Source organism: Cellulomonas sp., assembly GCF_017744555.1.
Taxonomy (GTDB): Bacteria; Actinomycetota; Actinomycetes; order Actinomycetales; family Cellulomonadaceae; genus Cellulomonas.
Map to the genome: position 1 here is coordinate 1 of NZ_JAGIBD010000022.1, position 56,391 is coordinate 56,391.

Here is a 56,391-nt window from a genome sequence, read left to right on the forward strand (position 1 = left end):
GTCACGTTCACCGAGAAGGCCGCGGCCGAGCTGCGCCACCGGATTCGCGGCGCACTCTCGACAACCCGGCCGTCGCTGCTCACCGCCGCCGCGCTCGCCCGCACGTACCTGTCCGGGACGGGTCGGCGGCGGCCCGTCTGGTCGGTGCCGCTCGTGCTCCGCGCGACGCCGTACCGCGACAACGGCCACCTCGCCCGTGAGCACGCGGTGGGCCGGACGACGTTCGCGGAGTGGGTGCAGCAGCGGCACGGTTCCCCCTCGGCATAAACCCTTGGCACCCGGCGGGGTGCGACGTACGGTCGTCGGACACGGGAAGGAGGTGGTCCGGAACATGAAGTCTTCCAGGACGCGTGAGGTGACTGTCCGCTAGTCGCCCGGAACATCGGACGGATTGTCGATCCGCCCGCGAGCCCGCCGGTCATCCGGCAGGGCGGCGAGCGAATCCCGGCAGTCACCGCAGCCCGTGGGTAAGCCGCGACCTCGTCCTACGCGGCAGGACCTCTCCGGAGGCCCGGCCCACGGGCTGTTCCATGCCCGGACGGCACGGTGCGCCGGGCGGCCGTGACCCGTGGCAGGGTGGACCGGTGGCCCTCAAGAACCCCGCCCAGATCGACCAGATGCGACCCGCCGGCAAGTTCGTCGCCGGCGTGCTGTCCTCGCTGCGCGACGTCGCACGCGCCGGCATGAGCCTCAAGGACCTCGACGCGCACGCGCACCGCATGATCGACGACGCGGGTGCGCACTCCGTCTACCTGGGCTACCACCCGTCGTTCGGCGCGATCCCGTACCCGGGCGTGCTGTGCACGTCGGTCAACGACGCGGCCCTGCACGGCCTGCCGTCGGACCGGGTGCTGGAGGACGGCGACGTGCTCAGCGTCGACTTCGCCGCGCAGGTGCAGGGCTGGGTCGCCGACTCGGCGATCACGTTCCAGGTCGGCTCGACGACGCCCGAGGCGCAGAAGCTGATCGCCGCGACCGAGCAGGCCCTCGCCGCCGGGATCGCCGCCGCGGTGCCCGGCGGTCGCATGGGCGACATCTCCGCGGCCATCGGCGCGGTCGGCCGGGGTGCCGGGTACGGCATCAACGCCGACTTCGGCGGCCACGGTGTCGGCCGGACCATGCACGAGGACCCGCACGTCGCGAACCTGGGCAAGCCCGGGACGGGGCTCAAGCTCAAGGCGGGCCTGGTCATCGCGATCGAGCCGTGGTTCATGGCCGGCGGCGACGAGTACGTGATCGACGACGACGGCTGGACGATCCGCACGGCCGACGGCTCGCTCGCGGCGCACGCGGAGCACACGGTGGCGATCACGAAGGACGGCCCGCTGATCCTCACGGCGCGCGACTGACGCACCGCCCGACGTCGGGCCCGCGGACCCGCACGGCACGCTGAAGACTTCGTCCCGGCAGGCGCGACGAAGTCTTCAGCGTCTGCCGTCAGAGCGACTTCTGGTACGTCCGCATCGCCGACACCGACCATGCCGCGACGACCGCCGCGAGCACCGTCAGCAGGGCGCCGCGCGACGCGACGAGCCCCCAGTCGACGTCCGTCGACATGGCCGTGCGGGCGATCTCGGTGGCCCACGTGAGCGGGTTGAACCGGGCGACCGTCTCGACCCAGTCCGGCAGCAGCGCGACCGGCATCAGGGCGGTCGACAGGAACGTCGCGGGCAGCACGACGATCGTGGAGATGCCGATGAGGGCCGTCTGGTCGCGGGCGAGCAGCGCGACCGCCGCCGACATCGAGCAGAATGCCGCCGCGAGCAGCAGCGACGCGAGGAGCGCCACCACCAGGCCGAGCACCCCGCCGTCGTACCGGGCCCCGGCGAGCCAGCCGATCCCGAGCACGATGACGCCCTGCACCGTCGCCATCAGAAGCTGCTGCGCGAGCTGGCCCGCGACGAGCGACGAGCGCGACACCGGCGACGAGAGCAGCCGGTCCATGACCCCGGAGCGGATGTCCTCGATGAACCCGGTCCCCGCCCACGCGCCCGAGTACAGCACGGTCATCATGAGGATGCCCGGCACGAGGAACGTCAGGTAGTCCGTCGGCCCGAACCCGGGCACGGTCGCGATGGACTCGAAGACGTTGCCGAACAGCACGATCCAGATGACGGGCTGGATCACGGAGACGCCGAGCCCCCAGGGCTGCCGGACGAGGTCGACGGTCCAGCGCCGGCACACCTCGGCGGTCTGCGCGGCCCACGAGGCGCGGCCGCCGGTCACCCGACCGGTCTGAGCGAGCGCGCTCATCGGGCCACCTCCGCGGTCTGCGCAGCGGCGGCCGCACTTCCGTCGCTCGTCGTGCCGGACGTGGGCACCGACTCCGCCGCCGTCCACGACCGTCCGGCGTGCCGCAGGTACACGTCGTCGAGCGTCGGCCGCGAGACGCCGACCGCACCGTGCCGCACGCCGGCGGCCTGCAGCGCGGCGATCGTCGGGCCGACCACGGCCGGTCCGTCGGGTGTGCGCGCCACGAGCCGGCCGACCGGCCCCTCCACGTGCACGACGACGTCGCCCAGCCCGGCGATCCCCGCCGCGACGGACCGCACGAGCGCAGCGTCCGGCTCGACGAGGTCGACGGTGAGCGTGTCACCGGCGAAGGCCGCCTTGAGCGAGTCGGGCGAACCCGCCGCGACGACGCGGCCGCGGTCGATGATCGACAGCCCGTCGGCGAGCCGGTCGGCCTCCTCCAGGTAGTGCGTGGTGAGCACGACGGTGAGCGAGTCCTCCCCGGCGAGCCGCCGGATCTCGTTCCACATCGACGCGCGCGCCTCGGGGTCGAGCCCGGTGGTCGGCTCGTCGAGGAACAGCACCCGCGGCGCGTCGACGAGCCCGAGGGCGACGTCGAGCTTGCGCCGCATGCCCCCGGACAGCACGCCGGTGCGCCGGTCCGCGGCGTCGGCGAGCCCGAAGCGGTCGAGCAGCGCGGCGGCCCGGTCGAGCGACGCCGACCGCGACGCCCCCCGCAGCCGCGCCGTCATCGCGAGGTTTTCGCGCGGGGTGAGCAGCACGTCGGCGCCCGTGCCCTGGGACACGTAGCCGATGCTGCGACGCACCTGGTCGGCGTCCCGCACCACGTCGTGCCCGGCGACCCGCGCCTCGCCCGACGACGCGCGCGACAGGGTCGTCAGGACGCGCGTGGTCGTCGACTTGCCCGCACCGTTGAGGCCGAGCAGGCCGTGCACGGTGCCGGCGGGGACGGTGAGCGTGAGGCCGTCGAGGGCCCGGACGTCGGGTCGGCCGCGGCCGCCCGGATAGGTCTTCACGAGGCCGGCTGCCTCGACTGCATGCGGTGGCATGGTGATCGTCTCCTCGGATGGGACCGGCCGAGGAGCCACCTATGCTGGATCTGCAGCGGATCGCACAGGCGTCGCCTCGGACGGTTCGTCGTCGGTCGGCCCGGGTGTGCCAGCACCTGGGCCGACCTGTTCCCGGGCAGGTCGCCCGGGGGTCGTGGGTCACGCGGTCGGGGGTGCCCCTTCCGTCGTGAAGTAGGGCGCGAGGGCCTCGGCGATCTCCTCGGGCTCGAGCCGGCCACCAGCAGCCCGCGTGTGCAGCTCGCGCCACAGCCCGACGCCCTCGAGGGTCCCGTCCGTGATGCTGGCCTCGAGCCCGACGACGAAGTCGAGCTCGGCGTGCAGCAGCGCGGAGTCGTAGTCGGCCTCCAGGACGAAGATCGACGGCAGCCCCTGTGCGCGGGCCTGCTCTCGGGCGGCGTCGAGCGTCGTGATCGAGACCTGCAGGGCGGACACGCGCATCCGGAGCAGCCGCGCGACGTCGTCAGGCCCGAGCAGCGGCAGGAACGACAGCGCGGCCTCGAACTGCGGGAACTCCTTGACGGGGGTGCGCAGCAGGTCGGAGAGCCAGTCGACGGCCTCGGTCGCGCCCGCGTCGGTGAGCCGGTAGATCGTGCGCGTCGGCCGGTTGCCCTCGCGCTCGGTCGACGCCGCCTCGATGAGCCCGTGCTTCACGAGCGAGTCGACGACCGAGTACAGCGAGCCGAAGTTGAGCCTCACCGACTCGTCCTTGCGGCGCTCGCGGAGGGTCATCGACATCTCGTAGGGGTGCATGGGCCGCTCCCAGAGCAGCGCGAGCACGGCCAGCGCGAGCGGGTTGTTGCGGGTCCGCGGGGCCATGTCGTCACCTCCTGACGCGTATCGTCCGATCCCGAATGCTCGAACCAGAGTATATCTCGACTATGTCGCGTCTCAAGCCCCTGGTGCAGCGGCTCGTGTCGTCGTCGGGCGGACACGACCGCGGGACGAGCGTCCGCACGGCACCATGGGCGCGTGGACCGACCGTTCCGGGTGATGACCGTGTGCACCGGCAACATCTGCCGGTCGCCGATGGCCGAGATCGTGCTCCGTGAGCGGTTCGCCGCCGCCGGGCTCGCCGACGCCGTCCTCGTCGACTCGTCGGGGATCAGCGACGAGGAGCACGGTCGTCCGATCGACCGGAGGGCACGCGCGGTGCTCGTCGAGCACGGCTACCCGGCCGGCGACGGCCACCGGGCCCGGCAGGTCGGCGCGACCGACCTGCCGGGGCACGACCTCGTGCTGGCGATGACGAGCGTGCACGCCCGCTCGCTGCGCCGCCTCGCGGGGTCGCCCGAGGTCGCCGACCGGGTCGTGATGTACCGGACGTTCGACCCCGCCGCACCAGTCGTCGCGCCCGGTCAGCCCGAGCACGTGCTCGACATCGACGACCCCTGGTACGGCGGCCGCGAGGACTTCGAGGCGTGCCTCGCGCAGGTCGAGGCGGCGGCCGACGGCGTCGTCGAGCACGTCCGCGCCGCGCTCGCGGCGCGCGGACCCGCGACTCGCTGACCCGCTGCCCGCTGAGACGGCGGACGCGCCACCGCTCACGGCTACAGCCAGCGGTTGCGGCGGAACGCCCGCCACAGGCCCGCGCACGTCACCGCGATCGCCCCCATCACCACGCCGAACCCGTACCCACTGTGCGCACCGGGCAGGTGGTCGACGTTCATCCCGTACACCCCGGCGACGGCGGTCGGCACGAGGCCGATCGCGGCCCACGCCGAGATCTTCCGCATGTCCTCGTTCTGCCGGACGCTCACCCGGTTCTGCGCGACGGACACCTGCGCGATGTCGGCCTGCATGACGGTCGTGAGCATCGCGTCCTGGCCCTCGATGAGCTCGGCGGCGCGCAGCGCGTGGTCCTCGACGTCCCGGAAGTACGGCCGCATGACGGGCTGCACCCACGGGATGTCGTCGTTCACGAGCCGGGACAGCGGCCCGACGAGCGGCACGACGGCCCGGCGGAACAGCATCACCTCGCGCTTGAGCTTGTAGATCCGCTCGGCGTGGTCGCGGCCGGGCTCGTCGCCGAACACCTGGTCCTCGATCTCGTCGATGTCGGTGTCCACGGCGACGGTGACGTCGAGGTAGTCGTCGACGGTGAGGTCGAGCATGCGGTGCAGCACCGCCGCGGGACCGTGCACGAGCATCGCGGGGTCGGCCTCCAGGCTCAGACGGGTGCGGTGCGGGACCGTCGAGTCGCCGTGCCGGACGACGATGACGAACCGCTCCCCGAGGAACAGCGCGATCTCGCCGACCTCGACGACCTCGACGTGGTCCACGTAGCGCACGGGCTTGATGACGGCGAACACGACGTCGCCGTACCGCTCGAGCTTGGGCCTCTGGTGCGAGCAGACGGCGTCCTCGATGGCGAGCTCGGGCAGCGCGAACCCGGCCGCGAGGGCCTCGAACTCCTCCGCGGTCGGCTCGTGCAGGCCGACCCACACGAACCCGTCGTCCTTCTCGGCCTCCCGGACGGCGACGAACAGGTCGTCGAGCCGGTGCCGGCGCACACCGCCGGTGTAGAGGGCGCAGTCCACGATCACGGCCGCGACAGTACGTGTGCGACGGGCCCGCGGGAGCGTGAACCGCGCCGGACGCGCGGCTGAGATCCGCCGGACGACGAGCGCCTCGCCTCGGTCTTCACGGCAGGATGAACCACATGAAGGTCGCCCGCCGCGCCCACGTGCCCCCGTTTGCCGTCATGGAGATCCTGGCCGCGGCGAACGCGCGCCGGGCCGCCGGGGAGCACGTGCTCAACCTGTGCGCGGGCGAGCCGTCGACGGGTGCGTCGGACGTCGTCCGGCAGCGTGCGATCGACCTGCTCACCGCGGGCGACCTCGGGTACACCGAGTCCCTGGGCTCCCCGGGCCTGCGCGCGGCCATCGCCCAGCACTACCGGGACTGGTACGACGTCGACGTCGAGCCGTCCCGGATCGCAGTGACGACCGGCTCGTCGGGCGGGTTCCTGCTCGCGTTCCTCGCGGCGTTCGACGTCGGTGACCGCGTCGCGCTCGCGGTCCCCGGCTACCCGGCGTACGCGAACATCCTCGCGGCGCTCGGCTGCGAGGTCGTCGAGATCCCGTGCGGTCCCGAGACGCGGTACCAGCCGACCGTCGCGCAGCTCGAGGCGATCGACCCGGTCGACGGGCTCGTCGTGGCGAGCCCCGCCAACCCGACGGGCACGATGATCGACCCGGCCGAGCTCGCGGCGCTCGCGACCTGGTGCGGTGACCACGGCGTCCGGCTGGTCAGCGACGAGATCTACCACGGCATCACGTACGACACGTCGCAGCCGCCGACCGCCGCCGCCTACCTCGGGTCGGGCGCGATCGTCGTCAACTCGTTCTCGAAGTACTGGGCGATGACGGGCTGGCGGCTCGGCTGGCTCGTGCTGCCCGACGACCTCGTCGCACCCGTCGACGCGCTCGCAGGGAACGTCGCCCTGTGCCCGCCGGCCCTCGCCCAGCACGCCGGCGTCGCCGCGTTCAGCGAGGACGGGTACGCGGCCGCCCGCGCGAACGTCGAGCGGTACGCCGCCGCGCGCGAGCACCTGCTGGCCCGTCTGCCGGAGCTCGGCTGGACCCGGATCGCGCCCGCCGACGGAGCGTTCTACCTGTACGCGGACGTGTCCGCGTCCGGGCTGGACTCGGTGACGTGGTGCGCGCGGCTGCTCGACGAGGCCGGCGTGGCGCTCACCCCCGGGACCGACTTCGACCCCGTCGACGGGCACCGGTGGGTGCGGTTGTCGTTCGCGTCGTCCGTCGAGGTGGTGCGCGAGGCGGTCGACCGGATCGTCGCCTGGCAGGCGACGCTCGCCTGAGGTGCCTGCCCGCCCGGTGACACCGTTCTGCGGGCTGCGCGCCCGAGATGTCACGATTCGGGCTGCGCGTGCCCGACGCGCGTCCCGACCTCGAGGAGTCGCCGTGCCCGCGCCCGCCCGTCTCGTCCTGCTGCTCGCGGTCGTCCTGCTCGCGGGCACGGGCTGCACTGCCGACGACGCACCCGCCCCCGCCGCCAGTGCGAGCGCGAGCCCGACGGCCGTCAGCACCGACCCGGTGAGCGCCGACGTCGTCCTCCAGGGCGAGGAGGTGACGCTCGAGGTCGGGCCGGTCGCGGTCACGGACGACGTGGGAGTGCTGCGGATCGCCGGCCCGAAGGACGCGAACCTCCAGCAGGCGCTGTGGGACGTCATGGTGTCGCTGCACCCGGGCGCGAGCGGCGTGCGGCTCGTCGACCTCACGCGTGGCACGGTCGCGATGCCCGCGCGGACGGCCGACGACGTGGCGGTCGCGTCGTGGGCGATGTCGCCGGGCGGCCCGGCGACCGACGCCGCCCTGGCCGCCGCCGGCGACGACACCGAGGTGCTGTACGTCGCCTTCGCCGCACCGGCCACGCCGACCGTCGACGTCCTGCTGCCCGGCGGCGGCGGGCTCGTGCAGGGCGTCCCGGTGACGGACGCACAGGACGCGGGCGTCCTCACGGTGCCGGTCTCCGAGATCCGCAAGGACGCGGTCGCGACCACGCCGACGGCCACGCTCGACGCGTACACCGAGCAGGCGGGCGGCGAGGTGCGCACGCGCAGCACCGCCACCACCGTCACCGTGGCGATCGGCTCCGACGTCCTGTTCGCCGTCGACTCCGCCGACCTCGGGCCGGAAGCCGATGCCGCTCTGGCGGCCGCCGCGCAGCAGGTCGGTGCCTACGACGGCGGCACGCTGGCCGTGGTCGGGCACACCGACGACGTGGCCGACGAGGCGTACAACCAGGCGCTGTCCGAGCGCCGCGCGCAGGCCGTCGCCGACCGGCTGCGGTCCGTCGCGGACCTCGACGGCTTCGAGGTCACGGTGCAAGGGCGTGGGGAGACCGAGCCCGCCGTCGCGGGCACCTCGGACGAGGCGCGCGCACTGAACCGGCGCGTCGAGCTGGTGCTCACGACGGAGCAGGGCGACGTGGCGCAGACGGTGACGCCCCCGGCGGGAACGCTGCCGGCGACGACCGGTCCGACTGCCACCGCGGACGGGCACGTGACCATCGACTCGGGCAACGGCGTGCCGGTCGACGTGCGGGTGCGGGAGGTGCGCCGTGTGGGCCGCTACCTCGTCGGCAGCCTGGAGGTGAGCAACACCGCCGGACCGGAGGCGGCGAGCGGCGCGCTCTTCGCCGCCGGCGCGTGGGACGCCCGCGGCTCGTTCGACGCGAGCCTGCAGCAGGCCGCCACGAACGTCACGCTGCTGCAGGGCGACCAGCGCCTCTACCCCGTCGACTACCTGGTCCGTGAGGACAGCCGCGACCCGCTCGCGGACCGCGCGATCGACGGGCCGGACGTCGGTCGCAGCACGCTCGTGACCGTCGTGTGGCCGGACCCGGGGACGGACACGGTCGTCATCGACTCCCCGGCACAGGCGAAGGAGATCACCGCGTCGGTGTCGATCGACCTCGGCGTCGCGCCGTTCCGCATCACGGACGTCCCCGTGACGAGCTCCGGGCGCGCCGCGGGGTAGCGGTCCGCGGCCGTCGCAGTCAGTGGGCGCAGCTCGGGGTACCCCGCTCCCACACGTCGACCGTGCGGCCGTCCGGGACCGCCACGGTGCCGGTGCGGACGAAGCCGAGGTCGCGCGCCGCCGTCTCGAGGGCGGGCGTGTCGACGTAGGGCGCGTACTCGTCGACCTCTCCGGACGACGTCAGCAGCACGCACGCGTCCTTCGCGGTCCCGTCCGTCAGCCAGGCGTGGTACCCCGCCACGTCGGTCGCAGTCACCGGGTCCACCTGCGACATCGCGTTCGGGTAGCCGAGCCGCTGCGCCAAGGTCAGGGCGACCGTGTTCACGTTGAGCAGGACGCCGCGGAAGCCGAGGGCAGCGGGGCGCGGTGACCCGTCCGCGCGAAGCGTCCGGGCGGCGACCTCGTCGGTCGCACGCGACCAGTCGTCGGCCAGCTCCTCGGATGTGACGAGGCTGCGGTCCGGCGGGAAGTTGCCGGCGGCGTAGAACTGCTGCCCGTCGGTCACGTGCGCCCAGCCGAGCGTGCCGAGGTCCACGTTCCTCGGTACGGAGAGGGGCCCGCTGCCCAGGTACCAGCCGAGGAAGATGACGACGCACGTCGCCGCCGCGGCGACCACGGCGCCGGCGCGCGCCCACGACGCCGCGCGGACGACGTCGCCGGCGGTCCGCCACCCCTTCACCGCCAGGATCGCGGCCGCCGGCAGTAACGCGAGCGTGAAGCCGGAACCGCCGTTCTGCGACGACATCAGCACGGCCACGCCTCCGACGAGGACCGCGAGGAGCACGAACGCCGGCGAGGCGACGGCGGCCCGCACGGTGAGCCGCACCCGCGCCGTCCGGACGCCGACGACGAGGGCGACGAGGCCGGCCAGCAGCCCCCCGAGGATCAGCACGGTGTGCGACAGGTACCACTCCTGCAGGAGCATGCGCAGGACGAGCACCGGGCGGCTCGCGCCCGCACCGCCCGCGTCGTTCCGGTACGCGGTCGAGTGCGAGCCGTACCCGAAGCCGACCAGGTAGTCGAACACCGGCCGCCAGCTGTGCAGGAGCCAGATGCCGGCGACGACCACCGCGGTGGTCGCCGAGCACGCCCAGTGCACGAGCCGACGGACCCGGCGCCCGGGCGCGACGACGGACTGGAGGAGCCCGGCGCCCAGCACCACCGGCACGAACGCGACGAGCATGGTCCGCGTCATGGGCATCAGGCCGACGAGCACCCCGAGCGCCAGCGACCATCGCAGAGCCTCGTGCGACCGGCTGCGGACGAGCGCGTACAACGCCCACGTCGTGAGCGCCGCGCCCGGGACGCCGAAGCCGAACATGCGGGACAGCGCCACGAACCCGGGCGCCGTGGCCAGCAGGAGCACCGGCAACCACGCCGCGCGCGTAGGGAGCACCCGACGGCCGACGCACCACGTCCCGGCGAGGGTGGCCCCGGCGAACGCGAGGGACACCGCGGCACCGGCGGCGGTGAGCTCGACGCCGGCCAGCACCAGCACCGACGTGACCGCAGGGACGAGTGGTCCGAAGCTGCTGGGCCACAGCACGGTGCGCATCCACCCCGTGACACCTGCCCTGCTGGCAGACTGCGAGTCGTTGAGAGCAGAGGCGAGGTAGCCGGCCTCGTCGATGTTGAGGGACTGACCCTGACGGTGCGCCACCCACCACACGGCGTTCAGCACGACCCAGGCGACGATCCCGAGCGTCGCCCACGTCCACGGCGGGACGGCTCGGAGGGCGGTGCGCACAGGTCCGTCAGGTCCTCACGTGGGGGGATGCCGCGTGTCCAGCACTCACGGAGGTCCGGAATGTCCCACGGGGCGGAGCAGGCCAGGCGGTAGCCTACAGCGAACCCCGAGGAGGTTGCCCGTGCCAACCCAGACGACCGAGCTCGTCGAGACCGGAGCCCCCGTGCACCCGATCATCGCGTCGACCGCCGTCGGCCGCGTCGTCGTGCTGGGCGGCACCGGCTTCATCGGGTCGGCCGTCGTGCGGCACCTCGAGGGCGAGGCGGACGTCGTCGTCGTCGGCCGGGGAGGTCGTGCACCCGGGCCGGTGAACCACGGGACACGCTTCCTCGCGGCGGACCTCAGCGACGCGGCCGCGGTCGAGAGCGTCCTCGCGGGTGCCGACTCGGTCGTCTACTCGGTGGCTGCGATGCTGCCCGCGGAGTCCACCGCGTCACCGGTCCAGGACGTCACACACAGCCTGACCCCGCTCCTGCACGTGCTCGAGCACCTGCGCCACCACCCGACGACGCGACTGGTGTTCCTCTCGTCCGGTGGCACCGTCTACGGCAACCCCGACAGCATCCCCGTGCACGAGTCGCACGCGACGCGCCCCACCAGCTCGTACGGCGTGCTCAAGCTCGCCGCCGAGAAGTACATCCAGATGTACGCGACGGTCTACGGGATCGACGCACGCGTGCTGCGGGTCGCCAACGCGTATGGCCCGCGCCAGCCGCTCGGACGCAGCCAGGGCGTGGTCGGCACGTTCATCGACGCCGCACTGCACGACCGGCCCCTGCAGATCTTCGGCACCGGCCGCGCCGTGCGCGACTACATCCACGTCGACGACGTCGCGCTCGCGGTGCAGGCCGCGCTCCGGACCGACGGCCCCGAGGTCGTCAACGTCGCGACCGGCATCGGCACGTCGCTCGTCGACATCGTCGCCCAGGTCGAGCAGCTCAGCGGCAGCACCCTCCGGATCGAGATGCTCCCGGAGCGTCCGTTCGACGTGCACGCGATCGTGCTCGACGCGTCCGCGTTCCGGGCGATGGTCGGCGTCGAGCCCGTACCGTTCCAGGAGGGCCTGACCGCGACGTTCGAGGTCGCCAAGGCCGACCACGACGCGAAGCGGACCCGATGAGGCGCTCGGAGGCGGTCGCCGCTGCGGCGCGCGCGGCGACCCGTACCCGCCACCACGTCGCCCGGCTCGGCCACGCGCTCCGCCACGCCGGCCCCGGCCGCATCCCCGGCGCCGTCCTGGGCGTCTCGGTGCACCCGGACGTGGTCAGGGTGCACGGCTGGGCAGGTCAGCCGGGCCGTGAGGTGCAGCAGGTGTGGGTCACGGTCGGCGGGGTCCCCCTGGGTGCGGCCACGCTCGGCCTGCCGACCCCCACCGACCAGGCCGGTCGTCCGGCCACGACGAACTCGCCCACGGCAGGCTGGTCGCTCGAGCTCCCGCGCGAGCGGTTCCCGCTCGGCGAACAGCACGTCGGCGGGCTCGTGCTGCAGGGCTACGGCATGGTCGAGGCGTTCGACGGCCCGACCGTCCTGGTCGACCAGACGGGCACGTACGGCAACGTCGAGGTGCCGGCGGCCGGTGCCGACGTCGGGAACATCATCACCGTGCGCGGCTGGGTCCGCGTGAGCCTCGGCGTGGACCGCGTCGAGGTCCGCCTTGCGGACGGCCCGCCCGTCCGCGCCCGACTGCTCGCGCAGGCCCGCCCCGACCTGCTGCCGCACCTGCCCGACGTCGATGCGGGGATCGCCGGCTGGGAGGCGACGGTGCGCGTCCTGGGTGACCAGCGCTGGTACCTCGACCGTGACCTCACCGCCCACGAGCCGGTCGACCTCGAGCTCACCGTCGAGGCCGTCCGCCCCAGCGGGCGCGTCGTGCTCGGGACCGTTCCCGTGGTGCACCGCGCGCAGCCGCGGACGACCCAGGACGAGCGCCGCGCGCGGGTCATCGAGGCGCGCACGGCGATCCTCGCCCGCGACCACGTCCCGGCCGCCGAGGGTGAGCACCTCCTCGTCGTCACCCATCACCTGGGTCTCGGCGGTGGACAGCTGTACCTCCAGACGTTGCTGCGTCACCTGCTCCGCCAGGACGACGTCACGTGCACCGTGCTGTGTCCCGTCGACGGGCCGCTCCGGGACGAGCTGGAGGCGCTCGGCGCACGCGTGCACGTGGTCGGGTGGCCGCCGGACACGGCGGTCGCGTACGAGGAGTGGCTGCACGGCGTGGCCGCCGTGGCGGTCCGGACCGGCGCAACCTCCGTCGTCGCGAACACCGCGGGCTGCTTCTGGGGCCCCGACCTCGCCGACCGGCTGGGGATCCCGTCGATCTGGGCCGTGCACGAGAGCTTCGCGCCCGAGCACTTCCTCGAGGTCGGGTTCCGGTCCCGTCCCGACGCGTGGGTGACCGCCCGTTTCGCGACGGCGTTCGCCAAGGCCTCCCGCGTCGTCTTCGAGGCCGACTCGACGATGGACCTGTTCGTCCACCTCATCCGCGACGGTCGTGGCCTGCGTGTCGACTACGGCATCGAGCTCGACGACATCGACGCCTACCGCGCCGCGAACGACAGGTCGGAGGTCCGGCGGTCGCTCGGGATCTCGCCGGACCAGTCCGTCCTGCTGTGCATGGGGACGTTCGAGCCGCGCAAGGCGCAGGGCCTGCTCACGGCGGCGTTCGCGCGTGCGTCCGAGGACTTCCCGCGCGCGGTGCTCGTGATGGTGGGCGACAACGGCGGCCCGTTCTCGGACGCCGTGCACGAGCTCGTGCGGCGCCTGGGCGTCGAGGACCGGGTGCGCCTGCTGCCCGTGACGCCGGACATCGCGCAGTGGTACCTCGCCGCGGACGCGATGATCCTCGCCTCGGACATCGAGTCGCTGTCCCGCTCGATGCTCGAGTCCATGGCCTACGGCACCCCGGTGATCGTGTCCGCCGTCTTCGGGCACACGGAGGTCGTCGAGGACGGCGTGACAGGGTTCCTGATCGACTCGTCGTCCGTCTCCGGCACCGCGGCGGGGATGCGCCGCTTCCTGAAGCTGTCACGTGAGGAGCGCTCGGTGGTGGCGGACAACGCACGCCGGTGGGTCGAGGAGCGCAGCTCCGAGCGGTACGCGGGCGAGTACCGGCACCTGATCGAGCAGGTGCGCGCCGAGACCGCCGCCGCCGAGGTGGTCGCCCGATGACCGGCCCCGCGGCCCGCGAGTTCGACGCCGCGAAGTGGTCCGAGGGTGGCCCGCGCGTGCTGCTCACCGACTGCTGGCTGCAGAACTCGGGCGACGCGCTCATCGCCATCGCGATGGACCGCATCGTGCGCCAGGCGGTGCCGGGTGCGCAGGTGGTCCACGCGGCCTACGGCGTCGGGCAGGTGGGAGCCCGGTACCCCGGGCTCACCGTCGTGCCGCCCGTCGACGAGCTCGTCGGCACCCGGTGGGCTCCCGGCACGGACGAGGGCACCGACTTCGTCCGCGATGCCGACGTCGTCGTGAGCCAGGGTGGCGGCTTCCTGCGCGCGGGCTACCGGCCGTGGTCCCGCATCGACGCGCTCGAGCGCGTCGCCCAGCTCGGCCCGCGAGTCGCGCTGATGGGCCAGACGCTCGGGGTGTTCGACGTGGCGTTCGCGCGCCGCAGCCTGCGGAACGTGCTCACGTCGGCCGTGTCGGTCGTCGTGCGCGACGCGCCGTCGCGCGACAGCGCGATCGAGCTCGGCGCCGACCCGGCGGCCGTGCTGCTCGGCAGCGACTTCGCGCTCACGCTCGCGTCGGACCCGACGATCGCCGACGACCTGACCGCCCAGGACGTCCCGGCGGACCGGCTGCCGCCGGCCACGGACGCCGTCGGTCTGGTGCTCGCCGACCACGAGGTGCCCGGCGAGAACCCCGACCGGCGCTCGGTCGCCGACCTGCTGCTCCGCAGCGTGCTCGCCGCGTCCGACCGGGACGTCGTCGTCTGGTCGAGCTCGCAGGGCGTGCCCGGCGACGCGGACGACGACGTGGTCGCGCAACGTGCCGTGGAGCGCCTGCCCGCCCGCGACCGCCGCCGGGTGCGGGTGGTCGAGGGGCACCTCGACGGCTACGACCTGCTGCGCTGGTCGACCGCGTTCTCGTCGCTCGTCTCCATGCGGTTCCACCCGGCGGTCCTGGCCGCCGCCGCGGGCATCCCGGCGGTGCTCGTGATGTCCGACGGGAAGACGTCGTTCTTCGACGGCTCCGCGATGGCGCGCCGCGTCGTGCGACGGCAGGACGCGGCGACGCTCGACGCGGCGGTGCGCCTGGCGGTGCCCGCACCGGAGCGCTCGACCGGCGAGGCCCTGCTCGGGCCGGTGCTCGCGCGCGCCGACGTCAACCGCGCCTCGCTGACGGAGCTGGTGGCCTCGGTCGGCTGACCGGCTCGTCAGCCTCGCGCCTCCGGGTGCGCCTCCTGCCAGGCGCGCACCCGGGCGAGCTGCTCCTGGTCGCCGAGGGCGCGCGCGACGATCCCGAGGTCCGCCCACGCGACGGGGTCGTCAGGTGCCACCTGGGTGGCACGGACGAGGTGGTCGCGCCCGGTCGCCAGGTCACCGTCCTGCGCGGCCAGCGTCCCGGCCGCCAGCAGGAGGTCGACGTTGAGCGGGTCGTCGGCGAGGGTCTTCTCCACGAGCGCGCGCCCTTCCGCACGACGCCCGAGCACGCCGAGCGAGACGGCCCGGGTGCGAGTCGTCTCGACCGACCCCGGGACGAGCGCGAGGGCGTCGTCGGACCACGCGAGCGCCTCACGAGCGGACGGCTCGTCGCCCGCGTCCGCCCCGGCGGCGAACGCCGCCGTCGCGAGCACGGGCACGTCCGGGTCCCAGGGGCGCAGGGTCCGGGCGAGCGTGAACCGGTCGGTGGCCTCCTCGACGTGCCCCTGCGCGGCCAGCGTCACCCCGCGGGCGACCGCGGTCTCGCCGGCGCACGCGACCACGAGCACGAGCGCCCACAGCGCACCGGCCGCCGCGACGCCGGGGGCGACCCACGCACGCTCCCGCACCGCCGGCGGCCGGGACGCGAGCGCGCCCGCGAGCAGGCACAGCAGCGGTGTCGTGGAGGCATGGGTGAACCCCGCCGAGAGCGTCACCGCGCCCGCGGCAGCGGCCGCCGCCGCGCCCACGAGCAGCGGACCGCGCGGCGCCGCGAGCTCTGCCCGGGCGGACCACGCCGCACGCACGAGCAGCACCGCGAGCGCCAGGGTCAGGACGACGAGGGCGACGCCGCCCGCGACGCCCGCCTGCAGCAGCACGCTGTGCGGCGAGTCCGGCGGGTTGACCGTGCCGAGCTCCCGTCGCCACCGGTCCGACGCGGCCGGCCCGAACGCGTCGAAGAACCCGCTCGGGCCCACACCGGTGACCAGGTGCGAGCCGAGCATCCGTACCGTGTCCGCCCACAGCACCGCGCGCCCCTCGACGGTCCCCGAGGCGAGGGCGTCACCACCCAGCACGCGTGCGCGCGTGGCCGGGAGCAGCAGCGACGCCGCGCCGACGACGAGCGCGGTTCCGCCGACGAGCCCCAGGGCAAGGCGCCGGCCCGGGGCTCGCAGCAGGCTCAGCGCGACGACGGCGCATGCGACGAGGGCACCGAGCAGCGCGGCCCGCGAGCCGCTCGTCACCACGAGGGCGCCCGACGCGACGAGCCCCGCGACGGGCAGCGCCGCGTCCCGACCGAGCGGCCGCCGTACGACGACCGCCAGCAGGACCGCCAGCAGCATCGCGCCGATCGCTCCCTGCTGGCTCGCGTTGCCGAGCAGCGAGCCCGGCCGGTCGACGTCACCGCCCAGTGGCCGGAGCCCTGTCGCCTCGACGACCGCGACGACGGCCGCGGTCAGCCCGGTTGCCGCCGCCGAGACCACCAGCGCCCGTGTGCGGACCGGCGTGGTGCCTGGGCCGAGCAGGCGCGCACCCGCCCAGAGCGCACCCGCGTACAGCGGCAGTGCGACGAGGCCTTCGTAGCGGGGCCACCGCCCGACGAGCTGAGCGGCGGGCGCGTCGCCCGCCACGGCGGCGATCGCGAGCCACACCGCCCCGACACCGACCACAGCGGCGACCCCGCGCTGCAGCCGGCCCGCCGGGCGGGCCAGCGCCGCGAGCGCCACCGCCGCGGCGACCAGCGCGAGCTTGGGCAGCACGAACCGGGACAGGCCCGTCGGGAGCATGACGAGCGGCGCGAGCGTCAGCAGCGCGACGGCCCCGCGGCCTGTGAGGTCGCGCCCGGCCGGGTCGGCGGCGGGACGTTCGCGAGGTGCCTGGCTCGGCCGGTGGTCAGGCCCGCGCGCGGGCGTCGGTCGGCGCGACACCGGTCGAGTGAACCACACGGTTCGAGCGGACGTGGCGGGCTGCCGGACGCAGCGGTCCGACCGTCGTCGCAGACCCACCACCGAGGCCGCGACGGAGAACGCCGACGGTTCCGTCACGGGCGCCTGACCTGCGGAAGCATTTCGATAGCCCGAATCACCCCTCTTCACCCGAAAGGCCGAGCCGGGCCGCCGGACGATGCCCCATAATCCGGGTGGCTTCCGTATCGACGGGGCCGCATCGCCCCCCTCGAAGGAGCTCCCGTGCGCCGTTACCGGCCCTCCGTCCTGCTGTCAGCGGCCGCCCTGACCGTCGGACTCGTTCTCGGTGGCGTCGCCCCGGCGACAGCGGCCGACGACCCCGCAGCGAGCCCGACGACGAGCGTCGAGCCGACCGCCGAGCCGACCGCCGAGCCGACGACCGAGGCGACGGACGAGCCCGTCGCGGAGCCGACGGCGGACCCCACCGTCGCGCCGACCGAGGCCCCGACGCCCGCACCGACGACGCCGTCGCCGCTGCTGGCACCCCGCTCCGCTGCGACAACGCAGTCGTTGGCCGCCCCGCAGGCGGCGGCGCTCCTCTCGGGCCGCGTGACGAGCGAGGCCGGCGACGCGATCGCCGGCGCGACCGTGTGGGCACAGCCCGCGCTGGGCGGCTCCACCCTGACGGCGACCACCGACGCCGACGGCAACTACTCCTTCACGACCATCGCGGCGGGGAGCTACCGCCTGCAGGCCCGGCCCGCGTTCGGCGGCTGGGTCGCGCTGTACTACCCGGGCGTCGTGGACTGGTCGGCGGCCGAGCTGGTGGCGGTCGGCACGACCCCCGGAGAGGCGAAGGACTTCGTCCTCCCGCACGGCGGCTCGGTCACGGGCACGGTGACGGTCCCGGCGGGCTACGCGGTCACGACGGCGTCGGTCACGGCCGAGGCGTCCGAAGGCGGGCCCTCGTACTCCATGGGCGTGAGGTCGGACGGCACCTACAGCGTCGACAGCCTCCCCGCCGGGAACTACAAGGTGCGGGTGTGGGCGCCGTCGCCCCTGTACGGCGGCTACTACCCCGGCATGACGACCAGAAGCGCGGCCCAGGCGGTGACGGTGACCGCGGGGACTCCCCACGCGGGAATCGACTTCGCCCTCGCCGTCGGGTCGACGATCACGGGCGTCCTGACCCGCTGGTCGGGCGGCGCGTTGGCGAACGCCAACGTCTACGCCTCGACGCCTGACTATTCGAGCTTCGCGAACGCGCTGACCGACGCCTCCGGTGCCTACACCCTCACCGGCGTGGCGCCGGGGAAGTACCGCATCCTCTTCACGGCCCCGGACGGCGCGATGTCGGTCAACGCGTACTACGGCGGCGCGACCGCGGTGGAGGACGCCACGCTCGTCGACGTCGGCCCCGGCGCCAGCGTCACGGCGAGCCAGACCCTCACGCGCAGCGCCCTGGTCAACGGCCGTGTGACCGGCCCGGACGGGCAGGGCCTCGCTGGCGTCACCGTCTTCGTCGAGTCCGACGACTACTACGGCGACACGGAGACCTCGGACGGTGGCTTCTGGGAGGTCCACAGCAACCTGGGCCCAGGCACGTACACGGTCCGCTTCGGGCCGTGGTCGGACGAGTCGCTGGCGTTCGAGTACTACGACGACGCGATGTCGGAGGCGGCGGCGACGACCATCACGCTGGGCGTCGGGACGCTCCGGCTGAACGTGGACGCGCAGCTCGACCGGGCCGCCGCCCTGCAGGTCAGCCTCACCGACGAGCACGGCGCACCCGCGCGCGAGTGGGTCAGCATCGACGACGGCAGCCCGAACGGGTCGTACGGCGCTCGCACCGACGCCGCAGGCATCGCGGACCTGACGCAGCTCCACGCCGGTTCGGGCCGGATCGCGTTCGGCCGCGGGAGCGGTGACACGCCGTACGTGCCGCAGTACTACAAGGCGGGTGGGCCGACGACGACGGACCGTGCGGACGCGTCGGTGGTGACGTGGACGGGCGGTGCCACGACGAACGTGTCGGCGGTGCTGCGCACCGGTGCGCACATCTCCGGCGTCGTGCGCAACGCGGACGGGTCGCCGGTCGCGAACCGGATGGTCGTGGCGTTCGCCGACGACGGCGTGCACGCGACGCGGTCGACGACGACGGGTGCGGACGGGTCGTACTCGATCCAGGGTCTGCTGCCCGGGTCGTACTTCGTCGCACTGTCGAGCGGAGGGGGCCTGGAGCCTGACGTGTTCTACGGCACGGGCCTGCGACCTGCGAACCCGAACGTGGCGGTGACGGGGACGGCGACGACGGCCGGGATCGACATCGTGCTGGGCGGCAAGTTCGCGGACGTGCAGCCGTCGACGCCGTTCGCCACGGACATCGCGTGGCTGTCGGACCAGGGCATCACGCAGGGGTCGCGCCTCGAGGACGGGACGCTGGTGTTCGACAGCTCCGGTCCGGTGCGTCGCGAGGCGATGGCGGCGTTCCTGTACCGCGCGAAGGGGTCGCCGGCGTTCACGGCTCCGGCGGTCTCCCCGTTCGTGGACGTGGCGCCGGGGGCGCCGTTCTACAAGGAGATCTGCTGGTTGGCCTCGACGGGCATCTCGACGGGGACGGACGTCGGTAACGGGCAGAAGGAGTTCCGTCCGGCGGAGTCGGTGTCGCGTGAGGCGATGGCGGCGTTCTTGTACCGGTTCAAGGGGTCGCCGGCGTTCACTATCCCGAGCCCGGCGCCGTTCGTGGACGTCGCCAGCGGTGACCGGTTCGCCAAGGAGATCGCCTGGCTCGCGTCGGTCGGCATCTCCAACGGCACGGACATCGGCGGTGGCAAGCGCGAGTACCGGGCCCTGGAGCCCGTGCGCCGCGACGCCATGGCCGCCTTCCTGCACCGCGCCGTCACGGTCCCGGGCTGACAGATCACCCGGCCGACCACCCGAATTGCGCCGATCCCGCCACCGACGGGTCGCATACTTGCCACGTCCCGTCGCGAGCCACACACCCTCGGCGCGCCGTGACGCCAACGGACCGAGGAGCTCGCATGCATTCCCCCGCCCTGCCGTGGCGCCTCGGCGCACTGGGCTCACTGGTCGCCGTCGCCCTGTCGCTCGGCGTCGTGCCGGCCCAGGCGGAGGAGGCTCCTTCCGCTCCTCTCACCACCGAGAGCCAGACGGTGCACACGCCTCCCGCGGCGGACGGCGGGGCACCCGTCGAGCCGAAGCCGTTCACGACGACCCCCGGCGGCGCGACGCCGCGCGGCGGGCCGTCGGTGCCGTCCGTCGCAGCCCCCGACCAGCAGGGCCCGACCGTCGGGCGGATGGCGGCCGTGCCGCTCGGCTCGCTGACCGGCCGCGTCGTGGTTCCCCCGGGGGTCGACCCGACAGAGCTGAACGTCGGCGCCGACTCCCTGGACGTCGCCTCGGTGACACCGGCGGCGGACGGGGCGTTCGCCCTCGACGGGCTCGAGGAGGGCGACCACACCCTGTGGGTCGACCCGGGCGCGACGGGCCTGGCGTGGGCGTCGTACCCCGACCCGAGGACGTGGACCTCGGTCCACGTCACTGGTGGTGCGGTCACGTCCGACGTCGAGATCACCCTGGTCCCGAGCGGCGCGTTCGCCGGCACCGTCTCGAGCCCCTCCGGACCGGTCGCCGGTGCGTGGGTCACCGCGGTCTGCGCGTGGTCCGGCAACTACTCGGCGGAGACGGACGCCCAGGGCCGGTACCGGATCGCCGGCGTACCTCGCGAGGCCTGCCGGCTGTACTTCTCGGCGCCGCCGCAGTACCACCTGGTCAGCGGCTACCACGGTGGCGGGCTCAGCTACCTCGACGGCACGGGCCTCGTCGCCCAGCCGGGTGCGACCGTGGTGGTCGACGAGGTCCTCGCCCCCTCCGCGGTCATCACCGGGCGCGTCGTCGGCCCGGACGGTGCGCCGCGCGCCGACGTGTGGGTGGTGGCACTCGGCACGCAGGCATGGTCGGGTGCCTCCACCGACGCCGACGGCCGCTACGCGATCGACTACGACCTCGCCGCAGGCGACTACAAGGTCCACTTCCTGTCCACCACCGACGAGCCGCTGGGTCACGAGTACTTCGTCGACGGCAACGCGATGGACGAGGCGATGACCGTCTCCGTCGGTGCCGGCCAGACCCGTCCCGGCGTCGATGCGCAGCTCGAGCCAGGCACCCGGGTCCGCCTCACGGTCACCGGCGCCGACGGGTCGCCCGCGCCCTACGTCACGGTCGAGCCCGTCGGGGTGGCCGCGACGCCGGCCGCCACCAACAACTTCGACACGTTCTGGGGCGACGCGGACGGCTCGGTGGACGTCCTCCCGCTGCGTGCGGGCTCCACGCGGTTCGCGTTCGGCCGCGCGAGCGGGGACACCCCGTACGTGGGCCAGTACTACGCGACGCCCACCACGACGTCGTCGACCGTGGCCGGGGCCGCCGTGGTCGGGCTCCCGGCGTACGGCGACGTGGCGATGACCGCACGTCTGCGCACCGGTGCGTCGATCACGGGCACGGTCGCCGCGCCGGCCGGTGGGTCCGCGGCGATGAAGCGGGTCGTGGCGTTCCGCGACGACGCGACACTCCCTAGCCGGTCGGCCCTCACGGACCAGGACGGCCACTACACGATCCAGGGCCTGCTCCCCGGCACCTACTACGTGGCGGTGGCGTGGTCCGGGGTCGACGCGAGGGGTCTGTTCTACCGGACGGGCACCAAGCCCGCGCAGCCGAACGTCACCGTGACCGGCACGACGACGACGTCCGGGATCGACATCACGGGCGGCGGCAGGTTCGTCGACGTCCAGCCTGCGACGCCCTTCTCGGCGGACATCAGCTGGCTCTCGACGCAGGGGATCACGCAGGGCTCGCAGCTCGCGGACGGAACGTTGGTGTTCGACAGCGCGGGGCCGGTCCGTCGAGAGGCGATGGCCGCGTTCCTGTACCGCGCCGCGGGCCGCCCGCCCTTCACCGAGCCGGTCGTCTCCCCGTTCGTGGACGTGGCACCGGGGGCGCCGTTCTACAAGGAGATCTGCTGGTTGGCGTCGACGGGCATCTCCACAGGCACCGACGTGGGCGGTGGCCGCAGGGAGTTCCGTCCGGCCGAGTCGGTGTCCCGTGAGGCGATGGCCGCGTTCCTGTACCGGTTCAAGGGGTCGCCGGCGTTCACGATCCCGAGCCCCGCTCCGTTCGTCGACGTGGCCACCGGCGACCGGTTCCCCAAGGAGATCGCCTGGTTGGCGTCCGTGGGCATCTCGACAGGCACCGACATCGGCGGCGGCGCGAAGGAGTACCGCCCGGCGGAGCCGGTGCGACGTGATGCGATGGCGGCGTTCCTGCACCGCGCGTCGAGTGTCCCCGGCATGGTGGGCTGACCGCCGCCACCGCGGGTCCTCCTTCTCGCTGTCCTTGCCGTGCGACGTAGGTTGGGACCGTGCCGCTGCCCCCGCTCGTCGAACCCGGTCCGCCGCTGACCCTCGACCAGCTCGCCCGCGCGAGCCGGCACCTGCTGCTCCCCGGGCTCGGCTCCGACGGCCAGCGTCGCCTGCGGGCCGCGCGCGTGTGCGTCGTCGGGGCCGGCGGTCTCGGGGCGCCCGTGCTGCAGTACCTCGCCGCGGCGGGCGTGGGGACCCTCGGGATCGTGGACGACGACGTCGTCGACGTCTCCAACCTGCAGCGCCAGGTCATCCACGGCACCGACGACGTCGGCCGGCCCAAGGTCGAGTCCGCGCGCGACGCGATCGCCGCGCTGGACCCGTCGATCGTGGTCGAGGTGCACCCGACGCGCCTGGCCGACGAGAACGTCGACGACGTCCTCGGCGGGTACGACCTCGTCGTCGACGGCACCGACAACTTCCCGACCCGCTACCTCGTCAACGACGCGTGCGTCCGCCTCGGCCTGCCCGAGGTGTGGGGCTCGGTGCTCCGGTTCGACGCCCAGACCACCGTCTTCTGGGGTCGCCCGCCCGCCGGCGTGCCGGCCGTGCAGCTGCGCGACCTGTTCCCGACGCCGCCGCCCGCCGACCAGGTGCCGTCGTGCGCGGAGGCCGGGGTGCTCGGGGCGTTGTGCGGGCAGGTCGGGTCCGTCATGGCGGTCGAGGCGGTCAAGCTCGTGACCGGGCTCGGGGAGCCGCTGCTCGGACGCGTGCTCGTGCTCGACGCGTTGCGGGGACGGTGGCAGGAGGTGCCGCTGCGGTCCGCGCCGGCGCGGTCGGCCGCTCCCGGGCCCGGGGCTGGGCAGCACGTCGCGGGCCCGCGCGACGTGTCGCCCTCGGCGCCGTCCGCCCATGCCTCGTCCGGGGTTTGGTCGTCGGGCGCTGGGTCGTCGGCTCCGGCTCCGCACCGCACCGATGTCTCCCGGGGACCCGGCGTCCCGCAGGTGACGGTGGACGAGCTCGCGGCCCTGCTCGCCGACGGCGACGTCTACCTCATCGACGTCCGCGAGCCCGCCGAGGCCGCTGCGGCGTCCATCCCGGGTGCGCGCCTCGTGCCGCTCGGGACCGTGCTCGACGGCTCGGCGCTCCCCGACCTGCCCCGCGATCGCGAGATCCTCGTGCACTGCGCCGTCGGCGCGCGGTCGCTCGTCGCGGCGCAGGTGCTGCGCGACGCCGGGTTCGACGCGACGAACGTCGAGGGCGGGATCGCCGCCTGGCTCGACGCCCGCTGAGGCCGACGAACCTGGGCGGCGGGCCGACGTCGAGGTGACCACAGCCCTGCACGGCAGGGCAGACCTGGTCCATGCCCTGAGGTCCCACACGCCGCGCCGCGCCGGAGTGCCAGGATCGTGCTGCCCGCCGCCGCGCGCGGGCCCCGAGGAGAGGATTTCCGTGCGACCGCTGGACGAGCACCGCGCCGCCGCACTGGCGCTCGCGCACGCGCTGCCCCCCGTCGAGGTCGGCCTCGACGACGCGTGGGGAGCGGTGCTCGCCGAGGATGTCCGCACCGACGGCCCCCTGCCGCGCTGGGACAACTCCGCGATGGACGGCTACGCGGTCCGTGCGGCGGACGTGGCTGGTGCGTCCGCGGACGCTCCCGTGGTCCTGCGGGTGGTGGCCGACCTGCCCGCCGGATCGTCGGCCGCCCCGTCGCTGCCAGTCGGCACCGCGGCCCGGATCATGACGGGCGCTCCCGTCCCGCCGGGCGCCGACGCGATCGTCCCGGTCGAGGTCACCGACGCGGGAACCACGACCGTCGAGGTCCGCGCGGCGTCTCCGCTCGGGGCGCACGTGCGACGCGCGGGAGAGGACGCCGTCGCGGGTGACCTCGTCGTCCCCGCCGGGACCCTGCTCGGTGCGGCCCACGTCTCGGCGCTCGCCTCCGTCTCCGCCGCGACCGTGCGCGTCCACCGGCGCCCGCGCGTGGCGGTGGTGTCGACCGGCGACGAGCTCGTCCCGCCCGGCACGCCGCTCGACCGGGGCCAGATCCCCGACTCCAACTCGTGGTTGCTCGCGGCGGCCGTCCGGGAGGCCGGTGGCGACCCCGTGCGCATCGGTCCCGTTGGCGACGACCCCGCGGACCTGCGGGTGCTGTTCGGCGAGCTCGACGGGACGGTCGACGCGATCGTCACGTCCGGCGGCGTCAGCGTCGGCGCGTACGACGTGGTGAAGGCCGCCCTCCGTGACGACCCGGGCGTCGAGTTCGTGCCCGTCGCGGTCCAGCCCGGGAAGCCTCAGGGGCTCGGCCGCCTGCCGGGCGGGACGCCCGTGTTCGCGCTGCCCGGGAACCCGGTGAGCTCGTTCGCGTCGTTCGAGATGTTCGTGCGGCCCGCCCTCCTCCGGATGCGCGGGCTGACCGACGTGCAGCGGCCGACCGTGGTCGCCCGGGCGGCCGAGGGGTGGCGCACACCGCCCGGACGCGCCCAGCTCATGCCCGTGCGGTGGGTGGCGGGCGCGTCGGAACCGACCGTCGTCCGGGCCACCGCGGGCGGGTCGGGGTCGCACCTCGTCACACGTCTCGCGCTCGCCGAGGGGCTCGCCGTGATCCCCGTCGACGTCGACGAGGTCCTCGTCGGCGACCTGCTGACCGTCCTGAAGGTGACCCCATGACGCAGCCGTTCACCCACCTCGACGCCGCCGGGCACGCCCGCATGGTCGACGTCACCGCCAAGCAGCCGACCGTCCGGTCGGCGCGCGCGTCGGGCCGGGTCGAGTGCGGACCGGACGTCGTCGCCGCGCTGCGCGACGGCACCGTGCCGAAGGGTGACGTCCTCGCGGTCGCGCGCGTCGCCGGCATCGCCGCCGCCAAGCGCACCCCCGAGCTCCTGCCGCTCGCGCACGTCATCGGCGTGCACGGAGTCGTCGTCGACCTCGACATCACCGACGAGGGCGTCGACATCTCCGCGACCGTCCGGACCGCGGACCGGACGGGCGTCGAGATGGAGGCCCTCACGGCTGTCGCCGTCACCGCGCTCGCCGTCGTCGACATGCTCAAGGGCCTCGACAAGTCGGTGCGCATCGCCGGCGTGCAGATCGAGGAGAAGACGGGCGGGAAGTCGGGCGACTGGCGGCGGGCGTGATGCCCTCCGACCGAGGGGCAACCCGCCCCGTGGCGTTCGACGCGATCGTCCTCGCGGGCGGTCGCGGCCGACGGCTGGTCGATGTCGTCGAAGGCACGGTGAAGCCTGAGGTGCTCGTCGGCGGGACCGCCCTGGTCGACCACGCGCTCGCCGCCGTCGCCGGGGCCCGCCGGGTCGTCCTGGTCGCTCCGCCGCAGGTCGCCCGCCCGGGTGTCGTGACCGTCCTCGAGGACCCGCCCGACGGCGGCCCCGTCGCCGGCCTCGCCGCGGGCCTCGCCGCCCTGCAGCCCGAGGCCGACGGTGACGCGCCCTCTCGGCCCGGTCGAGGCTCGACGGCCACATCGGAGGTCCCTCCGGGGTCGACGAGAGGCCCGCGACTCGTCGTCGTCCTCGCGTGCGACGTCCCGCACGCCGCCCGCGCTCTGCCCGCTCTCCTCGCCGCCGCGAGCGACCCGGCCGTGGACGGTGCCCGCCTGGTCAGCACCGGGGGCCGGCCGCAGCACCTCGTCGCCGCCTACGACCGATTGGCCCTGGACGCGGCCGTCGCCGCGCTCCCGTCCGTCCGTGACGCGGCGGTCCGTCGACTCGTCGAACCCTTGCACCTGGTCGACGTCCCCGACACCGTGGACGCCGCCGCGGACGCCGACACCTGGGACGACGTCGCCCGCCTCGACGACTCCCTCACCCGTGACACCATCGATCAGCGAACCCACGAGACGGACGGAGCACCCCATGAGTGAGGACCCCCGCCGCGCCCCCGGCGCCGACCTGCCCGCATGGGTGGCGCACGTCGCCGCGGAGCTCGGCGTCGACCCCGCGCTGGTCGACGTCGACCGGATCCTGGGCGTCTCGGGCGACGTCGCGCACTCCGTGGCCCGCCCGGCCGTCCCGGTGACGATGCTGATTGCGGGCATGGCGCTCGCGGCGGGCCGCACGGACGTGCTGGACGTCGTCGAGCGCGAGGCGCAGGCGTGGGTGGCCGAATGACGGTCACCGTCCGGTACTTCGCCGCCGCGGCCGAGGCAGCCGGCGTGGACACCGAGCAGGTCGACGCGGGGACCGCCGCCGAGGTCCGTGCACGCCTCGTCGCCCGCCACGGCGCCGGCCTCGACCACGTCCTCGACCGCTGCGCGCTGCTCGCCGACGGCACCCGCGTGGAGGCCGCCGACCTCGTCCCGGCCGGCGCGACCCTGGACGTCCTGCCCCCGTTCGCCGGCGGCTGACGGCCGCCTTCGGCGACGTCCTCGCCGGGTCCTCGCCGAGGCCTCGCCGGGCGAGTTCGACGAGATCAACACCGCGGTCGCGACGGGCGGCGATCGCACCAGCAGTGTTCGTCTCGCGCGATCTTCGCGGCGGTCGCTCCCGGGTGCCCGGCTTGACGGTTGTCCACAGATGCGCGGAACGACGCCCGAAGGTATGTCCAGGTTCGCTACCTTCGCCGACATGCGCATCAGGGGGACCGCCCGACGAGCCATCGTCGTGTCCGCAGCCACGGCGCTCGGAGCAGGGCTGATCGCAGGCTGCACGTCCGACCCGCCGACGACGTCCGAGCCGACCTTCTCGGGAACCCGGGCGACTTCCACGCCCTCACCGTCTGTGTCACCGACCGCCAACGTCCGGGTGAAGCCCGAACGACCGGACGCCTGGGACAACGTGAGCGTCGACGGCGCGATCGCCGTCGCGACGTACTTCATGGAGCTGTACGGCTACACGTACGCGACTGGCGACCTCGAGTCCTGGAATGGTCTGAGCCACCCTGACTGCGAGTTCTGCGCATCGACGCGCGACGGCGTCAATGACCTCTTGAGCGCGGGCCAGCTCCGAGACGGAGGCGCGGTCACAATCGCCGATCCATCGGCGCGTGAGATCTCACCTGGCGAGCTCTTCTCAGTCGATGTCGCGATGACGGAGGCTCCGGCAAGGGTCGTGAGCGTCTCGGGCAAGGCTCTGACCGACTGGGCGCCGGGCAGTCGCTACCAGACGAACGTCCTCGTGCTCCGGGACGCAAACCGATGGTGGATCCGCGGGGTGGACGCGTCGCCCGTCGCCGGCTCGTGACGCAGCTCCTCACGTCCGCCGCGGTCCTCGTGCTGACGCTCGCATTCGCGGTCGTCCCCGCAGGAAGTCGGGTCTCGATGGAGACGACATCACCGCCGAAGGTTCCGACCGTCGCGAGTGAGGCCAGAGACGACAACGTCGATCTCGTCGGCCGCTACGCGGAGCACGCGAAGAACAAGGCCGCGCACCCCGATCGGCCCGATGAGCCGAAGCTCATCGAGTACGAGCACGCCGAGCTGTGCAACGTCTCGTCCGCGACGTTGTCGTCGAGCATCGACGGCGAGTGTGACGCCCCGAACGGCACGGTCCCTCCGGTCGTCTGCCCCGACGGTGCGACGCCGGAGCTGCCGCTCTGGGTCCGCTACCGCCCGAACGCGCAGGCACCCTGGGGTCGTTGGCAGTTCCTGACGGGCGGCCGCTGCCCGGACAGCCCGGTGCCGGTGATGACGGGTGAGGACTTCCGACGTCTGCCCATCGCGCCGTCGTCGGTCCACATGCAGCCGGACCGTGGGTGGGTGCTGGTGAACATCGAGACGATCGTCTACACGGAGGCCGCCGAGCAGACGTTCCAGACCGAGCTGTTCGGCGTCCCGGTCGAGGTCGTGGCGACTCCGAGCCGGTTCGCCTGGGACTTCCACGACGGGAGCCGTGCGCTGACCACGACGGACCCGGGCCGGCCGTGGCCGGCGAAGGACGTCTTTCACGTGTACCAGCAGCCGATGACGACGCACCTGACATTGACGACCACCTGGTCGGGCCGCTTCCGGGTGGCGGGCGAGCAGGAGTGGCGCGACGTCGAGGGCACCGCGCAGACGTCGGCGGACTCGGCGCCCTTCGACGTCGTCGAGCGGCGCTCCCATCTCGTGCCGACAGACTGCCTGACCGACCCCACCCAGAAGGACTGCTGAACCGCGGTCCGTCGCCTGGTTCGACACTCCGGCTCGGTCGCCGCAGGGCAGCCTCGCGGATACTGAAGTCAGCCCGCCCTCAACCTCAGTTTATTGCCCACTCTGCTGTTAAACTGAGGTGGATCTCCATCGGACCTCAGTTTGTCGACAGGGAGGTGTGACGACCACGAGTCCGTTCGTCACACTCACGTGGACGCCCGTGGCGACCGACGGCCTGCCCCGCCGCTACACCCGCGCGGGAGAGTTCCAGGCGTACGTCCCCGAGCCGCTGACCGGCCGCGCCATCACCTTGCGCCCGGCGACGCGAGCGCTCGCCGAGGAGGCGGACGAGGCGGCACGCGCGGCCGTCGTGTCCGTGCGTCATGCGGGGCTCGGGCAGGTCGGCGACCTCCTCGTCCGGTCGGAAGCGTCGGCGTCGTCGCTCATCGAGGGCTACGAACCGACCGCGCGGTCGGTGGCGGTCGCCGACTTCGTCCGGCGTGGCCGTGACGCGGCGGTGACGGTCGCGCGGAACCTGCGAGCGGTGCGTGAGGCGCTCGCGAGGACGTCCGACCCGACGGTCTCCCTGGTGACCGAGACGTGCGACCTGCACGCCGTGATCGCCCCCGGCTCCGCCGGACTGCGCACGGAACCGGTGTGGATCGGCGGACGAACGCCGCTGGAGGCGCACTACAACGCACCGCCTCACGGCGAGGTCCGCGGACTTCTCGACGACCTCGACAGGTACCTCACGTCGCACCCGCACACGCCGGTCGTCGCCGCGGCGCTCGCCCACGCACAGTTCGAGACGATCCACCCGTTCACTGACGGCAACGGACGCGCCGGCCGGGTGCTGCTCGGCATGGTCCTGTGCCGCGACGGGCTCACTCCCGGCGTCACGCTGCCGGTCAGCGTCGAGCTGTTCCGTGACCGGGACCGGTACTACGCCGCGCTGGACGCCTATCGCCGTGGCGACGACGACGCGATCGTCGGGGTGGTCGCCGACGCCGTGTGGGTCGCCGCCGAGCAGGCGTTGCGACTCTCCGACGACGTCAGCGCCTGGCAGCGCCAGCAGACGGGCGTCCTCGATGCCCACCTGGCAGCGCGCTCGGCCAGCGGCCGCGTCCGCCACGGCACGGCTCACCGGATCATCGAGGCGCTTCCCGGTTCCCCGGTGCTGGACGCGGCATCCGTCGTCGCTGCGCACGGCGTCAGCGACAACGCGGCCCGCGCGGCGCTGGAGACCCTCGCCGACGCGGGTGTGCTCCGCCGTGACCGGAAGGCGGACCGGACCCGGACGGTCTACGTGGCGACCGACCTTCTCGATCTGGTCGCCGGCGCACTCCCACGCGTGCGGGACGAGGTCGACGACGCCTGACGCCTCGGCGCCGACGACCGCACCCGGGCGGACCGAGGAGTGCCGGACTGACGGCGACCCGGTTCAGCCGCCGATCGCGCTCATCGGCCGGCTGGGCTGCAGGAACGAAGGGTCGTCGATGTCGTGCCCGGCCTTCTTCCCGGCGAGGCACCGCCGGTAGGCGTCGGCGATCGCCGCGTCCACCTCGGACGCGGGCCCGTCAGCTCGCACGAGCGACCGCACGTCCGTCTCCCCCTGCGAGAACAGGCACGCGCGGAGCTGCCCGTCGGCGGTGAGCCGCAGCCGGTCGCACGACCCGCAGAACGGTGCGCTCACCGACGCGATCACCCCGACGGTCGCGGGCCCGCCGTCGACGGTCCACAGCTCGGCGGGTGCGGCACCGCGGCCGGGGACCTCGGTGAGCGTGAACTCGGCGTTGAGCCGCGACAGGATCTCGGCCTGCGTGACCATCTCGGTGCGGTCCCAGGTGTGACCGCCGTCGAGGGGCATCTGCTCGATGAACCGCATCTGGTACCCGCGGTCGACGGCGAACCGGGTGAGCGCGACGACCTCGTCGTCGTTGACGCCGCGCATGGCGACGGCGTTGAGCTTCACGGGCCGCAGCCCCGCGGCGTCGGCGGCCGCGATCCCGGCGAGCGTCTCGACGAGCCGGTCCCGTCGCGTCAGGGAGATGAACCGGGCCCGGTCGAGCGTGTCGAGGCTGATGTTCACGCGGGACAGCCCGGCGTCGCGCAGCGGCGAGGCGAGGGCCGGCAGGCGCAGGGCATTGGTCGTGAGCGACACCTCGGGGCTGCCGTGCGGACCCGTGAGCGCGGTCAGTCGTCGGACCACGTCGACCACGTCGACCCGGAGCAGCGGCTCGCCGCCCGTGAGGCGGATCTCGGTGATCCCGTTCTCCACGCCGACGCGGGCGACCTGCACGATCTCGTCGGTGGTGAGCATCGTCGAGCGGGCGAGCCACGGGACGCCGTCGGCGGGCATGCAGTACGTGCAGCGCAGCGAGCAGCGGTCCGTCAGCGAGATCCGCAGGTCGCGGTGCACCCGCCCGAACCGGTCGGTCAGGGTCATGCCATCCCCACCCATACGTGGCTCCCGTCCGCGAGGACCTCACGCTTCCACACCGGGAGCTCCGCCTTGACCCTCTCCACGAGTGTCCGGCAGACGTCGAAGGCGTGCGCGCGGTGCGCGGTCGACACGGCCGCCACGATCGCGGCCTCCCCGACGGCGAGGTGGCCGACCCGGTGGCTGACCGCGAGGCCGAGCACGTCGGGGTCGTCGGCGACCTCGGAGGCGATCCGCGTCAGCACGGCCGGGGCGTCCGGGTGGGCGCTGTAGTCGAGCGCCACCACCGTGCCGCTCACCGACGGGTCGTGGTCGCGCACGAGCCCGACGAACGTCGCGACCGCCCCGGCCCGCGGCCCGCTCACGTGTTCCACGTGAAACAGCAGGTCAAGCGGCATCTCGTCGATCCGGGCCAGAACGGTCATCAGTGGTCCCCTCCGCCGAGCTGGTCGAGCAGGTGGCCCACCAGCGGCAGCAGCACGTCCAGCCCCTCGACCACGCCACCCGGCGATCCGGGCAGGTTGACGACCACCGCACCAGATGCCGTGACGCCCGCGAGCCCACGAGACAGCACAGCCGTCGGCACGGACCGCGCACCCTCGCGGCGCAGCAGCTCCGCGATCCCCGGCAGCTCGCGGTCGAGCACCGGTCGCGTGCCCTCGGGTGTCCGGTCCCGCGGCCCGACACCGGTCCCGCCGGACGTGACGACGAGCCGCACGCCGTCGTCGAGCGCGGCGGTCAGAGCCGACGTCACGGACGACGCACCGTCCGGCACCACGACGGGCTCCGACACCGTGAACCCGGCGGCTCGCAGGCGATCGCACGCCGCCGGCCCCGAGCGGTCCTCGCGCACGCCCGCAGCCGACCTGTCGGACACGACGACCACGGTCGCGCGGGGTGCGGTGGACACCGCGCCAGGGTAACCACCGCCGCTCGCACGTTCTCACGGCGACCACCGTGGAAATCCCCGTCGACCCGCGACGACACCCGGATCCACGACCGGACGGCACCCGTGGCCCCGAACGGCCCAAGCGGATCGACGTGATCGCGCCGGCCGAGGCGGACGCGCGTCCGACCCGGGTACGCTGGCCCCACAACTCAACACGCTGCTCGAACCGCGACGGGAGAGCTCCCGCACCAGCACGACAGCGGGACGCCGAAGGAGCAACCCTCCCCGGGAATCTCTCAGGCCCCTGTACCGCCGTGGCGAGGCAACTCTGGAAAGTGGTCACCACCACGAAGCGACGGTGACCCACCGACGGTGCAAGTCGGCGCGCCCCGGGGCTCGAATCAAGGGCCATGGCGGACCGGCAAAACTCTCAGGTACGTGCGTACGCGCGGATGACAGAGCGGGGAGCCCCCACCCGTCCGTCCCGGCGTCCGCGCCGGGCGAGCCCCCGGAGCAGCTGTGACCGATCTCCACGACGTCCCGACGACGATCCCGGTGATCCCGCCGATCGGGCTGAACGGCACCGTCGACGCCCTCCCGTTCACGGCGGTCGAGCACACTCCCGCGGCACAGGACTTCGCCGACCGGCACATCGGTCCGCGCGGCGAGGAGACGGCTCGCATGCTGACGGCTGTCGGGTACGACAGCCTCGACGCGCTGGTCGACGCGGCGGTCCCGGCGTCGATCCGCTCCGAGCGCCCCCTGGACCTGCCGGCGGCGCGCTCCGAGGAGGAGGTCCTCGCCGACCTGCGGGTGATCGCGGGCCGCAACCGCGTGATGACGCAGATGATCGGCCAGGGCTACTCGGACACGATCACGCCCGCGGTGATCCGCCGGAACGTGCTGGAGTCGCCCGCCTGGTACACCGCGTACACGCCGTACCAGCCGGAGATCTCGCAGGGCCGGCTCGAGGCGCTGCTCAACTTCCAGACGATGGTCACGGACCTCACCGGTCTGGACATCGCGAACGCGAGCCTGCTCGACGAGGCCACCGCGGTCGCGGAGGCGGTCGCGCTCATGTGGCGTGCGCAGAAGAACAAGGACGGCACGGTCGTCCTGGACTCGGAGCTGTTCGGGCAGTCGATCGCGGTGACGGTCGGCCGGGCGGAGGCCATCGGCCTCCCGGTCGTCGTGGCCGACCTGTCCGACGGGCTGCCGGAGGTCGAGGGAACGCTTCTCGGTGTCGTCGTCCAGCAGGTCGGCGCGTCGGGCGTGGTCCGGGACCTGCGGCCCGTCATCGACGCGGCGAAGGAGCGCGGCGCGCTCGTGACGGTCGCGGCGGACCTGCTCGCCCTCACGCTGCTCACCAGCCCCGGCGAGCTGGGCGCCGACGTGTCGGTCGGGGCGGCGCAGCGGTTCGGCGTCCCGCTGTTCGCGGGCGGCCCGCACGCGGCGTTCATGGCGGTGCGCAACGGCCTCGAGCGGATGCTGCCCGGTCGCCTCGTCGGCGTCTCGGTCGACGCGGACGGCGCTCGCGCGTACCGGCTCGCGCTCCAGACGCGTGAGCAGCACATCCGTCGCGAGAAGGCGACGAGCAACATCTGCACCGCGCAGGCCCTGCTCGCGATCGTCGCGTCGATGTACGCGGTCTACCACGGGCCCGACGGGCTGCGGGCGATCGCCGAGCGCGTGCACAACCGGGCCGAGGCCATCGCGACCGTCCTGCGTGCCACCGGCGTGACCGTCACGCACGACCGCTTCTTCGACACGGTGCAGGCACACGTCCCCGGCAAGGCGCGTGCGGTCGTCGAGTCCGCCGCCCGCGGCGACATCAACCTGTGGGCCCCGGACGACGACCACGTGCAGATCGCGTGCGACGAGCGCACGTCCGACCAGCACGTCCTGACGATCGCCCTGGCGTTCGCCGACGCGGGTGCGACGAACGTCGAGCCCGACGAGGTCGGGGTCGAGGCCGTCGAGGCCACCGCGCTGCGAGCCGCGGCGGGTGCGCCCACCACCGCGCTGCCGAGCACGCTGCGCCGCACGACGCCGTACCTCACGCACCCCGTGTTCCACCTGCACCGCTCGGAGACGGCGATGCTGCGCTACCTGCGCCGCCTCTCCGACAAGGACCTCGCGCTCGACCGCACGATGATCCCGCTGGGCTCGTGCACGATGAAGCTCAACGCGACGGTCGAGATGGAGCCGATCTCGTGGCCGGGCTTCGCGAGCATCCACCCGTATGCGCCGGCCGACCAGACCGTCGGCTACGCCGAGCTCGTCACCGAGCTGCAGGAGTGGCTCGCCGAGATCACCGGGTACGCCGCCGTGTCGGTGCAGCCCAACGGCGGGTCGCAGGGTGAGTTCGCCGGGCTGCTGGCGATCCACGCGTACCACGCCGCGAACCACCGGGACGGTGACCCGGTCCGTGACATCTGCCTGATCCCAGCGTCGGCGCACGGCACCAACGCGGCCAGCGCGGCGCTCGCGGGCATGCGCGTCGTCGTGGTCGCGACGGCCGACGACGGGTCCGTGGATCTCGACGACCTGCGCGCGAAGCTCGACCAGCACGGGCCGCAGGTCGCCGCGATCATGATCACGTACCCCTCGACGCACGGCGTCTACGAGGAGGGCGTGCGCACGGTCTGCGACCTTGTACACGAGGCCGGTGGGCAGGTGTACATCGACGGTGCGAACCTCAACGCGCTGGTCGGGCTGGCGAAGCCGGGCGAGATCGGTGGCGACGTCAGCCACCTCAACCTGCACAAGACGTTCTGCATCCCGCACGGTGGCGGTGGCCCCGGCGTCGGCCCGGTGGCGGTCGCGGCGCACCTCGCTCCGTACCTGCCGGGCAACCCGACCCCCGGCGCCGCGAAGAACGCCGTCGCCCCCGTCTCCGCGGCCCCGTACGGCTCGGCCGGCATCCTCCCGATCTCGTGGGCGTACGTCGCCCTCATGGGTGCCGAGGGCCTGCGCGCCGCGACCGAGACCGCGGTCCTCGCCGCCAACTACCTGGCCGCGCGCCTGCGCGACCACTACCCGGTGCTGTACACGGGCCCGAACGGGCTGGTCGCGCACGAGTGCATCCTCGACCTCCGCGACATCACCAAGCGGACCGGGGTGACGGCCGAGGACGTCGCGAAGCGACTCATGGACTACGGCTTCCACGCCCCGACGCTGTCCTTCCCGGTCGCCGGCACGCTCATGGTCGAGCCGACCGAGAGCGAGGACCTCGGCGAGCTCGACCGGTTCGTCGACGCGCTGCTCGCGATCCGCGGCGAGATCGACGCGGTGGAGGCGGGCACGTGGGCCATCGAGGACTCCCCGCTGCGCAACGCCCCGCACACGGCCGCGAGCGTCACGTCCGACACGTGGGAGCACCCGTACGGCCGCGAGCTCGCCGCGTTCCCCGTGCCCGGCCTGCGCGCCGGGAAGTACTGGCCGCCCGTCCGCCGCATCGACGGCGCCCGCGGCGACCGGAACCTCATCTGCTCGTGCCCGCCCGTCGAGGCCTACGCCGAGTGAACGCCCAGCCCGCCACCGAGACAGGAGCCCCCGTGACCGAGGACGTCCGCTCCCCGCTGCACGACGAGCACGTCGCCCTGGGCGCCGCGCTGACGAGCTTCGCGGGCTGGCAGATGCCGCTGCGCTACACGTCCGACATCGCCGAGCACACCGCGGTCCGCACCGCCGCCGGCCTGTTCGACCTCTCCCACATGGGCGAGCTCGAGGTCACCGGTCCGCAGGCGGCCGCCGCGCTCGACGCGGCGCTGGTCGGCAACCTGTCGGCGCTCGCGCCGGGCCGTGCCCGCTACACGATGATCGTCGCGGAGGACGGCGGCGTGATCGACGACCTCGTCGTCTACCGCCTCGCCGACGAGCGGTTCGTCGTCGTCGCGAACGCGTCGAACGTGGCGGTCGTCCGCGACGCGCTGGAGCACCGGATCGCACCCTTCGACGCGACGCTCGACGACGCGTCCCTGCGCACCGCGCTCGTCGCCGTCCAGGGCCCGCGCGCGGAGGCGATCGTCACGTCGCTCACGGACCCCGGGCACGTCGACGCGGTCGCCGCGCTGAAGTACTACACCGCCACGCAGGCGACGGTCGCGGGCATCGACGCGCTCGTCGCGCGCACCGGCTACACGGGCGAGGACGGCTTCGAGCTGTTCGTCGACGCCGACCAGGCGCCGGCCCTGTGGCGTGCGCTCCTGGCCGCCGGCCAGCCGCACGGGCTCGTCCCGGCGGGCCTGTCGGCCCGTGACAGCCTCCGCCTGGAGGCCGGGATGCCCCTGTACGGCAACGAGCTCGACCGCACGACGACCCCGCACGACGCGGGCCTCGGCCGCGTGGTGAAGCTCGACAAGGTGGACGACGACGGCAGCCCGCTCCCGTTCGTCGGGCGTGCCGCGCTCGAGGCCCGCGCCGCCGCCGAGCCGACGCGCACGCTCGTCGGCCTGGAGGGCCTGGGTCGCAGGGCCGCCCGGCACGGCTACCCGGTCCTGGCGTCCGCCGAGGACGGCGCCGCCGTCGTCGGCACCGTGACCTCGGGCGCCCCGTCCCCGACGCTCGGCCACCCCGTCGCGATGGCGTACGTCGACCCGGCGCACGCCGAGCCCGGCACGGAGCTCGCCGTCGACGTCCGCGGCCGGCCCGAGCCGGTGCGCGTCGTCGCCCTTCCCTTCTACCGTCGTCCTCGTTGACGATCGTCCTCGTACCGCCGAGCCGCCGAGCACTGGAGCCCAGATGACCCTCCCCACGCACCTGCACTACACCGTCGAGCACGAGTGGCTCGAGGACGGCTCGCCCGCCACGGTCGGGATCACCTCCACCGCCGCCGACGCGCTCGGCGACATCGTCTACCTCGAGCTGCCCGCCGTCGGCGAGGAGCTCACCGCAGGGTCCGTCGTCGGCGAGATCGAGTCGACGAAGTCGGTCTCGGAGCTGTTCTCGCCCGTGACGGGGACGGTCGTCGAGGTCAACCAGGCCGCCGTCGACGACCCGTCGGTCGTCAACTCCGACCCCTTCGGCGCCGGGTGGCTCCTCAAGGTCGACGTGACCGGGACGGGCCCGCTCCTGACGGCCGACGAGTACGCCGCACAGTCCGAGGCGTGACGTAGGTCACTGTGCATATCGGATGATCCGGACAGGAGGTATCGGCCGGACGAGTGAACGTCACACGCCTGTAGCACACGGGATGTATCTCTCTGCCGATGGCTCGTTCATTGTGGGTGGCAGCGGGATCGGTTCCCACGAAGTTCGTGTTGACGAGATGACCAAACCGGCGTCATGAGGCCCGGGATGTCACCTCTCATCCGGTACGCCGCCCACAGCGGAGCCGGAGAAGACGGCATCCACGCGCAACCGGAGGACATGATGACCATGCTGGAGACGACTGGGACCGTCGGGACCGTGACCGAGGCGCTCACGCGCCGTGAGCGGGTGGTCCTGGCAGAGCTGGCCGAGGACGTGACGCTCGAGGAGATCGCCACGCGGCTGTTCGTGACGCGCAACACCGTGAAGTCGCAGGTGCGCAGCGTCTACCGGAAGATCGGTGTCTCCACCCGGGCCGAGGCCGTGGCCTGGGCCGTGGCGCACGGGATCCGCTGAGCTCTCTCCGACTCCTCCTGCCAGACTTCTCCGCGACGGCCCGGGCGACCGGGCCGTCGTCGCGCCGCGGGCGTGGACGCGGCGTCGACGGCGGCTGGCAGAATCACCGCATGACCGCACCCGTGCTCGTCGTGGCGGCCGCACTCGTCGACGACCTGGATGATCCGACGGTCCTTCTCGCTGCCCGCCGCGCCGTTCCGGCCCGGCTCGCGGGGCGGTGGGAGTTCCCCGGCGGCAAGGTGGACCCGGGCGAGACCCCGGAGGACGCGCTGCACCGTGAGATCCGTGAGGAGCTCGGCGTGCGGATCGCCCTGGGCGGTGAGCTCGTCGGCCCCGACGGCGGGGCGTGGTGGCTGTCCGACGGCTACGTGATGCGGCTGTGGCTCGCGGAGCTCGTCGAGGGGACGCCGGCACCGCTCGTCGAGCACGACGACCTGCGGTGGCTCCCGGTCGGCCAGTGGCTGGACGTGCCCTGGCTGGATGCGGACGTCCGCATCGTCGAGGCGCTGGCGGCGCGCGTGGCCGACGTCGTCATCGGCTGAACGCGCGCGGCCTCACCAGCGGTGGTTCGAGTTGCCCGAGCAGACGGAGCCGGTGCCCTTGCAGAGGGTGCACTCACCCTTCCAACGGATGCGGCCGGCGCCGTCGCACTTCGCGCACTGCTGGACTGCGGAGCTGCACTCCTCACACGTTGCCATCTCGGTGGCTCTCTTCCGTCGTACTTCGTTGGCGGACGCCGCTCGAGGTCGCGAGGGGTCCCCGCGTCCATGCGTCGTGACTGCATCATCGGCATCTGCGCCGCGAAGATGAGTCCGGACGGCGGCCCCGCCCGGGACCAAGGGCCGTGCAGGGGCAAGGGAGCGCTCTCATGTCCGGGATCGTCCCGTTCGTTCGCTCGACGGGTTTGCGAGATCACCCGTTCGGCGCAGGCCCCTGCGTGCGCGCGGTCTTGCCACCGTAGCCCGTCGGGCGGCCCGAGCACGTCCGCCGCGCGCGTGATTTCGCCGCACGACGAAGGCCCCGGCCGCATCGTGCAGCCGGGGCCTTCGTCGTCAGGACGGGGTCAGAGCGTCGCGCGCACCGCCTTGGTCGCCTCGATGATGTGCTCGAGCGACGGGGCGACCTCCTCGTAGCGGCGAGTCTTCAGGCCGCAGTCGGGGTTGACCCAGAGCTGGTCGACGGCGATCGCCTTGACGGCCTCGGTCAGGAGCTCCTCGACCTCGCCCTCGCTGGGGACACGCGGGGAGTGGATGTCGTAGACGCCCGGGCCGACGGCGCGCGGGTAGCCGGCCGCGTTGATGTCGCCGAGGATCTCCATCTTCGAGCGGGCCGCCTCGATGGACGTGACGTCCGCGTCGAGGCCGTCGATCGCACCGATGATCTCGCCGAACTCCGAGTAGCACAGGTGCGTGTGGATCTGCGTGTCGTCGCGGACGCCGGCCGTCGCGAGACGGAACGAGCGGACCGACCAGTCGAGGTAGGCCGCGTGGTCCTCCTCGCGCAGGGGGAGCAGCTCGCGCAGGGCGGGCTCGTCGACCTGGATGATCGCGATGCCGGCCGCCTCGAGGTCGTTGATCTCGTCGCGCAGGGCGAGGCCGACCTGGTTGGCGGTGTCGCCGAGCGGCTGGTCGTCGCGGACGAACGACCACGCGAGGATCGTCACCGGGCCGGTGAGCATGCCCTTGACGGGCTTCTCGGTGAGCGACTGCGTGTAGGTCGTCCACGCCACGGTGATCGGCGCCGGGCGGCTGACGTCGCCCCACAGGATCGACGGGCGCGTGCAGCGCGAGCCGTACGACTGGACCCAGCCGTTCTGCGTCACGGCGAACCCGTCGAGGTTCTCCGCGAAGTACTGCACCATGTCGTTGCGCTCGGGCTCGCCGTGCACGAGCACATCGAGGCCGATCTTCTCCTGCAGCTCGACGACGCGGCGGATCTCCGCCTTCATCTCGTCCTCGTACTGCTCGGCCGTGAGCTCGCCGCGGCCGAACGCGGCGCGGGCGACGCGGATCTCGGTGGTCTGCGGGAACGAGCCGATGGTCGTGGTGGGCAGCGGGGGCAGGTCGAGGCGCTTGGCCTGCTGCTCCTTGCGGTTCTCCCACGTGCCGCGGGTGAACGCGTCCTCCGTGAGGGCGGCGACGCGCGCGCGCACCTCGGGTCGGACCACGCCGGGGGCCGTCTTGCGGGAGTTCACCGCGTCCGTGGCGGCGAGGAGCTCCTCGTGGATCGCCTCGCGGCCCTCGGTCAGACCCTCGGCGAGCGTGACGACCTCGACGGTCTTCTGGTCGGCGAACGCGAGCCAGCTCTTCAGGGTCGCGTCGAGGTTCGGCTCGTCGGCCGTGTCGTGCGGGACGTGGAACAGCGACGTCGACGTGCCGACCGCGACGGCGGCGGCGCCGAGTCCCTCGAGCTGCTCGAGGATCTGCAGCTTCGCGTCGAGGTCGGCGCGCCAGATGTTGTGGCCGTCGATCACGCCGGCGACCAGCGTCTTCGTCTCCAGGCCCGGGACCTTCTCGGACGGCGCGTGACCGCGGACCAGGTCGATGCCGATCGCCTCGACGTCGGTGGCGGCGAGCACCGGGAGTGCCGGGCCGAGGTCGCCGTAGGGGGCGGCGACGAAGATCGCGGGGCGGTCGGTGAGCTCCGTGGCCAGGGCGCGGTACGCCTCGACGACGGCGGCGAGCAGCTGCTCGGCCGGCACCTCGATCGAGTCGGACACGAGGGCCGGCTCGTCGAGCTGCACCCACGTGGCGCCGGCGGCCTTGAGGTCGCGCAGCAGCTCGGCGTACACGGGCAGCAGGTCCTGCAGGCGGTCGATCGGCGCGAAGCCCTCCGGCGAACCCTCGGCGGCCTTGGCCAGCGCGAGGTACGTGACGGGGCCGACGATGACCGGGCGGGTCAGCACGCCGTCGGCCAGCGCCTCGGTGAACTCGCGGACCGGGCGGTCGCTCGCGTAGCGGAACGCGGTGTCGGGGCCGATCTCGGGGACCAGGTAGTGGTAGTTCGTGTCGAACCACTTCGTCATCTCGAGCGGCAGGTCGTCGCCGCGGCCGCGCGCCACCGTCGAGTAGCCCGCGAGGTCGAGACGACCGTTCTCGTCGACCAGGTCCGCGAAGCGGGCCGGCACGGCACCGACCACGGCCGACGCGTCGAGCACGTGGTCGTAGAACGAGAACGCGCTCGGGATCGCGGCGTCCTTCGTGCTCAGGCCGAGCTCGGCGAGGCGCGTGCGGGTGCGACGACGCAGGTCGGCGGCGACGGCCTCGACCTCGTCCGCGGTGGAGCGGCCGGCCCAGAACGACTCGATGGCCTTCTTGAGCTCACGGCGCGGCCCGATGCGGGGGTAGCCCAGGACGGAGCCGGCGGGGAACGTGGGGGTGCTGGTCATGGTGTGAGGGTCCCTCAGAGGTCGGTCGTGGACGGAATCGCGTGACGGGGGGACCGTGCCCCGCCGTCGAGGTCGGCGCCCTCGAGCAGGTCGAGCGCGGCGTGGTGCTGGTTGTACGTGTAGATGTGGACGCCGGGCGCGCCGCCGTCGAGGACGCCCTGCACCAGGTCGACGCTGGCGCGGATGCCCCGGCGGTGCCGGTCGAGCTCGTCGTCCGCGGCGCCCAGCAGGTCCAGCAGCGACGAGGGCACGGGCACGCCGGTGAGCTCCTGCACGCGCAGCAGCCGGGCCGGGTCGGTGGTCGGGATGATGCCCGGGATGATGGGGATGGTGACGCCCGCGTCACGCGCCTCGGCGACGAGGCCCAGGTAGGCGTCGGCCTCGAAGAACACCTGGGTGATCGCGAAGTCGGCGCCGGCCTCCTGCTTGGCGAGCAGGCTCGCGACGTCCTGAGCGCGAGTGCCGCCGGTCGCAGCGTTGCCGCGCGGGAACGCAGCGACGGCCACGGACAGCGGTCGGACCCGGGAGCGCATCGCCTGCGAGGGGCTGTGGGCGCAGCGCTCCTGCTCGAGCGTGCGGAGCAGCTCGACGAGCTCGCTCGCGGTGTGCAGCCCGTCCGGGTGCGGCTGCCAGTCGGTCTGGTCCGCGGGCGGGTCGCCGCGCAGGGCGAGGAACGAGCGGACGCCCTCGTCGAGGAACTCCTCGACGATCGTCGTGATCTCCGCACGCGACGTCCCGACGCAGGTCAGGTGCGCGATCGGGTTGAGCGACGTCTCGCGCAGCAGCCGCCGGACGAGCTGGCGGGTGGTCGTCCGCGTCTTGCCGCCCGCCCCGTACGTGACGGACACGAAGTCGGGGTGCGCGGCCTCGAGCGCCTGGATCGTCGCCCACAGGCGCGGCGCGGCGTCGGGGTTCCGCGGCGGGAACAGCTCGAACGACACCGTCGGACGGTCGACCGCGGCCCGCGGGCGCGGTGACTCGGCGACGTGGACGCCGGGCACGCGTTCGCTCGCCGTCGCGGCGCTCACCGGTGACACCGGTGGGTGCAGGATCGGGGGTCGCGCACGGACATGTCTCACTCCATCGACCCTGGCGGAAGCACCCACACCCTCGCCGGGGAGGGGGGTTGCTGCGGCGTCGTCGAGCCAGGTCTCTCGGCCGCTCTGGATGGTTGCGCCGATGCTACGGTCGGGCCCACATGGTGAGCAACCATGTTCGCTAGGTGAGACGCGGCTGTCCGGTGCGTGTCGGCACCCGGCGACCACCGTCCGGCTCCACGATATCGGCGTCCCGACGGCACCCATCGGCAGGAATCAGGTCGCCTGGCGGTGGGGCGTCCGGGAGAGGATGGGCGCATGTCAGCCACGGTCCAGGTGAAGGGTGTCAGCGCGGGGTTCGGGGACCGGGAGCTGTTCTCAGGCGTCGACCTCGTCGTCGCGCCGGGAGACGTCGTCGGGCTCGTGGGGCCGAACGGCGCCGGCAAGTCGACCCTGCTGCGGATCCTCGGCGGTCACAGAGCGCCGGACGCCGGTGCGGTCGCGGTGTCGCCGCCGCAGGCTCAGCTCGGGTACCTCGCGCAGGAGATCGAGCGCATCCCCGGGGAGTCGGTGCGCGAGCACCTCGGCCGGCGCACGGGGGTCACGCCCGCGCACGAGGCCATGGACGCGGCCGCGCACGCGCTCGCGGACGGGGCACCGGGGGCTGACGACACCTACGCCGACGCCCTCGAGCGCTGGCTCGCGCTGGGCGGTGCCGACCTCGACGCGCGTCTGGGCACCGTCACCGACGACCTGGGCCTGACCGTCGACCTCGACCTCCCCATGACCGCGCTGTCCGGCGGGCAGGCGGCGCGCGTCGGGTTGGCGGCGCTGCTGCTGTCCCGGTACGACGTGTTCCTGCTCGACGAGCCGACGAACGACCTCGACGCCGACGGACTGGAGGTCCTGGAGGACTTCGTGCGGCGGGCCGAGGCGCCGATCGTGCTCGTCAGCCACGACCGCGAGTTCCTGTCCCGGACGGTGACGGCGGTCGTCGAGATCGACCGTAGCCTGCAGAAGGTCACGACGTACGGCGGGTCGTACGACTCCTACCTGGAGGAGCGGTCGATCGCGCGTCGGCGGGCGCGCGAGGCGTACGACGACTACGCCGGGAGGCTGTCCGACCTGCAGGCCCGCGCCCGCATGCAGAGGGCGTGGATGGAGAAGGGCGTGCGCAACGCGCGCCGCAAGGCGACCGACCCCGACAAGCACGTCAAGCACTTCCGCGGCGAGACGTCGGAGAAGCAGGCCGCCAAGGCCCGACAGACCGAGAACCTCATCAACCGGCTCGAGGTCGTCGAGGAGCCGCGCAAGGAGTGGCAGCTGCAGCTGACCATCGCGTCCGGACCGCGGTCCGGCGACGTGGTCGCCGTCGCGCGGGCGGCGTCGGTGACCCGCGGCGACTTCACGCTCGGGCCCGTCGACCTGCAGCTCGACCGGCAGGACCGGGTCGCCGTCACCGGGCCGAACGGGTCGGGGAAGACCACGCTGCTCGCGCTGCTGCTCGGCCGGCTCACGCCGACGACCGGCTCGGTGTCGCTCGGGTCGGGCGTGCTGGTCGGCGAGGTGGACCAGGCACGTCGGGCGTTCGAGGGGCCGGAGTCGCTCGTCGACGCGTTCGCGCACGAGGTCCCCGACTGGCCGACCGCCGACGTGCGGACCCTGCTCGCCAAGTTCGGGCTCGGCGGCGACCACGTGCACCGGCCCGCGGCCTCGCAGTCGCCCGGTGAGCGGACCCGGGCGGCGCTCGCGCTGCTGCAGGCCCGCGGGGTCAACCTGCTCGTGCTCGACGAGCCGACGAACCACCTCGACCTGCCCGCGATCGAGCAGCTCGAGCAGGCGCTCGACGCGTTCGACGGCACGATCTTGCTGGTCACGCACGACCGCCGGATGCTCGACACCGTCCGGCTGACGCGCCGGTGGCACGTCGAGGACGGTCGCGTCACGGAGGTCACGCCCGACTGAACACAGCCGCCCGCGGCCGTGAGCGTCAGGCCGGCAGCGGCTTGCGCCAGTCCACGTTCCGTACGGCGATGCGCTGACGGGTGTCGCCGCTCCAGTCGACCTGTATCCCCTCGGCGGTGAGGGCGTCGGCGACGAGCCGGTCAGCGGGTGCGGCGGTTGTTGAGCGAGCCGGCCGGGCGGGTGCGGTTGCGCTGGGTCGGCACGTCGAACCACGAGTTGGGGTTCCCGGCGGGCACGGCGTCCAGCCCCTCCCGCACGGCGGCCAGGATCAAGGCGTCGGGGTCCGTCGGGACCCGCAGGGCGTCCTCGGCCGCACGGATGGCGTCGAGTCGCCCCTCAGGCTCGGGCATCTCGCTCATAAGGGGGGACTGTAGTCGGGGTGCTCTGATCTGCCGAGATGCCGCCGAGCGCTTCACCCAGCGGGTCACCCCGTGGGAGTAGCCACCCGGGAGGGCTCGGAGCCGTCGGCGAGGGCCACCGGGCAGGTGGCCAGGTGGTCGTCGACGAGCCCGCACGCCTGCATCGCCGCGTACGCCGTCGTGGGCCCGACGAAGCGGAAGCCGAGCGACTTCATCTCCTTGGCGAGGGCCTTCGACTCGGGCGTCGAGGCCGGGACGTCGACCCACGTGGCGGGCCGGGGATGGTCCGCGCGGTCGGGTGCGTGGGACCAGACGAGCTCGTCGAGCGTGCGGCCAGAGGCGTGCAACGCCCGCAGCGCGCGCGCGTTGGCGATGGTCGCATCGATCTTCGCGCGGTTGCGGACGATGCCCGCGTCGGCCATGAGGCGTGCGACGTCGTCGTCCCCGTACTCCGCGACGACCTCGGGGTCGAAGTCGGCGAACGCCTCCCGGAACGCCGGCCGCTTGCGCAGCACCGTGATCCACGCGAGGCCCGACTGGAACCCCTCGAGGGCGAACCGTTCGAACAGGGCGTGCTCGTCGTGGACGGGCTTGCCCCACTCCTCGTCGTGGTACTGCTCGTAGAGCGGGTTGCCGTCGCCGAAGCAGCGGCCGGTCGTCGTGGTCATGGGGCGAGTCTGCCCGGCACGTCCGACAGCGGAGCCGTCGCGCCGTCGTCCCGTGGACCGGGCGTCAGAGCGGCGGGCTGTGGGCGGTTCGCGGACCCTACGGAATCGCCGGAACCCGCCTGACCGGCCCGCTCGACCAACCGCTCGATGCCGTCCAGCAGCAGCCGCATCCCGAACCCCAACGCCTCGTCGTCGGCCGGCACGGGGGACACGTCGAACGCCCCTGCGTCGACCGCCCGGAGCAGGGCCGGGTGCGCGGCGTGGTCGGCCAGCAGCCGGATCACGTCGCCCATCTCGGCGACGTCGTCGTCCGTCGTCGCGCGCCTGCGCTCACCCATCGCGGCCACGAGGCGAAGCTCCTCGAGCATGTGGCTCGACACCGCGCCGACGGCCTGCACCTTGTCCGCCTCGGTCAGGGTGACGTCGGACAGCGCCTCGAGCATGGCCTCCATCCACGTGAGCCGGTTGGGGCCGAGCGTGTGCAGCACGGACGACGTCTGCGCCATCCACGGGTGCGCGCGCAGCACCGGCTGCGACAACGTGATGAGCAGCTCGAGCCGAGCCCGCCAGTCGCCCACCTCAGGACCCACGGCCGGTGCACGGCCGCCGGCGCGGTCCGTCATGAGCGCGAGGACCTCGTCCTTCGAGGACACGTACCGGTAGAGCGACATGGTCGTGAAGCCGAGCGACTCGGCGAGCCGGGCCATCGAGACGGCACCGAGCCCCTCGGCGTCGGCGAGCGCGATGGCGGCGTCGGCGATCTGCTCGAGCGTGAGGCCGGGGCGCGGACCTCGTCGGGCGGGTTCCGGGGTGCGCCACAGGACGGCGATGTCGGCGGGCAGCCCGGTGAGGTCGGCGGCAGGAGCCGACGAGCCGTCCTGCTCGGCGCGCTGCGCCTGCCGGCGGGCGTTCTCGGCCTCGCGGGCGGCCCGCTGCTGGGCCAGCGCGGCCGCACGCTGGGCCTTCTCGGCCTCGCGGAGCGCTCGGCCCGCCTCTCGGGCGGCGTCGCGCGCCGCGCGCTCGCGCTCGGACCGGCGCCGCTCGGCCTCCTTGACGAGCTCCTGCTCGGCCCGTTCGCGCTCGCGAAGGATGTTCTGCTCGGCCGTCGCCAGGTCGCGCTCGCGGCGCTCGGTGTCCTGCCGGCGGCGGGCCTCGTCACGCTCGGCGTCGCGGGCGGCCTTCTCGCGGGCCTTCTCGGCCTTCTCCTCCTCGCGTCTGGCCAGGCGTTCGGCCTTCTCGCGGTCGCGACGCAGCGCGTCGGCCTCCCGCCGGGCGTCCGGGTCCTGCTGCTCGTCCACGCGAACCTCCTTGACGGCCGATCCTATAACTGTGTATGACTTACACACACAGTTTACGTCATACACAGAAGGGGACACCGACATGACTGCTCCCGTCGTCGTCGCCCGTGGCCTGCGCAAGGCCTACGGCGACGTGACCGTGCTCGACGGCGTCGACCTCGACGTCGGCCGCGGCGAGGTGCTCGCCCTGCTCGGGCCCAACGGCGCCGGCAAGACGACCACCGTCCGGATCCTGTCGACCCTGCTCCGGCCCGACGCCGGGACCGCGCACGTCGCGGGCGCCGACGTGCTCCGCGACCCCGGCCGGGTCCGAGCCGCGATCAGCCTCACCGGCCAGTACGCGGCGGTCGACGAGCTGCTCACCGGCGAGGAGAACCTGCGCCTCATGGCCCGCCTCGCGCACCTGCCGTCGCGCGAGATCCGCACGCGGTCCGCCGAGCTGCTCGAGCTGTTCGACCTCACCGACGCCGCCCGCCGCGTCGTCAAGACGTACTCGGGAGGCATGCGCCGTCGGCTCGACCTCGCGGTCAGCCTGCTGAGCCGTCCCCAGGTCGTGTTCCTCGACGAGCCGACCACCGGCCTCGACCCGCGCAGCCGCAACGACCTGTGGGACGTCATCCGCGACGTCGTGGCGGGCGGGGCGACCGTGCTGCTGACGACGCAGTACCTGGAGGAGGCCGACCAGCTCGCCGACCGGATCTCCGTCATCGACCACGGCCGTGTCATCGCGGACGGCACCGCCGCCGACCTCAAGCGTTCCGTCGGGTCCGCGCACGTCGAGGTCGTGCTGCGGTCCGGGGCTGCCGAGCAGGTGCCGACCGACGGGTCCGTGCCCGACGTGCGGCGCATCCTCGCCGACATCGAGCGACGCGGCGTCGACGTCGAGAGCTGGCAGGTCCGCTCCCCCACGCTCGACGACGTCTTCCTCACCCTCACCGGCCGGCCCACCGACGAGCTCGTCGGTGCCTCCACCACTCGGGAGTCCTGATGACCGCCACCGCCGTCGCCCCCGCACCCCTGACGACCCGCGTCCCGCGCGGGCAGACCACCCGTGACACGAACGCGCTCATCTGGCGCTGCGTGCGCCGCTCCACCCGGCAGGTCGACTCGGTGTTCATCTCGGTGCTGCTGCCCGTGATGCTGCTCCTGATGTTCGTCTACGTGTTCGGCGGCGCGATCGACTCGGGCGGCGACTACGTCGACTTCGTGGTGCCCGGGATCATCCTGCTCACCGCCGGGTACGCGGCCGCGAACACCGCCGTGGAGGTCGCGACCGACAAGACGAACGGGATCATGGACCGCTTCCGGTCGATGCCCATCCGCGCGACCGGCGTGCTCACCGGGCACGTCGTGGCGAGCATGATCCGCAACGCCGTCTCGACCGCGCTCGTCATCGGCGTCGCGTTCCTCGTCGGGTTCAGCCCGCACGCGTCCGCGCTCGAGTGGCTCGGGGCGCTCGGCATGATCGCGCTGTTCGTGCTGGCCCTGACCTGGGTCGGGGTCGCGATCGGGCTGATCGCTTCGGGGCCGGAGGCGGCCAGCGGGTTCACGTTCGTGATCCTGTTCGTGCCGTACCTGTCGTCGGCGTTCGTGCCGATCGACACCATGCCGTCCGTGCTCTCGACGATCGCCGAGCACAACCCCATCACGCCCGTCACCGACACCGTGCGCGGGCTGCTGCTCGGGATGCCCGTCGGGTCGGCCGCGTGGCAGGCGGTCGTGTGGATGGGCTCGATCTTCCTGGTGGCCCGGGTCGCGTCGGGGGTGCTGTTCCGCCGCACGGCCTGACCCCGGCTCCGGACGACGCCCGTTCGCGGCCTGCACCGTGGGCGGGCGTCGGTCGTCCTCAGCGCACCGACGGGATGCGGGTCGCTGGCACGATGAGGCCGTGACGCGCGACGAGCTTGACGAGGCGACGTACTGCTGCGATGACCTGCGGTATCACGAGGCGCAGAGGTGCGAGCGGCACACTTCGCCGTGGGACTGCCCAGACGTAGTGCTCCTACGGCGTCGGAACGGCACCTTCGGGCTGCCCGTCCGCGACGGCGTGGGTGCCGCAGCGACGAGCTCCATCAGCATCCGCTGCTGCCCGTGGTGCGGCTCACCTTTGCCCGGCCACGAGTTGCGACCGCCGACGGCGGCGGACCGTGCCGCTGCGCGGCGCGCCCTGCCACTGGTTGGACAGCGGCCGATCGTGCGTGCCGCGGAGTCTGGCGACCTGGACGAGGTGCGTGCGCTGCTGTCCGCAGGCGTGCCGGCGCTCGACCCCGACTCCGGCGGATGGACGGCCCTGCACGCCGCCGCCGAGCGGTGCCACCCCGACGTCGTCCGGGTCCTGCTCGACTCGGGCGCGGACGTCGACGTCCGCGACGACGACGCCTCCACGCCGCTGCTCAGCGCCGCGGGTGAAGCCGATGGCGCGACGGTCTCTCTGCTCATCGAGGCGGGTGCGGATGTCAACGTCGTCGATCCCGTGCTGGAGTGGACGCCGCTGAGCCGAGCGGCCAACTACGCCAACCTTGACGTACTCACGATGCTGCTGGCCGCGGGGGCTGACCCGAACGGCGGTGAAGCGCTCCTGGCGGCCGCCGTGGCTGGTAGCCGCGAGTGCGTCGAGCGGCTCGTGGCCGCCGGAGCCGACCCCGGCCAGCAGGTCGACGGTCAGACCGCCGCGCAGTTGGCACGTGGCCAGGGTCATGAGATGGTCGCGCGCCTGCTCGAGAGTCTGGAGCATCGGGCCTAGGGACTCTGTCAGGGAAGTGCAGCGAGGGCCTTGCGGATGCGGGTCGGGGAGACCGGCACCGGGGTGCCGAGCTGCTGGGCGAACAGGCTGACGCGGAGCTCCTCGACGAGCCAGCGCAGGTCGTCGATCGCCGCCGCCCGGTCCGTGCCGGGGCGGGTGCCCGTCGCAGCGTCGTCGACGAGCTGCTCGACGTCGTGGACCTGCCAGGCGAGGTCGTTGTCGCGCTGCGGGTTGCCCGCGGCCTTCTCGAGGCGCGCGCGAGCCGCCCGGAGGTAGCGGGCGACGTGCGGGAGGCGGTCGGCGCCGACCTCCGACACGAACCCGTCGTGCACCAGCCGGACGGACTGCTCGCGCAGGTCCTGGACCGTCGACAGCAGGGCGAGGCTCGCGGAGCGGCGCAGGTCGGCGTCGAGCTCGCGCCACGCGGTCAGGACGGCGACGAGGTCGGTGACGACCGCGTGGACGGCGTCCTCCAGGCGGTCACGGACGGCGGTGCGCAGGGAGGCGTAGGCGTCGGCGTCGCGGACGTCGGCCGGGGTGCGGTCACCGAGGTGGGCGGTCATGAGGCGGTCGATCGCGGCCAGCTGCACGTCCGTGACCAGCGCGTCGGTGCTCGGGTACGGGCTCGCGGCGAGCGTGAGGGCCTGCGTGCCGGTCCACCTCGTCGTGACGCGGGCCGGCTGAAGGCCGACGTCGAGGAGCAGGAGCCTGCGCAGGCCGCGGCGGGCGGCGTCCGGGCGGGCGGACTCGTCCGCGAGGGACCGGACGGCGACCGACGAGGTCTCGTCGACGAGCGTCGGGTAGGCCCGGACCTGCGGGCCGGCGTCGAGGGCCTCGGGCAGGCGGCCGTCGGGGAGGTCGGTGGGCCAGGTGCGCAGGCCGGTGCGCTCGAGGGTGACGAGAGGGGCCGTGGCGCCGGGCGACGACGGCGCCGTGGCGGTCCCTGCCGCGGCCCGGTCGCCGGCCGCGGCACCGCCACCGGGACGCGCCGCAGCTCCGGTGCCCGACGACGGACCCGGCGCGGCCGTCGGTCGTCCGGACCCGCCCGCGGCACGCGCCTCCTCCATCGCGGCCCGCACCGCGGTCCGCACGGCGGAGTCGACGGCCTCCTGGGTCTGCGCGGCCAGCCGGCGCCGCAGCACCTGGAGGTCCTTGCCCTCGTCGACCACTCCCCCGCGGTCGCCGACCACCCGGAACGTCATGCGCAGGTGCGCGGGCAGCCGGTCGTCGTCGAATGCGTCCCCGGGCACGTCGACGTCGCGCAGCTCGCGCACGGCCCGACGGAACATGTCGCGGAACGACGGCGCGGCGTCCCCGGCGCGGACGGTGTCCTCCCACGACGCGGTGTGCGTGGCGAGCCACGCCTCGACCCCGCGGGCGACGTCGGGGGCGGGCACGAGCTGCACGCGCACGGGCTTGGGCAGCGAGCGGATGGTGGCCGTGACGAGCTCCTCGCGGAGGCCCGGGACCATCCACCCGAACCCGTCCGGCGTCAGCCGCGCGAGGGCCGTCAGCGGGATGTGTACAGTCACGCCATCCGCTTCTGTACCAGGCTGGAACTGGTAGGTCAGCGGCAGACTCAGGTCGCCCTGCAGCCAGCGCGACGGGAACGCCGACTCGTCGATGGCATGCGCCTCGTCGCCGACGATGAGCTCGCGCGTGAACGTCAGCAGGTCCGGGTCGCGACGCCGGGCGCCCTTCCACCACTGGTCGAAGTGGCGGGCGGACACGACGTCGTCGGGCACGCGCTCGTCGTAGAAGGCGAACAGCACGTCGTCGTCGACCACCAGGTCGCGCCGCCTTGCCCGGGCCTCCAGCCCTTCGGCCTCCGCAAGCAGCCGGCGGTTCTCGTGGAAGAACGCGTGGTGCGTGGTCCACTCGCCCTGCACGAGCGCGTGCCGGAGGAACAGCTCGCGCGCGTGCTCGGGGTCGACCTTCGCGAACAGCACGCGCCGCTGCGCCACGATCGGGACGCCGTACAGCAGCACCTTCTCGAACGCGATCGCCGCGCCCTGCTTCGTCGACCACGCCGGCTCGGAGTACGTGCGCTTCACGAGGTGCGCGCCGACCTCCTCGGCCCACTCGGGCTGGATGCGCGCCGCGTCGCGGGCCCACAGGCGGGAGGTCTCCACGAGCTCGGCGGCCATGACCCACGCCGGCGGGCGCTTGGCGAGGCCCGAGCCGGGGAAGATCGCGAACCGGGCGCCGCGTGCGCCGAGGTACTCGTTGCGGGCGCGCCGGTCCGGCCGCCCCCCGGCGCGGCCGCCACGGGCCGGCGCCGCGACCTCGGTGGCCTCCTGCATGCCGATCTGCGACAGCAGCCCGGACAGGACCGCGAGGTGGATCCGGTCGGCGTCCCACTCGAGGCGCAGCGCTCCGCGGACGGGCTGGTCGGACTCCGGCACCTCGGGGCTCGTCGGCCGGGCCTGCGGCGGCTCGACGCGGATCCCGAGCGGCTTCGCGAGCTCCCGCAGCTGCGTCACCACGTCCTGCCACTCGCGGATCCGCAGGTAGTTGAGGTGCTCGGACCGGCACATCCGGCGGAACGCGTTGCCGGACAGCTCGCGCTGCTGCTCGCGCAGGTACGTCCACAGGTTGAGGTAGGCGAGCAGGTCGGACGTGGGGTCGGCGAACCGGGAGTGCAGCTGGTCGGCCCGGTCGCGCTCGTCGGCGGGCCGCTCGCGGGGGTCCTGGATCGACAGCGCGGCGGCGATCACCATGACCTCGCGCGCGACGCCCCGGCGGCCGGCCTCGACGATCATCCGGGCCAGCCGCGGGTCCATGGGCAGCTGTGCGAGCGCCCGGCCGGTCTCGGTCAGCCGGGTGGTGCCGTCGACGGACTCGAGCGCGGCGAGCTCCGTGAGGAGCTGGACGCCGTCGCGGACCGCGCGCACGTCCGGCGGGTCGACGAACGGGAAGCCCGTGACGTCGTCCGGCGACGCGGCGACGCCCACGGCGATCATCTGCAGGATGACCGACGCCAGAGATGTACGAAGGATCTCCGGCTCGGTGTACATCGGTCGCGACGCGAAGTCGTCCTCCGAGTAGAGCCGGATCGCGATGCCGTCCGCGACACGCCCGCAGCGGCCCGAGCGCTGGTTCGCGGACGCCTGCGAGATCGGCTCGATGGGCAGCCGCTGCACCTTCGTCGCCTTCGAGTACCGGCTGATGCGCGCGGTCCCCGGGTCGACGACGTACCTGATGCCCGGCACCGTCAGCGACGTCTCCGCGACATTCGTCGAGAGCACGACCCGACGGTGCGGGTGCCGCTCGAACACACGGTGCTGCTCGGCAGCCGAGAGCCGGCTGTACAGGGGGAGGAGCTCGACGGCCTGCGGGTGCCGCGGGTCGGTGACGCGCGTACCGAGCGACGTGCGCAGCGCGTCCTCCGCGTCGCGGATCTCCCGCTCGCCCGAGAGGAACACGAGGATGTCGCCCGGCCCCTCGGCGGCGAGCTCGTCGACCGCCTCCGTGAGGGCCGTCATGAGGTCGCGGTCCTCGGTCGCCTTCTGCCGCGTCCGCTTCGGCGCGGCGTCGCCCTCGGGGACCTCGACGTCCGGGGACAGCGGCCTGTACCGGATCTCCACCGGGTACGTGCGGCCCGTGACCTCGACGACCGGCGCGGGCACGCCGTCAGGGTGGTCGTCCGTCGGGGGACCGGCGAAGTGCCGCGCGAACCGGGCCGAGTCGATCGTCGCGGACGTGATGACGACCTTGAGGTCCGGCCGGCGAGGGAGCAGCCGCGTGAGGTAGCCGAGGATGAAGTCGATGTTGAGCGACCGCTCGTGCGCCTCGTCGATGATCAGCGTGTCGTACGCCAGCAGCAGCGGGTCCCGCTGGATCTGCGCGAGCAGGATGCCGTCCGTCATCACCTTGACGAGCGTGTTCTCGCTCGACTCGTCCGTGAACCGCACCTGGTACCCGACGAGCTCGCCGAGCGTCGTGCCGATCTCCTCGGCGATCCGCTCGGCGACCGACCGTGCCGCGATCCGGCGGGGCTGCGTGTGACCGATCTGGCCCGCCCGGCCGCGGCCCAGGTCGAGGGCGATCTTCGGCAGCTGCGTCGTCTTGCCCGAGCCCGTCTCGCCCGCGACGACGACCACCTGGTGATCGCGGATCGCCGCGGCGATCTCGTCGCGCCGGGCGCTGACGGGGAGCTGGTCGGGGTAGACGATCGCGGGGAGGACCACCGCCTCGCGGTGGGCGGCTGCGCGGGCCCGACGGGCGGCCGTGCGCTCGTCGTCCTGCGGCGGGCGACCCCCGCGCCGAGCACTCTGGCGAGGTGCGCCGTCGCCCGACGGGCGGCCGTCGTCGCGTCGTCGGGCACCGCGTCCTCGTCGTCCGGAACCCCCGCGCCTCGCCTCCCCGCCCTGGGCACGCCCGTCGCCCGGACCGCGCGGGTCGGCAGGCGAGGAGGCGGAGGAGGTCACGACCGTCGATTCTCCCAGGTGCTCGGGAGACGTCGCGCGCTGATTCCTCGACGGCCGCACGAGCCTGGCGTCCTACAGTGGCGCGCATGAGTGACGACGCCCCCGCCCAGCCGCCCTCCGACGGCGAACGGCGCGCGCTGGCCGCGCTGGAGGCGGCCGAGATCGGCTTCTCCGTCAGCCGGCACGGACCCGTCAGCTCGCTCGCCGAGGCGGCGCAGGCGCGCGGCATCGAGCCGTCGGGGATCGTCAAGACGATCGTCGTGCGGCGCGGGGACGACGACTTCCTGTTCGTGCTGGTCCCCGGCGACCGCACCATCTCGTGGCCCAAGCTGCGGGCCCTGCTCGGCGTGAGCCGGCTCTCGATGCCCGACGCCGCGACCGCCCGCGACGTCACCGGCTACGAGCGCGGCACCATCACGCCGTTCGGGTCCGTGCGGGAGTGGCCCGTCGTCGCCGACTCCCGGATCCCCGGTCGGGCCGTGTCGATCGGCGGCGGCGCGCACGGCGTCGCGGCGACCGTCGACGGGGACGAGCTGACGAAGGCGCTGTCGGCGACCGTCGCGGACGTGACCGACCCCGAGTGAAGGTCGCCGTCGGTGACGCTGTCCGGACCGGACAGATCCGGCTCCTGAATGTGTGGGAAACGGAGTAATCGGTCCGATTCGGGTCGCGTGAGCGATACTTGCGGGTACGGTCATGGCGCCGGTCCCGAGAAAGCGGTACCGCACGCGCTGGTGTCACGAGGCGAGGAGCCATGGAGCTGATCGAGCACTCTGCCGCCGCCGGGACCATCACGGTGGAGGTGCAGGAGGGGCGGACCGTCGTCGTCCTGGCCGGGGAGATCGACGCGGCGCTCCGCGAGGAGGCCAGCGCGTCGATGGGACTGGCGCTCATGAACGGCGTCCCCGTGGTCATCGACTCGTCGGACGCCACGTTCATCGACTCGTCGGGCCTCGCGTTCGTCCTGCAGCTGCACATGGCGGCGAAGGAGGCCAGCATCCCGGTGACGCTGCACGACCCCGGTCGGGTGCTGCGCGACGTCCTCGAGATGGTGGGGCTCTCGAGCGAGCTGCCGCACGAGCCGGAGCACGTCGCGACCGTGTGACGCAGGTCGTCGACGGCGTGTCGCCCGGCGGGTCGCCGGGCGGGTCCGGGACAGGCCGGGCGACCTCTCCGGGACTGTCGGAGGGCTCGGTTACGGTCCGGGCATGCGGATGCTCCACACGTCGGACTGGCACCTGGGCCGGTCGCTGCACGGGGTCGATCTCCTCGACCACCAGGCGGCGTACCTGGACCACCTGGTCGACGTCGTGCGCTCCGAGCAGGTCGCCGTCGTGGTCGTCGCGGGGGACGTGTACGACCGGGCGATCCCGCCCGTCGAGGCCGTCACGCTGCTGTCCGACGCGCTCGCGCGGCTGACCGAGCACGCCACGGTCGTCGTGACGTCGGGCAACCACGACTCCGCGACGCGATTGGGGTTCGGGTCGGCGCTCATGCGGGAGCGGGTCCGCCTGCGCACGCGGGTCGCCGAGCTCGCCTCGCCGGTCGTGCTTCCGGACGACGAGGGTGACGTGCTCGTCTACGGGATCCCCTACCTCGACCCCGACTTCGCGCGGGCGTCGCTCGCGGACGACGGTGCGGCGCCGCTGGCCCGGTCGCACGAGGCGGTGACCGCGGCGGCGATGCGGCGGATCCGGGCCGACGCGGCGGGCCGGCCGGCCGGGTCGCGCACGGTCGTCGCGGCGCACGCGTTCGTCGTGGGCGGCCTGCCGAGCGAGTCGGAGCGCGACATCCGGGTCGGGGGCGTCGACCACGTGCCCGCGGGGGTGTTCGACGGGGTCGACTACGTCGCGCTCGGCCACCTGCACGGTCCGCAGCGGGTCGGCGGGTCTGACGGCACGGTCCTGCGGTACAGCGGATCGCCGCTCGCCTACTCGTTCTCGGAGCAGCACCACGCCAAGTCCACGGTGCTCGTCGACCTGTCCGGCACCGGGCCGGTCGCGACCGAGCTCGTCCCCGCGCCGGTGCCTCGCCGGCTCGCGGATGTCACCGGCACGCTCGACGACCTGCTCGGCGCGGCCGGCGAGGCGCACGTCGACCAGTGGGTCCGCGTCACCGTGACCGACGCGCACCGTCCGCAGGACCTCGTGCGGCGCGTGCGCCACCGGTTCCCGCACGCTCTGGTCGTGCAGCACCGCGCGGCCGACGGTGGCCCCCGGCCGAGCCGCGCGACCGAGGTGACCGGCGCGCACGACCCCCTCGACGTGGCCGCGGACTTCGTGCACCACGTGACGGGCCTGGCGCCCGCGGCCGACGAGCTCGCGGTGCTGCGGCGTGCGTACGAGCAGGTCGCGGACGTGGAGCGGAGCGCCTGATGCAGATCCGCTCCCTGACGCTGCAGGCCATCGGGCCGTTCGCCGACGCGCACACCATCGACTTCGACGCGCTCGGCGCCTCGGGGCTGTTCCTGCTCGACGGCCCGACGGGGTCCGGCAAGTCAACGCTCATCGACGCGATCGTGTTCGCGCTGTACGGGAAGGTCGCGTCCGCCGAGGCGAGCGACGACCGGCTGCGGTCGGCCTTCGCGGCGGACCACGTCGAGAGCGTCGTCGACCTCGTGTTCGAGGTGTCGTCCGGGCTCTACCGGGTGCGCCGGACGCCCGCGTTCCAGCGCGCGAAGAAGCGCGGCAGCGGCACGACGACCGCCCAGGCGACCGTCAAGGCCTGGCGGCTGCCCGCCGATGCCGACGTGCACGCAGGGCCGGCGGTGCTCGACCTGGTCGGCGTACCGCTCGGCAACCGGCTCGACGAGGTCGGCGCCGAGATCCAGCGGGCCGTCGGCCTCGACCGCACCCAGTTCGTGCAGACCGTCGTCCTGCCGCAGGGCGAGTTCGCGCGGTTCCTGCGGTCCGACCCGGACAAGGAGCGCCGGGTCCTGCTGCAGAAGATCTTCGGTACCGAGGTGTACGAGCGGCTGCAGGTGCGGCTCGGCGAGATGCGCGCCGAGTCGAACCGGGCGGTCGAGGCCGCGCGCGTCGGGCTCGACGAGGCCGTCGCCCACCTGGTGGGTGCCGCCCGGCTCGACCCGGACGAGGCGGACGCGCTGCGGTCCGCGGTCGACGAGGCGTCGCGCCGCGGCGGACCCGTCGAGTCGCTCGCGGACGAGGTGGCCGGTGTCGTCGACCAGCACGTGCAGCGGCTCGCCGGACTCGGCGCGGCCGGCCGGGCCGCCGCGGCCGACGCGGAGCGCGTCCGGCAGGCC

General features: G+C 73.7%; 47 protein-coding genes and 2 riboswitches. Of the genes, 32 read left to right on the forward strand and 15 right to left on the reverse strand.

Going from position 1 to position 56,391, the window contains the following annotated elements; genetic code table 11:
* The coding region (locus J7523_RS14270; protein ID WP_291887814.1) for a hypothetical protein at positions 1-267 on the forward strand (267 nt) is incomplete at its 5' end.
* A 317-nt stretch (positions 268-584) separates the two neighbouring features.
* Entirely contained in the window at positions 585-1,349 is a 765-nt protein-coding gene (map, locus tag J7523_RS14275; protein WP_291887815.1) for a type I methionyl aminopeptidase, read from the forward strand.
* An 88-nt stretch (positions 1,350-1,437) separates the two neighbouring features.
* Here the strand turns inward: map and J7523_RS14280 are convergent, their stop codons facing one another.
* From J7523_RS14280 to J7523_RS14290, 3 genes are all read right to left on the reverse strand, one after another.
* A complete protein-coding gene (locus J7523_RS14280; protein ID WP_291887817.1) occupies positions 1,438-2,253 on the reverse strand; it encodes an ABC transporter permease in 816 nt (271 codons plus the stop codon).
* Positions 2,250-3,302 (reverse strand): ATP-binding cassette domain-containing protein, encoded by a 1,053-nt coding sequence (locus J7523_RS14285; protein ID WP_291887820.1) that lies wholly within the window; start codon positions 3,300-3,302, stop codon positions 2,250-2,252. The genes J7523_RS14280 and J7523_RS14285 overlap by 4 nt, the downstream gene beginning before the upstream one ends.
* A 159-nt stretch (positions 3,303-3,461) precedes the next feature.
* Entirely contained in the window at positions 3,462-4,139 is a 678-nt protein-coding gene (locus tag J7523_RS14290) for a PadR family transcriptional regulator (protein WP_291887823.1), read from the reverse strand.
* Between the two features lie 153 nt (positions 4,140-4,292).
* Here J7523_RS14290 and J7523_RS14295 point away from each other — a divergent pair, with 153 nt between their 5' ends.
* Positions 4,293-4,829 (forward strand): low molecular weight protein-tyrosine-phosphatase, encoded by a 537-nt coding sequence (locus tag J7523_RS14295; protein WP_291887826.1) that lies wholly within the window; start codon positions 4,293-4,295, stop codon positions 4,827-4,829.
* 41 nt (positions 4,830-4,870) lie between these two features.
* Here J7523_RS14295 and J7523_RS14300 read toward each other — a convergent pair whose 3' ends face one another.
* Entirely contained in the window at positions 4,871-5,866 is a 996-nt protein-coding gene (locus J7523_RS14300) for a magnesium and cobalt transport protein CorA (RefSeq protein ID WP_291887828.1), read from the reverse strand.
* Between the two features lie 116 nt (positions 5,867-5,982).
* Here J7523_RS14300 and J7523_RS14305 point away from each other — a divergent pair, with 116 nt between their 5' ends.
* Positions 5,983-7,143 carry a pyridoxal phosphate-dependent aminotransferase gene (locus tag J7523_RS14305; protein ID WP_291887830.1) on the forward strand — a complete coding sequence of 387 codons (1,161 nt, stop codon included), beginning with the start codon at positions 5,983-5,985 and terminating at the stop codon, positions 7,141-7,143.
* Positions 7,144-7,246: 103 nt separating this feature from the next.
* Positions 7,247-8,824 (forward strand): OmpA family protein, encoded by a 1,578-nt coding sequence (locus J7523_RS14310; protein ID WP_291887832.1) that lies wholly within the window; start codon positions 7,247-7,249, stop codon positions 8,822-8,824.
* Positions 8,825-8,843: 19 nt separating this feature from the next.
* On the opposite strand, the gene J7523_RS14315 is transcribed toward J7523_RS14310, so the two are convergent.
* On the reverse strand, positions 8,844-10,571 hold the full coding sequence (locus tag J7523_RS14315; RefSeq protein ID WP_291887834.1) for a glycosyltransferase family 39 protein: 1,728 nt from the start codon (positions 10,569-10,571) through the stop codon (positions 8,844-8,846).
* A gap of 121 nt (positions 10,572-10,692) precedes the next feature.
* Between J7523_RS14315 and J7523_RS14320 the strand changes: the two genes are divergently transcribed.
* Genes J7523_RS14320 through J7523_RS14330 form a run of 3 tightly spaced genes read left to right on the forward strand, consistent with a single transcriptional unit; the run spans position 10,693 to position 14,941 of the window.
* Positions 10,693-11,691, forward strand: a complete 999-nt coding sequence (locus J7523_RS14320) for an NAD-dependent epimerase/dehydratase family protein (RefSeq protein WP_291887837.1) — start codon at positions 10,693-10,695, stop codon at positions 11,689-11,691.
* Positions 11,688-13,742, forward strand: coding sequence for a glycosyltransferase family 4 protein (locus J7523_RS14325; RefSeq protein ID WP_291887896.1), 2,055 nt, complete (start codon positions 11,688-11,690; stop codon positions 13,740-13,742). Before J7523_RS14320 ends, J7523_RS14325 begins: the two co-directional genes overlap by 4 nt.
* Complete coding sequence (locus tag J7523_RS14330; protein WP_291887899.1) at positions 13,739-14,941, forward strand: polysaccharide pyruvyl transferase family protein; 1,203 nt, start codon at positions 13,739-13,741, stop codon at positions 14,939-14,941. The genes J7523_RS14325 and J7523_RS14330 overlap by 4 nt, the downstream gene beginning before the upstream one ends.
* Before the next feature lie 8 nt (positions 14,942-14,949).
* Here J7523_RS14330 and J7523_RS14335 read toward each other — a convergent pair whose 3' ends face one another.
* Positions 14,950-16,863, reverse strand: coding sequence for an O-antigen ligase family protein (locus J7523_RS14335; RefSeq protein WP_291887902.1), 1,914 nt, complete (start codon positions 16,861-16,863; stop codon positions 14,950-14,952).
* A 261-nt stretch (positions 16,864-17,124) separates the two neighbouring features.
* Here J7523_RS14335 and J7523_RS14340 point away from each other — a divergent pair, with 261 nt between their 5' ends.
* From J7523_RS14340 to J7523_RS14390, 11 genes are all read left to right on the forward strand, one after another.
* Positions 17,125-19,758 (forward strand): carboxypeptidase regulatory-like domain-containing protein, encoded by a 2,634-nt coding sequence (locus J7523_RS14340; protein ID WP_291887905.1) that lies wholly within the window; start codon positions 17,125-17,127, stop codon positions 19,756-19,758.
* Positions 19,759-19,883: 125 nt separating this feature from the next.
* Positions 19,884-22,220, forward strand: a complete 2,337-nt coding sequence (locus J7523_RS14345) for an S-layer homology domain-containing protein (RefSeq protein ID WP_291887909.1) — start codon at positions 19,884-19,886, stop codon at positions 22,218-22,220.
* A 59-nt stretch (positions 22,221-22,279) separates the two neighbouring features.
* A complete protein-coding gene (moeB, locus tag J7523_RS14350) occupies positions 22,280-23,512 on the forward strand; it encodes a molybdopterin-synthase adenylyltransferase MoeB (RefSeq protein ID WP_291887912.1) in 1,233 nt (410 codons plus the stop codon).
* Positions 23,513-23,672: 160 nt separating this feature from the next.
* Positions 23,673-24,890 carry a gephyrin-like molybdotransferase Glp gene (gene glp / locus J7523_RS14355; RefSeq protein ID WP_291887915.1) on the forward strand — a complete coding sequence of 406 codons (1,218 nt, stop codon included), beginning with the start codon at positions 23,673-23,675 and terminating at the stop codon, positions 24,888-24,890.
* Complete coding sequence (gene moaC / locus J7523_RS14360; RefSeq protein WP_291887917.1) at positions 24,887-25,360, forward strand: cyclic pyranopterin monophosphate synthase MoaC; 474 nt, start codon at positions 24,887-24,889, stop codon at positions 25,358-25,360. Before glp ends, moaC begins: the two co-directional genes overlap by 4 nt.
* Positions 25,361-25,389: 29 nt before the next feature.
* Positions 25,390-26,100 (forward strand): NTP transferase domain-containing protein, encoded by a 711-nt coding sequence (locus J7523_RS14365; protein WP_291887920.1) that lies wholly within the window; start codon positions 25,390-25,392, stop codon positions 26,098-26,100.
* Positions 26,093-26,347 (forward strand): DUF6457 domain-containing protein, encoded by a 255-nt coding sequence (locus J7523_RS14370; protein ID WP_291887923.1) that lies wholly within the window; start codon positions 26,093-26,095, stop codon positions 26,345-26,347. The genes J7523_RS14365 and J7523_RS14370 overlap by 8 nt, the downstream gene beginning before the upstream one ends.
* The gene (locus tag J7523_RS14375; RefSeq protein ID WP_291887926.1) at positions 26,344-26,583 is read left to right on the forward strand and encodes a MoaD/ThiS family protein; all 240 of its coding nucleotides are present in this window, start codon (positions 26,344-26,346) and stop codon (positions 26,581-26,583) included. The genes J7523_RS14370 and J7523_RS14375 overlap by 4 nt, the downstream gene beginning before the upstream one ends.
* Before the next feature lie 220 nt (positions 26,584-26,803).
* Complete coding sequence (locus J7523_RS14380) at positions 26,804-27,418, forward strand: DUF6318 family protein (protein WP_291887929.1); 615 nt, start codon at positions 26,804-26,806, stop codon at positions 27,416-27,418.
* Positions 27,415-28,326 (forward strand): hypothetical protein, encoded by a 912-nt coding sequence (locus tag J7523_RS14385; protein WP_291887932.1) that lies wholly within the window; start codon positions 27,415-27,417, stop codon positions 28,324-28,326. The genes J7523_RS14380 and J7523_RS14385 overlap by 4 nt, the downstream gene beginning before the upstream one ends.
* Positions 28,327-28,483: 157 nt before the next feature.
* Entirely contained in the window at positions 28,484-29,683 is a 1,200-nt protein-coding gene (locus J7523_RS14390) for a Fic family protein (protein WP_291887934.1), read from the forward strand.
* Between the two features lie 63 nt (positions 29,684-29,746).
* On the opposite strand, the gene moaA is transcribed toward J7523_RS14390, so the two are convergent.
* From moaA to J7523_RS14405, 3 genes are read right to left on the reverse strand one after another with little or no spacing between them, the layout of a single operon-like run.
* Positions 29,747-30,751: a GTP 3',8-cyclase MoaA gene (gene moaA, locus J7523_RS14395; protein ID WP_291887936.1), complete on the reverse strand. Its 1,005-nt coding sequence runs from the start codon at positions 30,749-30,751 to the stop codon at positions 29,747-29,749.
* Positions 30,748-31,170: a molybdenum cofactor biosynthesis protein MoaE gene (locus tag J7523_RS14400; protein WP_291887938.1), complete on the reverse strand. Its 423-nt coding sequence runs from the start codon at positions 31,168-31,170 to the stop codon at positions 30,748-30,750. Before J7523_RS14400 ends, moaA begins: the two co-directional genes overlap by 4 nt.
* Positions 31,170-31,655 (reverse strand): MogA/MoaB family molybdenum cofactor biosynthesis protein, encoded by a 486-nt coding sequence (locus tag J7523_RS14405; protein ID WP_291887940.1) that lies wholly within the window; start codon positions 31,653-31,655, stop codon positions 31,170-31,172. Before J7523_RS14405 ends, J7523_RS14400 begins: the two co-directional genes overlap by 1 nt.
* A 201-nt stretch (positions 31,656-31,856) precedes the next feature.
* Positions 31,857-31,956: riboswitch (glycine riboswitch) on the forward strand.
* 329 nt (positions 31,957-32,285) lie between these two features.
* On the opposite strand from J7523_RS14405, the gene gcvP reads away from it, so the two are divergent.
* The 5 genes from gcvP to J7523_RS14430 all read left to right on the forward strand — a co-directional run bounded on the left by gcvP (position 32,286) and on the right by J7523_RS14430 (position 37,783).
* The gene (gene gcvP / locus J7523_RS14410; RefSeq protein WP_291887987.1) at positions 32,286-35,159 is read left to right on the forward strand and encodes an aminomethyl-transferring glycine dehydrogenase; all 2,874 of its coding nucleotides are present in this window, start codon (positions 32,286-32,288) and stop codon (positions 35,157-35,159) included.
* A gap of 32 nt (positions 35,160-35,191) precedes the next feature.
* Positions 35,192-36,334, forward strand: a complete 1,143-nt coding sequence (gene gcvT / locus J7523_RS14415) for a glycine cleavage system aminomethyltransferase GcvT (RefSeq protein ID WP_291887942.1) — start codon at positions 35,192-35,194, stop codon at positions 36,332-36,334.
* A 43-nt stretch (positions 36,335-36,377) separates the two neighbouring features.
* The gene (gene gcvH / locus J7523_RS14420; protein ID WP_291887944.1) at positions 36,378-36,746 is read left to right on the forward strand and encodes a glycine cleavage system protein GcvH; all 369 of its coding nucleotides are present in this window, start codon (positions 36,378-36,380) and stop codon (positions 36,744-36,746) included.
* A 261-nt stretch (positions 36,747-37,007) separates the two neighbouring features.
* Positions 37,008-37,241 (forward strand): helix-turn-helix transcriptional regulator, encoded by a 234-nt coding sequence (locus J7523_RS14425; RefSeq protein ID WP_291887946.1) that lies wholly within the window; start codon positions 37,008-37,010, stop codon positions 37,239-37,241.
* 110 nt (positions 37,242-37,351) lie between these two features.
* Positions 37,352-37,783, forward strand: a complete 432-nt coding sequence (locus tag J7523_RS14430) for a (deoxy)nucleoside triphosphate pyrophosphohydrolase (RefSeq protein WP_291887947.1) — start codon at positions 37,352-37,354, stop codon at positions 37,781-37,783.
* A gap of 521 nt (positions 37,784-38,304) precedes the next feature.
* Here J7523_RS14430 and metE read toward each other — a convergent pair.
* Both metE and J7523_RS14440 read right to left on the reverse strand, forming a co-directional pair.
* Entirely contained in the window at positions 38,305-40,629 is a 2,325-nt protein-coding gene (gene metE / locus J7523_RS14435; RefSeq protein ID WP_291887949.1) for a 5-methyltetrahydropteroyltriglutamate--homocysteine S-methyltransferase, read from the reverse strand.
* A 14-nt stretch (positions 40,630-40,643) separates the two neighbouring features.
* On the reverse strand, positions 40,644-41,657 hold the full coding sequence (locus tag J7523_RS14440; RefSeq protein ID WP_291887952.1) for a methylenetetrahydrofolate reductase: 1,014 nt from the start codon (positions 41,655-41,657) through the stop codon (positions 40,644-40,646).
* A 49-nt stretch (positions 41,658-41,706) separates the two neighbouring features.
* A riboswitch (SAM riboswitch) is annotated at positions 41,707-41,803 on the reverse strand.
* 181 nt (positions 41,804-41,984) lie between these two features.
* Here J7523_RS14440 and J7523_RS14445 point away from each other — a divergent pair.
* On the forward strand, positions 41,985-43,631 hold the full coding sequence (locus J7523_RS14445) for an ABC-F family ATP-binding cassette domain-containing protein (RefSeq protein WP_291887955.1): 1,647 nt from the start codon (positions 41,985-41,987) through the stop codon (positions 43,629-43,631).
* A 140-nt stretch (positions 43,632-43,771) separates the two neighbouring features.
* Here J7523_RS14445 and J7523_RS14450 read toward each other — a convergent pair whose 3' ends face one another.
* From J7523_RS14450 to J7523_RS14460, 3 genes are all read right to left on the reverse strand, one after another.
* On the reverse strand, positions 43,772-43,990 hold the full coding sequence (locus tag J7523_RS14450; RefSeq protein WP_291887958.1) for a hypothetical protein: 219 nt from the start codon (positions 43,988-43,990) through the stop codon (positions 43,772-43,774).
* A 65-nt stretch (positions 43,991-44,055) separates the two neighbouring features.
* Complete coding sequence (locus J7523_RS14455; protein ID WP_291887959.1) at positions 44,056-44,658, reverse strand: DNA-3-methyladenine glycosylase I; 603 nt, start codon at positions 44,656-44,658, stop codon at positions 44,056-44,058.
* Positions 44,655-45,956 carry a TetR/AcrR family transcriptional regulator C-terminal domain-containing protein gene (locus J7523_RS14460; RefSeq protein ID WP_291887962.1) on the reverse strand — a complete coding sequence of 434 codons (1,302 nt, stop codon included), beginning with the start codon at positions 45,954-45,956 and terminating at the stop codon, positions 44,655-44,657. Before J7523_RS14460 ends, J7523_RS14455 begins: the two co-directional genes overlap by 4 nt.
* 82 nt (positions 45,957-46,038) lie before the next feature.
* Between J7523_RS14460 and J7523_RS14465 the strand changes: the two genes are divergently transcribed.
* The 3 genes from J7523_RS14465 (at position 46,039) to J7523_RS14475 (ending at position 48,699) form a co-directional block, all read left to right on the forward strand.
* Positions 46,039-46,944: an ATP-binding cassette domain-containing protein gene (locus J7523_RS14465; protein WP_291887963.1), complete on the forward strand. Its 906-nt coding sequence runs from the start codon at positions 46,039-46,041 to the stop codon at positions 46,942-46,944.
* The gene (locus J7523_RS14470; RefSeq protein WP_291887967.1) at positions 46,944-47,744 is read left to right on the forward strand and encodes an ABC transporter permease; all 801 of its coding nucleotides are present in this window, start codon (positions 46,944-46,946) and stop codon (positions 47,742-47,744) included. Before J7523_RS14465 ends, J7523_RS14470 begins: the two co-directional genes overlap by 1 nt.
* 100 nt (positions 47,745-47,844) lie before the next feature.
* Complete coding sequence (locus J7523_RS14475) at positions 47,845-48,699, forward strand: ankyrin repeat domain-containing protein (RefSeq protein WP_291887970.1); 855 nt, start codon at positions 47,845-47,847, stop codon at positions 48,697-48,699.
* Positions 48,700-48,707: 8 nt separating this feature from the next.
* On the opposite strand, the gene hrpA is transcribed toward J7523_RS14475, so the two are convergent.
* Entirely contained in the window at positions 48,708-53,129 is a 4,422-nt protein-coding gene (hrpA, locus tag J7523_RS14480) for an ATP-dependent RNA helicase HrpA (RefSeq protein ID WP_291887973.1), read from the reverse strand.
* Between the two features lie 86 nt (positions 53,130-53,215).
* Here hrpA and J7523_RS14485 point away from each other — a divergent pair, with 86 nt between their 5' ends.
* The 4 genes from J7523_RS14485 to J7523_RS14500 all read left to right on the forward strand — a co-directional run.
* Complete coding sequence (locus J7523_RS14485; protein ID WP_291887975.1) at positions 53,216-53,713, forward strand: YbaK/EbsC family protein; 498 nt, start codon at positions 53,216-53,218, stop codon at positions 53,711-53,713.
* A gap of 170 nt (positions 53,714-53,883) precedes the next feature.
* Positions 53,884-54,234, forward strand: a complete 351-nt coding sequence (locus J7523_RS14490) for an STAS domain-containing protein (RefSeq protein WP_291887978.1) — start codon at positions 53,884-53,886, stop codon at positions 54,232-54,234.
* Positions 54,235-54,337: 103 nt separating this feature from the next.
* Positions 54,338-55,504 carry an exonuclease SbcCD subunit D C-terminal domain-containing protein gene (locus J7523_RS14495; RefSeq protein WP_291887981.1) on the forward strand — a complete coding sequence of 389 codons (1,167 nt, stop codon included), beginning with the start codon at positions 54,338-54,340 and terminating at the stop codon, positions 55,502-55,504.
* Positions 55,504-56,391 (forward strand): SMC family ATPase (locus tag J7523_RS14500; protein WP_291887984.1); only part of this gene is annotated, 888 nt, incomplete at its 3' end. The genes J7523_RS14495 and J7523_RS14500, both read left to right, overlap by 1 nt.

Bases quoted from the DNA above. Each gene is read 5' to 3' on its own strand.
- J7523_RS14280 (WP_291887817.1), bottom strand. From the start codon at position 2,253: ATGAGCGCGCTCGCTCAGACCGGTCGGGTGACCGGCGGCCGCGCCTCG.
- J7523_RS14285 (WP_291887820.1), bottom strand. From the start codon at position 3,302: ATGCCACCGCATGCAGTCGAGGCAGCCGGCCTCGTGAAGACCTATCCG.
- J7523_RS14290 (WP_291887823.1), bottom strand. From the start codon at position 4,139: ATGGCCCCGCGGACCCGCAACAACCCGCTCGCGCTGGCCGTGCTCGCG.
- J7523_RS14305 (WP_291887830.1), top strand. From the start codon at position 5,983: ATGAAGGTCGCCCGCCGCGCCCACGTGCCCCCGTTTGCCGTCATGGAG.
- J7523_RS14325 (WP_291887896.1), top strand. From the start codon at position 11,688: ATGAGGCGCTCGGAGGCGGTCGCCGCTGCGGCGCGCGCGGCGACCCGT.
- J7523_RS14330 (WP_291887899.1), top strand. From the start codon at position 13,739: ATGACCGGCCCCGCGGCCCGCGAGTTCGACGCCGCGAAGTGGTCCGAG.
- J7523_RS14345 (WP_291887909.1), top strand. From the start codon at position 19,884: ATGCATTCCCCCGCCCTGCCGTGGCGCCTCGGCGCACTGGGCTCACTG.
- moaC (WP_291887917.1), top strand. From the start codon at position 24,887: ATGACGCAGCCGTTCACCCACCTCGACGCCGCCGGGCACGCCCGCATG.
- J7523_RS14370 (WP_291887923.1), top strand. From the start codon at position 26,093: ATGAGTGAGGACCCCCGCCGCGCCCCCGGCGCCGACCTGCCCGCATGG.
- J7523_RS14375 (WP_291887926.1), top strand. From the start codon at position 26,344: ATGACGGTCACCGTCCGGTACTTCGCCGCCGCGGCCGAGGCAGCCGGC.
- J7523_RS14380 (WP_291887929.1), top strand. From the start codon at position 26,804: ATGCGCATCAGGGGGACCGCCCGACGAGCCATCGTCGTGTCCGCAGCC.
- moaA (WP_291887936.1), bottom strand. From the start codon at position 30,751: ATGACCCTGACCGACCGGTTCGGGCGGGTGCACCGCGACCTGCGGATC.
- J7523_RS14400 (WP_291887938.1), bottom strand. From the start codon at position 31,170: ATGACCGTTCTGGCCCGGATCGACGAGATGCCGCTTGACCTGCTGTTT.
- gcvH (WP_291887944.1), top strand. From the start codon at position 36,378: ATGACCCTCCCCACGCACCTGCACTACACCGTCGAGCACGAGTGGCTC.
- J7523_RS14425 (WP_291887946.1), top strand. From the start codon at position 37,008: ATGACCATGCTGGAGACGACTGGGACCGTCGGGACCGTGACCGAGGCG.
- J7523_RS14430 (WP_291887947.1), top strand. From the start codon at position 37,352: ATGACCGCACCCGTGCTCGTCGTGGCGGCCGCACTCGTCGACGACCTG.
- metE (WP_291887949.1), bottom strand. From the start codon at position 40,629: ATGACCAGCACCCCCACGTTCCCCGCCGGCTCCGTCCTGGGCTACCCC.
- J7523_RS14445 (WP_291887955.1), top strand. From the start codon at position 41,985: ATGTCAGCCACGGTCCAGGTGAAGGGTGTCAGCGCGGGGTTCGGGGAC.
- J7523_RS14450 (WP_291887958.1), bottom strand. From the start codon at position 43,990: ATGAGCGAGATGCCCGAGCCTGAGGGGCGACTCGACGCCATCCGTGCG.
- J7523_RS14455 (WP_291887959.1), bottom strand. From the start codon at position 44,658: ATGACCACGACGACCGGCCGCTGCTTCGGCGACGGCAACCCGCTCTAC.
- J7523_RS14465 (WP_291887963.1), top strand. From the start codon at position 46,039: ATGACTGCTCCCGTCGTCGTCGCCCGTGGCCTGCGCAAGGCCTACGGC.
- J7523_RS14470 (WP_291887967.1), top strand. From the start codon at position 46,944: ATGACCGCCACCGCCGTCGCCCCCGCACCCCTGACGACCCGCGTCCCG.
- J7523_RS14485 (WP_291887975.1), top strand. From the start codon at position 53,216: ATGAGTGACGACGCCCCCGCCCAGCCGCCCTCCGACGGCGAACGGCGC.
- J7523_RS14490 (WP_291887978.1), top strand. From the start codon at position 53,884: ATGGAGCTGATCGAGCACTCTGCCGCCGCCGGGACCATCACGGTGGAG.
- J7523_RS14495 (WP_291887981.1), top strand. From the start codon at position 54,338: ATGCGGATGCTCCACACGTCGGACTGGCACCTGGGCCGGTCGCTGCAC.